This is a genomic window from Pseudooceanicola sp. NS-SX8 (genome assembly GCF_057380755.1).
Map to the genome: position 1 here is coordinate 3890807 of NZ_CM170819.1, position 54050 is coordinate 3944856.

Below are 54050 nucleotides of genomic sequence, written 5' to 3' on the forward strand. Positions count from 1 at the left end.
GATATCCGTGTTGGACCCGTTGGTGAGGGAGTAGATGACGGTATTGCCGTCCGGGCTGAAGCGCGGGCTGAAGGCCATGTCGCCCTGCCCGGTCTGCAGGATCCGGCGGCCGACGCTGGCCACGTCCAGCACGTAGATCTCCGGTCGCCCGGTCTCGTAGCTGGTGTAAAGCACCCGGTCGCCCGTGGGGGAGAACCGCGGCGCCAGCACGATGGAGGAGCTGTCGGTCAGGTACTGCGTATTGGCGCCATCGTAATCCATGATCGCCAGGCGTTTCTGGCGCGCGTCCTTCGGCCCGCTTTCCGCGACGAAGACCACCCGGCTGTCGAAATAGGCGCCCTCCCCGGTGATCCGGCTGTAGACGGCATCGGCCACCTTGTGCGCCATCCGCCGCCAGCCCGCCTCGGTGCCGGTGAACTGCAGGCCCGATCCCATCTCCTGTCCGGCAAAGACGTCATGCAGGCGGAACTTCACGTTCACCTGCCCGCCCTGCACGCTGACCGCGCCGGTGATCAGCGCCTGGGCGTTGATCGCCTTCCAGTCGGCATATTGCACCGGGCTGGAGAAGCTGGTGATGCTGCCGATATGGGCCGAGGGCGGGATCTCCCGGAAAAGCCCCGTCCCGGTCAGGTCCTCGGCCACCACGCGGCTGATCTGCGCCGCCAGCTGGCCCGCATTGCCGCCCTCGGGGACGAAGTTCGGAATGGCGATCGGCATCGGTTCGATCACCCCCTCGGTGATCTCGATCCGGAGGGGGCCCGACTGGGCCTGCGCCGCCTGCCCCGCAGGGATCAGCGCCGCAGCCAGCCCCAGGCACAGGGCAAGCGGTGTCAGGAGTGCATTCGGTCTCATCATAGGTTCCGCATTTTCTCCGGGTTGAATGTCATTTCGATGTCGCGCCAGCTGTCGTACTTCTCCGCCGGCAGCTTGAAGCCGCCCTGCATCGCACTGCACCGCAGTACCGCCCGCCGCGCGGCATCGAACGCCGCCCGCTGGGCCGAAGCATCGCCACCCTGCGCGCTCACCTGTCGCAATGTAGATTGCTGGACCTGTCCGTCACGATCCAACGAGAAGGCAATCGTCACCACAACCTGCGCCGCCGCCGACCCGATGTCGACATTCCAGCACTGCTGAACCGCCACGCGCAGCCCCTCGCGCTCCGACGCCGACAGCGGCGGCCCCTGCCGCACCGGCGCGTCAGAACTCTGCCCGCCCCCGCCAAGCGCCTCGGCCAGGGCCTGGTCGATATTGGCATCGTTGTCGGCCGGTTTCGGTTCCGGTTTCGGTTCGGGCTTGGGTTCAGGTTTCGGCTCGGGCGCAGGTTCAGGCTTGGGCTCAGGCGCAGGCTCGGGCTCTGCCGCCGCGGTCTGCTGCGGCGGTTCCGGGCGCATCTGCGGCCGCTTGGACGAAGTCGGCGCCCCCGACGGCCGGTCGGCCTCGGTCACGATCTCGGTGGTGCTGGGCGGCGGAGCGGCGGGCGCCTGCTCGGGCTCCTGCACCTCTGCCGGGGCATCCGACGGGGCGACCTCGGGGCGGGTCTCGATATCCTCGGCCACGTCCTCTGCAGAGCGCTCCACCGGCTCCGGGGCGATGCGCGGGGCGGCCTCGGGGCTGGGGGCGACGTCGGGCCGATCCGGGCCCTGAACCTGCTCGGGTAGCTGCGGGCGAACGGGTTCGGGCGCAGGCTCTGGCGCGGGTTCAGGTGCCGGCGCGGGTTCGGGCGCAGGCTCAGGTTCCGGTTCCGGCGCGGCCTCGGGTTCCGGCTCAGGCGCGGGCGCGGGCGCCGCTTCCGGCGCAACCTCGGGCGCGGCTTCGGGGGCCACCTCCGGCGCGGCGGGCTGCGGCACCTCGGTCGCGGCCTCGGGCGGCTGCGACGCCGCCTGAAGGGCCGCAAATTCCTCCTCCGTCACCATGGTGACGGGGCTCACCTCCGCCGGCTGCGGCGCAGGCGTGAAAAGACCGCCCAGGAAGAGCCAGGCAATCAGCCCCACATGCGCGGCCCCTGAGATGATCTGGCCCGTATTCATGCCCCTGCTCATGGCGTCTGGCCTAGCCGGCGTCCCGGACAGGATCCTGGCTGTCCGTCACCAGGCCGATATCGGTGAACCCGCCCGCATTCAGCGCGCCCATGACCTGCATCACCTGGTCATAGCTGACGGCACCGTCCGCGCGCAGGTAGATCCGGGTGGAGGCCCGCTCCGCCGCGACCGCGCGCAGCTTGTCCACCAGCTCCCCCGCCGCGACCTCGGTGGTCTGCAACAGGATCGTGCCGTCCCTGGTCAGCGTCACCGTCAGCGGCTCTTCCGCCTCCGTCGGCAGCGCCGTCGCCTGGGTCTTGGGCAGTTCCACCGGAACGCCCACCACCATCAGCGGCGCGGCCACCATGAAAATGATCAGCAGCACCAGCATGACATCCACGAAGGGGGTCACGTTGATCTCTGCCATGGGGCGCGCCCGGCCACCGTGCCGGCGCCCCCTGCGGCGGCCGCCGCCGCCTCCCTTGCCGATGGTGCCCGCGCCCATGGCTCAGGACTCCAGCTGGCGGCCCAGGATCGTCGCGAACTCATCCGCGAAGGCCTCGTAGCCCCCGACCAGACGATCCGCATCCGTGCTGAGCTTGTTGTAGAAGATCACCGCCGGGATGGCGGCCAGCAGGCCAAGCGCGGTGGCCAGCAGCGCCTCGGCGATGCCCGGCGCCACGACGGCCAGGTTGGTGTTCTGGGTGGCGGCAATGCCCACGAAGGCATGCATGATGCCCCAGACCGTGCCGAACAGCCCCACGAAGGGAGAGGTCGAGCCCACGGTCGCCAGCACCGGCAGGCCCGATTGCAGGGCCTCCGCCTCCTTGGCGATGGCCACGTCCATGCTGCGGTCGATCCGCGCCTGGGCGCCGGCGATCATCTGGCCGTCGCTGCGGTAGCTGCGGCGCCATTCCGTCATGCCGGCGGCAAAGATGCGTTCGCTCCGGCCCGACGGCTCCGGCCCGATTTCGTCGTACAGTTCGTCCAGCGGCTCCCCGGACCAGAAGGCCCGGTCAAACCGGTTCGCCTCGCGCCGGGCGGCGCGGTAGGCGATGATCTTCTGGATGATGATCGACCAGCTCCAGAACGAAGCCAGGATCAGCAGAAGCATCACGATCTTCACGGTGAAGGTCGCCTGGGCGAAAAGGCCAAGCAGGGAGAAATCAATCTCCTGCGCCATTGCGAGGGGTGCGGTTTCCATTCTGTCTGCTCTTTGTCGCGCGGCCGTCTGGTGCGGCAATTGGGGACGAATCTAGCGCAGATCCCCGACAAAGGCCAATGACAAAGGCATTTCAGAGCCGTGAGGCGGTGGTGCGGCGCTGCCTATTCCACCGCCAACTGGCGGAGAACCGCCGGAAGCCGCACCGGCGCCCCCTGCCCGTCCAGCGCGACCAGGGTGACAAGGGAAGTGAATAGCCTTTCCTCGCCCTCCTCCCCGCTTTTACGCAGCACCTCCTGACGCAGGATGATGCGCGCCGGGCGGACCTGCTCCACCGTGGTCACGACGCTCAGCTGGTCGTCGAACTTCGCAGGCTTCAGGTAATCCGCCTCGACCCGGCGCACCGCAAAGACCTGCCCGGTCTCCGCCTTCATCGCCGCCTGGTCCAGGCCCAGGTCGCGCACCCACTCGCTGCGGGCGCGCTCGATGAACTTCATGTAATTGGCGTAGTAGACGATACCCGCCAGGTCGGTGTCCTCGTAATAGACCCGCAGATCGAACCTGTGCATGTCGCGCCCTTTCCCTTTGCCCCTTGCTCGCCCCTCCGGCCCGGCTTGTCCAGCCCGCCCGGCGCCTCGGGTTGCCCGAACCCGGGCCCCGCTTCTGGCCCTGCTTGGGGCCGGAATTTCACACCGTCGCGATACAGTCGCGATACCGACGTAATACCGACGTTTTAATCGCGCCTTTTCAGCGACTTCGCGAATCTATTGGGGGTTGTGAATACCGACGTTCCGGCGCGGCGCCCCTGGGCTCAGTTGAACAGCTGCCCGGCCCGTGCCGAAAGCCTCAGCGCAAGGCTGGGATCTTCGGAATATGCAGGCAGAACAGGGTCATAGGCGGCCCGCAGGACCGATGCCAGGTCGGGCCGCAGCACGGCTTCGCCCTGCCCGTCCGCCCGCGCCAGCGCCGAACGCCCGTCAAAGGTCGCCGGCCCCCAAAGCAGCATGGATTTCAGCATCTGCTCCATCCCCAGATCCGCCGCCGGCATCTCCGCCAGCGCCCCCCGCATCCGCAAGAAAACAAAGGCCGCCTTGATCGAACCATCCGCTTCGAACCTGAAAAAGCGATACTGATCAGCATCTTGCGCCTGCAGCCTCGGCAGCAGCCCCTCCAGGTCGGGCACCAGTCGCTCCAGGTTCTCGACCTCCCCCAGCTCCGCCCAGTCGGTCAGGAAGAACAGCATGAGGTTCGCGCCCAGCTCCGGATCCGTCTCGGCCATCTTGTGACCCGCAGCCAGCACCACGACCTCCATCGCGCCCTTCAACGGCGGCAGGCTCTGCTCCGCCGCGCCGAAGATCACCGGCACGATGGGCCGCGACCAGCGGGCGAAACGGAACTGGTCGTCGGCATCGGCGAAGAAGCTTTCGACGACCTCGGGGGCTGGGGCAAGTCCTTGCATGGATTGTCCTTTCTGACGTTCTGATCCGGTCACTGACCGAAGAGATCCGGCCCCTGTTCGCCCGCCCGCTTCGGCGCGGCAAGGCCCAGGTGGCCCCAGGCCCGCTGTGCCAGCATCCGCCCGCGTGGCGTCCGCTGCACCAGCGCCTGCTGCAGAAGATAGGGCTCGATCACCTCTTCCAGCGCATCCCGGCTTTCCGACAACGCCGCCGCCAGGGTTTCGATCCCCACCGGCCCGCCGCCGTAACCCTCTCCGATCATGCGCAAATATCGCCTGTCGGCGCCATCCAGGCCCAGCTCGTCCACGCCCAGCCGCGTCAGCGCCCGGTCGGCCAGCGCCCGGGTGATCCGCCCGTCGCCCTCGACCACAGCAAAATCCACGACCCGCCGCAGCAACCGCCCGGCGATCCGCGGTGTCCCCCGCGCCCGCCGCGCGATTTCCAGCGACCCCTCGGGATCCGCCGGCGCACCCAGTTTGCGTGCGTTGCGGGTGACGATTTCGTCAAGCTCCTCAATGGTATAGAACTGCAACCGCGTCGGGATGCCGAAGCGGTCGCGCAGCGGTGTCGTCAGCAATCCCAGCCGCGTCGTGGCGCCTACCAGCGTAAACGGCTGCAGTTCGATCCGCACCGTCCGCGCCGCCGGCCCCTCCCCGATCACGAGGTCGAGCTCGAAATCCTCCATCGCCGGATAGAGCACCTCCTCCACCGCCGGGTTAAGCCTGTGGATTTCGTCGATAAAAAGGACGTCCCGCGCCTCCAGGTTGGTCAGGATCGCCGCCAGATCCCCCGCCTTGGCCAGCACCGGGCCGGAGGTCATGCGGAAGTTCACGCCCAGCTCCCGCGACATGATCTGCGCCAGCGTCGTCTTGCCGAGGCCGGGCGGGCCATGAAACAGCGTGTGGTCCATCGCCTCGCCACGCTGGCGGGCCGACTGGATGAAGACCTTCAGGTTCGCCCGCGCCTCTGCCTGGCCGATGAAATCGTCAAGCTGCTGGGGCCGCAACGCCCGGGTATCGGCGGCGGCATCCTCGGGCAGCGGATCGGGACGCAGGGTGGGATCGGGTTCGTTCATAGGCCCCTCCTAGCCGTGGCGGGGGCACCGGGGCAAGACCGGCTCATTCCTTCGGGGCCAGAAGGCGCAGCGCCGCGCGGATCAGCCCGGCCATGTCCAGCTCCGGCTGTTCGTTCAGCGCCTGCGCCACGGCCCCCGCGGCCTCCGACGGCTGGTAGCCAAGGTTGGACAGGGCGGAAAGGGCGTCGCCCTGCACATTGGCCGCAGGCTTTGGCGCGGGCGCCTTGCGCGCGGGTTTCGTTGCTGTTTCAGCAGGTTGCGCGGGCTCGACCGGTTCGATCACTTCGGCCGCGCCGCCCCCCATGGCCATGATGGAGGGGGCCTTGTCCTTCAGCTCCGCCACGACGCGCTGCGCGATCTTGGGGCCGACCCCCTTGGCCGCCTTCACCGCGTTCCAGTCGCCAAGCGCAATCGCCCGGCCGACCCCATCGGGCCCGAGTGCCCCGAGGATCGCCAGGGAGGCCTTCGCGCCCACCCCCTGCACAGAGGTCAGCAGCCGGTGCCATTCCTTCTCCGCCAGGGTCGGAAACCCGAAGAGCTGCAGGATGTCTTCGCGCACCAGCAGGTCGGTATAAAGCGCCACCGCCTCCCCCGGGCCGGGCAGGGTCGCCAGCGTGCGGTCGGAGCAGTAGACGATATAGCCCACGCCGCGCACGTCGATCAGCACATGGTCGAGGGCCTTGTAGTCGATCCGTCCGGAAAGCTTGCCGATCATGCCTGCGCCCTCAGCACCTTGGCCAGCGTGGACCCGGCGTGCCGGGCGTGGCAGATCGCGATCGCCAGGGCATCCGCCGCATCGGGCCCGGCGAACTGCACGCCGGGCAGCTGCATCTTGACCATGTGCTGCACCTGTTTCTTGTCCGCATGGCCGACACCGACCACGGTCTTCTTGATCTGGTTCGGGGCATATTCCCCGACCTCCAGCCCGAAGCGCGCCGGAACCAGCATGGCGATGCCGCGCGCCTGTCCCAGTTTGAGCGTCCCTGCGCCATCCCGGTTGACGAAGACATGTTCAACCGCCGCCGCATCGGGCTGAAAACGTTCAAATACCTCGGTCAGCGCGTCGTGCAGGGCCAGCAGCCTCTGCGCCAGGGCACTGCCCGTGCCGTGGCACACGCCGTTGCCCAGGTGCGAAATCCGGCTGCCGTCGACACGAATCACGCCCCAGCCGAGGTTCTGCAAGCCCGGGTCGATCCCCAGAATCCGCATCGTGTCGCCCCTTTCACTGCTCTCTTCCCCGGTTCATCGGGGCTTTTTAGAGAACTAGCACGAAAGGAGAACATCCGCCAAGGGCCGTTCCACCCCCGGTCACGACGCGAAATGGACGTCGGAAACGACCGAATCCGACATTTCGGCGGCTCGACACGACACCAAGGCCACAGAAATTTATGGATTTCCGAACAGAAACTTAACAATCCGACAGGCATGCAGAAATTGCATGCAGCCCATGCAAAAATGCCGATTGTTTGGGCGGAAAAAGAATTCTACCTGCGGCTCAGAACATACGAACGCGGAGACGTCAGCCGTCTCCATCCCCCGAAAGTCAAAGGATAAGACAATGACCTCTCACTACGCACGTACCGCTGCCTCCAGCTCCCTCGCACTGCCGATCGCTTCCGCAGTGAACCACCTCGTCGCCGCCGTCTCCAACTGGAACGACGCCCGCGTCACCCGCAAGGCCCTGTCCCGCCTGACCGACCGCGAACTGAACGACATCGGTCTGGTCCGCGGCGACATCGACGACGTTTCCCGCATCTAATACACCCAGCAGCCGCGGCCATCCGGCCGCAGCTTTCGGGGAAGCGAGCCGCACCGGGCAACCGGGGCGGCTTTCTTTTTGCCCGCATGAATTTGCCCGCCTGAATGCGCAAACGCGCCCTGATGGGCGCGCTGGATCACCGGCGTGCCGGGGCGGAACTGGCGTGTTTCGGCGGAAGGGGTCAGATGGACTGCAGGAAGGGGCCGATGTGGCCCGCGACGAACTCGGTCACGACATCCGGCTCCATCAGCCGGGCGACGAACTGCTCCCAGGAGGAGCCGGAGGCGAGGGTATCGCTGCGCAGGTCGTATTCGGCGGCGCCCAGACCCGCGAAGGCCAGGACCTTCATCCCGTAAAGCGCCAGGACGAGATAGCAGGCCGCGCGCAGGACAGGCCCCAGGCCACGACGCTTGCGCGCCAGCCCACGGACGCGTCCGTTGCGATCCACGTCGAACTTCATGCCACCAAGGCGGCCGGTCCCCTGCCGCTTCCGTTCAATACGGCGCAGACGGTCATCGAATTCCCGCATCGACTGCGTCATTGGTCCCTCACTTTGATCGCATCCCCTGCTTTCAAAGCTTGGTAAAAGACAATTCGGGCCGGAATGGGGCCGAAAAGGGATTAGACCTTGCGCAGGGTCAGGGTCGTCCATTCCCGGATCTGTTCCGCGTGATGCAGGGCGAAGCCGGCGGCCTCGTAGGCTTCCTGTACGGCGGGGGCCTGTTCGTTCAGCAGACCGGACAGGATCGCGTAGCCGTCACTTTCGACATTCGCCGCGATCTCGGGAGCGAGGGCGACGAGCGGCCCCATCAGGATGTTGGCGAAGACCAGGCCGTAGGGGGCCTTTTCGGCCAACAGCGGGTTGCCGAACCCGGCCGCTTCGCAGCAGACGACTTCGCCGTCCATATCGTTGGCCTTCAGGTTGGCGATGGCCACATCCACGGCGACGGGATCGATGTCGCTGGCGATCGGCGTGCCCGGCCAGATCTTGGCGGCAGCCATGGCCAGAACCGCGGTGCCACAGCCGATATCGGCCGTGCGGTCGGTCGAGAAGCCTTCGTTGTCCAGCCGGTCCAGCGCCCGCAGGCAACCGAGGGTGGTGCCGTGGTGCCCCGTACCGAAGGCCATTGCAGCCTCGATCAGCAGCGGCACTGTCGCGGCATCCTGCGGCACCTTGTCCGCATCATGGGAACCGTAGACGAAGAAGCGCCCAGCCTCGACCGGAGCGAGTTCGCGCTTCACATGGGCCACCCAGTCGGTTTCCGGCAGTTCGGAGACCGCGAAGGGGCGCGCATTGTGGATCTTCGCCAGGAGTTCGAGGCCGGCGACATCGGGCCGCTCCTCGAAATAGCCACCGACTTCCCACAGGCCGGAGCCATCTTCCATCTCGAAGATGCCGATCCCGGTGGCTTCGGGCACCAGCCCTTCCATGGCCGCGCCGAGCGCCTCGGCATCGGCCTTGGTTTCAAGGGTGGTCAGGGCGGTCCAGGTGGCCATGGGATCCTCGCGATTTGGGTTGCCAGCGGCCTAGAGCCTGCCCGCGCGGGCGTCAAGCGGGCTCATTCAGCGGCGGCAGGCAGTTTCCCGCGCGCGAAGATGGTCTCATGACCCGGTTCGGGGTGGCGCGGGATCATCAGGGCGAAGAGGAACGATACCCCCGCGAGCGCCGCCGCCAGCACGAAGACCGCCGCCGGGGAGAAAAGCCACAGGTAGCCGAGGGAGGCCGGCAGGAAGACCGCCGCGATGTGATTGATGGTAAAGGCCACCGCCGCCGTGGGCGCCATGTCCCGCGGATCCGCGATCTTCTGGAAATAGGTCTTCAGCGCCAGTGCGAGCGCGAAGAAGATGTTGTCCACCACGTAGAGGATCGAGGCCAGCACGAGCCCCCAGCCAAAGTAGTAGATCCCCCCGTAGAGGCCGAAGATGAAGACCAGCCCCGCGTATTCCGCCAGCAGCACCGGGCGTTCACCGAACCGCGAAACCGCGCGGCCCAGCAGGGGCGCCAGGAACATGTTGGACAGCAGGGTCACGAGGAAGAGCGAGGTCACCTCGTGCACGTTGAAGCCGAAGCGTTCGACCATCATGAAGCCGGCAAAGACCACGAAGATCTGCCGCCGCGCACCGGCAAAGAACTGCATCGTGTAGTAGAGCCAGTAGCGACGGCGAAGGACGAAGGTCTTTCGCTGCGGATGGGGCGCCTCGTACTGCGGGTAGGCAAAGCGCGCGAAAAGCGCGATGGCAAGGGTCGTGGCCCCGGCGATCATGTAGACCAGGTTGTAGGTCAGCCCCAGCGGATCCCAAAGCAAAACGATCAGGCCGTAGCTGACCAGGGTCGCGAAAGATCCCACGGCAAGCAGCTTGCCCAGCACCTTGGGCGCCTCTTCCCGTGTCAGCCACTGCAGTTGCAACGACTGGTTGACGGCCTCGTAGTAGTGGAAGCCCACGGAGCTGAGGAAGGTGATCACGAGGATCCCCCCAAGGGTCGGGAAGTAGGCGGTGAGCGCGGTGGATATCCCCAGCAGCATCAGCGATGTCAGCGCAAGGGTCTGCTCCCGCACGATCAGCAGCACCAGGATGACCCCGATGGACAGGAAACCCGGGATTTCCCGGATCGTGTGAAGCCAGCCGATGTCGGAGCCGTCGAAGCGCGCCACCTCGATGACGAAGTTGTTCAGCAGGGCCGACCAGGTCGCAAAGGCGATCGGCATGGCCGCGGCCATGAGAAACAGAAGGGCCTTGGGGCGCCGCCAGAACGGCAAGGACCCGGCATCGGAGAGGGGCATGGTTTTGCTCATGCAGCCCAATTAATGCTGAAAGCATGCTTTGGATAGAAAAATGACTCTGCAGGAATGCACAATTCCGCCCGGGCGACACCGGGGGTCGACTGCCCCGCGCGGAGACGTGAGGTTTCAGAAGAAGCTCTGCGGATCTATGTCGATGGAAAGGCGCAGGTTTTTCGGCAGGCGCACCCCCGCGACCCAGTCTGAAACCGCGCTTTGCAGCGCCACGCCCTTGGGCGCCTTCACCAGCATGCGCACCCGGTGCCAACCGCGAATGCGCGCGATCGGCGCCGGCGCCGGGCCATAGACGACCGCCCCCGCGCGGCGGATCGGGCCGTCATGCCGAGCCAGTTCGGTGCCGGCCGCGAAGGCCTCGTCGGGGCTTTCCGACGACAGGATGATGCCCGCCATCCGCCCGAAAGGCGGCATGTGGGCCAGGGAGCGGCTTTCGGCCTCGGCATCCCAGAACTCCTCCTCGTCCCCCGACAGGATGGCGCGGATCACCGGGTGGTCGGGCTGATAGGTCTGCATCAGCGCCTCGCCTGGGCGGTCGGCGCGCCCGGCCCGGCCTGCAACCTGGCGCATCAGCTGGAAGGTCTTCTCTGCCGCGCGCATGTCGGACCCGTGCAGGCCAAGATCGGCGTCGATCACCCCCACCAGCGTCAGCAGAGGAAAGTTGTGCCCCTTCGCCACCAACTGCGTGCCGACGATGATGTCCGCCCCGCCCGAAGCGATGGTTTCCACCGCCTGTTTCAGTGCCCGGGCAGACCCGAAAAGATCCGACGACAGCGTGGCGATGCGTGCCTCGGGGAAAAGCGCCTCGGCCTCTTCGGTCAGACGCTCGACACCGGGGCCAACGGCGGAAAGCGTGCCCTCTGCCTCGCACTTGGGGCATTTCTCCGGCGTGGGGATCGACTCGCCGCACTGGTGGCACATCAATCGTTTCAGGAACCGGTGTTCTACCATCCGGGCATCGCATTGCGGGCATTCGATCTGGTGCCCGCAGGCCCGACAAATCGTCACCGGGGCATAGCCGCGCCGGTTGAGGAACAGCAGCGCCTGTTCCCCCGCCTCGACCCGCTGCCGCACCGCCGTCTGCAGACGGGGAGAGATCCAGTGGCCCGAGGGTACCTCCTGTGCGCGCATGTCGATGGCGCGCATTTCCGGCAGAACGGCGCTGCCGAAGCGGGATTTCAGGTCGATCCGGCGGTACTTGCCCGCCTGGGCATTCACCCAGGTTTCCAGCGAGGGCGTGGCAGAGGCCAGCACGACCTGGGCCCCGGCCAGAGAGGCCCGCAGCACCGCCATGTCGCGGGCGTTGTAAAGAACCCCGTCCTCCTGCTTGTAGGAACTGTCGTGTTCTTCATCCACGACGATCAGGCCGAGGTCGCGATAGGGCAGGAAAAGCGCCGAACGCGCGCCCACGACCAGCTGCGCGCCCCCTTCGGCGACCATTTTCCAGGTGCGCCGCCGTTCGGTCATCGTCACGCCGGAGTGCCATTCGGCCGGACGCGCGCCGAAGCGTTTCTCCACCCGCGTCAGGAACTCTGCCGAGAGGGCGATTTCCGGCAACAGCACCATGGCCTGACGCCCCTTTGCCAGGGCGGCGGCCACGGCCTCCAGGTAGACCTCGGTCTTGCCGGAACCGGTGATGCCGCGCAGCAGGGTCGTGCCGTAGCTGCCCGACCGGATGCCCGCGCGCAGCTGCTCCGCCGCGCTCTCCTGTGCTTCGGTCAACTCCTTGCCAGGCAGATCCGGGTCCAGTGTCGGGAAGGGCAGATCCCGGGGGGTGTTTTCCTCCAGCACGGCGCCCTGCTTCACCAGCCCCTTGATGACGGAGGAGGTCACGCCGGCGGCATCCGACAGTTCCTTCAGGGTGAAGGACAGGCCGCCGAATTCCTCCAGCACAGCCAGGACACGGGTCCGGGCGTCCGTCATGCGATCGGGCTCCGCCTGGCCCATCCGGTACACCTTCCGCATAGAGGGCGGGTCGGTCAGCCCCGGCGCCCGCGTGGCCAGCCGCAGCATGGCAGGCATCGAGGTGAGCGTGTAATCGCCCGCGCGCTGCAGGAAGCTGCGCATCTCCTCCCGCATCGGCGGCACCGGCAGGATCGCGTTGATGCCACGCGCCTTCTTAAGGTCGAAACCGCCGCGTCCCCTGCCCCAGACCACGCCCAGCACCAAGCGCGGCCCGAGCGGCACCAGCACGTAGGCGCCATCAGCCACCCCGCCCGCAGGCGCGAGGTAATCGAGCGGTCGGTCAAGTGGCTGAGTCGTCAGCACCGACACGAGCTCCCCCTCGGCATAGTCCGCCGGGGCGTAGCTGTAGGCTGGTGTCTCGTCGAAGAGGGAGCCGGAGAAGAGTGGATCGGGATCGGCCAAGCGGCCCTCGCAGGCGGTATGGGGTTTCGGCACACCACTCTATCGGCTAAACGCGGGGCGAGACAATGCAACCCCGGGGGAACGCACTCATGAAGTTTTTCGTCGACACCGCCGACGTCCCCGCCATCGCCGAGCTGAACGAGCTGGGCATGGTGGACGGCGTCACCACCAACCCGTCGCTTATCAAGAAGTCCGGCCGTGACATCCTGGAAGTGACCAAGGAGATCTGTGACCTGGTTTCCGGTCCCGTCTCCGCCGAGGTGGTTGCCACCGAAGCAGACCAGATGATCGCCGAAGGCCGCAAGCTGCGCGAGATCGCCGAGAACATCGCCGTCAAGGTGCCGCTGACCTGGGACGGCCTGAAGGCCTGCAAGGTGCTGTCGGACGAAGGCGCGATGGTCAACGTGACGCTGTGCTTCTCGGCCAACCAGGCGCTGCTGGCCGCCAAGGCCGGCGCGACCTTCATCAGCCCCTTCATCGGCCGGCTGGATGACATCAACCTGGACGGTATGCAGCTGATCGAGGACATCCGCACCGTCTACGACAACTACAACTTCGAGACCGAGATCCTGGCGGCCTCGATCCGCACGGCGAACCACGTGGCCGAAAGCGCCCGCATCGGCGCCGACGTGATCACCGCGCCGCCCGCCGTGATCAAGGCGCTGGCCATGCACCCGCTGACCGACAAGGGCCTGGCGGCCTTCCTGTCCGACATCGCGGATGCGGGCATCAAGATCCTGTAAGCCTTCGAGAGAGGCTTTGGCGCACCCGCCCGCAAGCGGGTGCGCTTTCCTTTTGCGACGGGTACACGCAAAGCGGTGCCGAAACGTCGCAACTTCGCTCAGCCTTCCCAGAAAAGGCGCGAAAACCCCCGGCCGGTCTGCTACCATCCGGGAAAACGACAAGACCCCGAGGCAGGCATGAACACGACTTCCGGCAAACCGGAGCTGGACCGCAAGCTGCGCGAACACGTGCTGGAGCGGCCCGATTTCATTCTCGACGATACCGACATGATGAAGGCCCTCGTCGCGGCCAATGAAAAGAGCATGGGCGGCAATATCGTCGATCTGCGCGGCATCGCCATGGAACGGCTGGAAGCGCGCCTTGACCGGCTGGAGGATACCCACCGGTCCGTCATCGCCGCCGCCTACGAGAACCTGGCCGGCACCAACCAGATCCACCGTGCGATCATCGCGATGATGGACGGAGACGATTTTGAAACCTTCCTGAAAGATCTCGGCGGGGAAGTCGCGGACATTCTGGGGGTCGATTCCATGCACCTGGTGCTGGAAACCGCGCAGGAAAACCGCGATCCCGCGATCAACCGCCTGGGGGATGTGCTGCGGGTCGTCGATCCCGGCTATATCGCCGCCTACATGGATGGCCACCGCAGCGCCCCCGCGCGTCAGGTCATCCTGCGTCAGATCGAGGCGGGCCCGGCCGAACTCTACGGCGAAAAGGCGGAATTCACCTATTCCGAAGCCTGCCTTCGGCTGGACTTCGGGCCGGGGCGTCTGCCGGGCATGCTGCTGATGGGGTCGGAGGATCCGCATCAGTTTACCCCGCAGCAGGGCACCGATTTGCTGGCCTTCTTCGCGGGTGTCTTCGAACGGACCATGCGCCGCTGGTTGTCATGAGCCGCGACGCCGGGGGCCTGCTGATCTCTGCCGCCGCGCGGGATGCGCTGGCGGACTGGCTGGAAGGGCAATCGGCCCTGCTGGACCGCGCGGACAACACGATCGAAGCCTATCGCGGCGATGTTGCCGAATTCCTTGCCTTCCAGACCGCCCACCAGGGCGGGCCACAGGGCCTGGCACCGCTGACCCGGATCACCCTGTCGGACATGCGCGCCTGGATGGCCCATGTCAGGCAGGGCGGCTGCGGCCCCCGGTCCCTGGCCCGCAAGCTTTCGGCGGTGAAATCCTTCTACCGCTGGCTGGCCGAGAGAGAGGGCTTCGACCCGACCCCGGTTCTTGCCGCCCGTTCCCCCCGGTATCAGCGCAAGCTGCCCCGCCCGCTGTCGGTGCCGGATGCGGCGCAGATGATCGAACAGGTGGGTGAGCAGGACGCCCGGCAATGGGTTTCGGCCCGGGACATGGCGGTGCTGACACTGCTTTACGGCTGCGGCTTGCGGATTTCCGAAGCGCTCGGCCTGACCGGGGCCGACCTGCCACTGGGACAGAGCCTGCGCATCAAGGGCAAGGGCGGGAAAGAACGCATGGTGCCCCTGATCGTCCCCGCGCGGCAGGCGGTCGAGCGCTACATCGACCTCTGCCCCTGGCCGATGGAGCCTGACCGGCCGGTCTTTCGTGGCATTCGCGGCGGCCCTCTTTCGGGGACGGTGATCCGAAAGGTCATGGCCCAGGTCCGCGCGCAGATGGGGTTGCCGGCCTCGGCCACGCCGCATGCCATGCGCCACTCCTTCGCGACCCACCTGCTGAACGCCGGTGGCGATCTTCGGGCGATCCAGGAACTTCTGGGCCATGCCAGCCTGTCCACCACCCAGGCCTATACCGCCGTGGACACCGTGCGGCTGATGGAAGTGTACCAAAAGGCGCATCCCCGCAGCTGAGGCGCCTGCCTGCCCGCCTGATCCAGGCTGCGCCATCCCTTGCCTGCGCAACAGTTTTGTGACTAGGGTCACCCCATGACATCCATCAGAATGCGCGCCGTTTCCGTCCACTTGCTGACCGCCACCGGCGCGGTCTTCTCGATGCTTGCCATCATTGCCGCGGCCAACAGCCGGTGGGAGGTCATGTACCTCTGGCTGGTCGTTGCCTTTGCCGTGGACGGGCTGGATGGCCCGCTGGCGCGACGCTACGACGTCAAGACCCACGCGGCAGAGATCGACGGCGTGCTGCTGGACCTGATCATTGATTTCCTGACCTATGTCTTCATCCCGGCCTTCGCGCTTTACCAGTCCGGGCTGCTGCCGGGCTGGACCGGCTGGTTCGGCGTCCTGCTGATCGCCTTTGCAAGCTCGGTCTACTTCGCCGACACCCGGATGAAGACCGCCGACAACAGCTTCTCGGGCTTCCCGGGATGCTGGAACATGGTGGTGCTGGTCTTCTTCGCGACCGAACCGCCCTGGCCGATCATGGTGGGCGTGATCGCGGCCCTGACCGTCGCCATGTTCCTGCCGCTGAAGTTCATCCACCCGGTGCGCACCGCCCGCTGGCGCAAGCTGTCGCTGCCCATGGCCGGAATCTGGGTCCTGCTGGCCCTCTATGCGACGCTGGCGAACTTCGTCATGCCGCTCTGGTCGGAGGTGGCCCTGGTGATCGTCAGCCTCTACCTGCTCTTCGCCGGTATCGCCCAACAGGTGATCCCCCGCCGCGCCTGACCCAGCTGGTTAGGCCCCTACCCGGCTAGGCCCGTCCCTGTTGCGGGCGGAAAAGCGGCTGGCGGTCGTGGCCGAACAGCCAGTGTTCCATCGCCGCCGTCACCGCATCGGGCTGCTCCATCGGGGCAAGATGACCCGCCTCCGACAGGACGGTGATGCGGGCCCCCGGCAAGAGCTCTGCCAGAAGGGCATTGCGCCCGGCGGGCACCAGGGTGTCCTCTTCACCGAAGAGAAACAGGGACGGCAAACGGGCCCGGCGCAGGGTCGCCTGATTGTCGGGACGGCGCTGCATCGCGCGTTGCTGGCTCACGAAGTTTTCCAGCCCCAGGTGATCCCCCATCGAAAGAAACCTGCGGTGCACGTTCAGCCGGCCCGGGATCTGTGCCAGGGCGCGCACCGGCAGCGCCTCCGACAGGGCGTCTTCCAGGCGCCCGCCCCGGGCCTTGGCCACCAGAAGATCCCGCGCGGCCGCAACCTCCCGCGGTTCGGCCAGGATGGAGGCGGAGATGATCGCCAGTCGTGTCACGCGTTCGGGCGCAAGGCGCAGCATTTCCAGCGCGACCGCACCGCCGAGGCAGTGACCGGCAAGGGCAAACTTGGGTGGCAGGCGGGTGAGCAGGCGGGCGGCCATGTCCTCCACCCGGTCCGTCAGGACCGGCAGGGCCAGCACGACCACGCGGTCCAGGCCAAGGCGACAGGTCTGCGCCTCGAACAGGCGCGCATCGCAGCCAAGGCCCGGAATAAGGACCAGGGGTTCATTCATCACAAAAGTGCCGTATCGAAAATGCGGGGTGACCGGCGGGGCCGGAAAATGAAGTGGGAGACGTTAAGAGAAGCGTCGCACATCCAACCGCGATTGCAAGCCTCGCGGCACCTGCCCCCTGCGCTGCGCGGTCAGCCGCGCGCCAGCGCCTCTTCGATGGCCGTCCCGATCAGGTCGAGGCATTCCGGCGTGGAAAAGCGGTGATCCGCCCCCTTCACGAACTTCAGGTGAATATCGTCGCCCAGGGACTTTTCCAGCAACCGCAGGGCGACCGACATCTCCACGTCCGCATCGGCCGTGCCATGCAGGAAACGCACCGGGAAGGGCAGCGGTACCGGGTCCCGCAGGATCAGGTGATTGCGGCCGTCCTCGATCAGCCGCTTCGTCACGATCAGCGGCTCTCCGTATTCCGACGGCAGCGCGACCTGCTGCACCATGTCCAGCGCCAGGCGCTGCGCCTCGGTGAACCCGGCCCACATGCTGTCTTCGGTGAAATCCGGTGCGGCGGCGATGGTCACCAGTCCCGCAATGCGATCCTGCAGGCGCCGGGTCATCAGCAGCGAAATCCAGCCCCCCATGGAGGAGCCCACCAGGATCTGGGGCCCCAATGTCAGCTCCGAGATCGCGAACTCCGCATCTTCGGCCCAGTCGCCGATGCAGCCGTCGATGAAGGCTTCGGAGCTTTCACCGTGCCCGGAATAGTCGAAGCGCAGGAAGGACAGGCCGCGCGCGCGGCACCAGTCTTCCAGGAAAACGGCCTTGGTCCCCTGCATGTCGGAGGCGAAACCGCCCAGGAAAACGATCCCCGGACGCCCGTCCGCCTTCCCTGCGGTGAAGTGGTAGGCAAGGGTGCGGCCCTGCGGCGTGTCGATGCGCTGCGCGTCGGTCATGGCGATCCTGTTTGTCCCGTTTGGCGCCCCGGGGGCGCATCCCGGCCCGACCTTAGGCGCGCGCCGGGGGCAGGTGCAAGGTCAGGCCCGTTCCACTTCCTTCAGCGTGAGGGCAAGCAGACCGCCCGCCACCGCCATCACGGCGAACCCCGCAAGGGCCCAGAGGGCGGAGACCGCCGAAAGCGCACCGCCGAAAAGCCCGGTCAGCAGCAGGATCGTGCCGATCACCGTGTTCGCAACGGCGGCATAGCTGCCCCGATCGTCATCGGGCGCCATGTCCACCAGGTAGGTCGACCGGGACTGCCGGACGCCATGGTAGGCCACCATGAGCAGGAAAAGCACACCCGGACCGGCCCAGAGCGCCCCCGCGAGGCCCAGGACGGAGAGCAGGATCATCAGCGCCATGGAAAGGCCGCCCGCAACGCCCGCTACCACCATGACCTTGCGCGACGACCGGTCCGAGAAGCGACCCCAGATGTAGGAGGAAACGAACGACGCCGCCGCGGAGGCCAGCAGCATGGCGCCCAGCTGTCCCAGGACCCCCTCACCCGTCTTCTGGCTGAGCAGGACAAGGTAGGGCGGCGCCAGCGAGGTGGAGACGAGCAGGCCACGCACCAGGATGAAGCGGCGCAGTTGTGCATCACGGCTGAGGATCGCCCGGAAGGCCGGGCGCGCGGATTTCTCCACCGGGCTTTCCGACTCGTTCAACGCCGAAAAGAGCAGGGCCGCCGTCAGCCAGAGCACCCCTGCGAGCGCGATGGCAGCGCTCACCGCGCCCGCGCTTTGCAGGACGCCGGTCATCAGCAGCAGGGCGAAGGCCACCACGGCCAGGGACGCCGCCGTGCCCGCCGCGCCGGTGATCGTGCCGCGCCGGGTGCGCGCGATGGTCTTGCCCAGCACCTCCTTGAAGGAGACAGAGCAGGCCGCGCGCGACAGCGCCAGCACCGCAAGCGCCAGGCAGGTGACCAGCCCCGCGATCCAGCCCTGCAGCATCAGGCCCGCGACGGCGATGATCAGCGCCGCCGCACCTTGCAGTGCGGAGCCCGCAACCCACATCCACTTGCGATGCTTCAGGGTCTTCAGCTTCCCCGCCAGCAGGATCTGCGGCAGCAGCGCCCCGGCTTCGCGGATCGGTACCAGCGCTGCGATGAAGACCGCCGGCGCACCGAGCGCGTTGAGAAGCCAGCTCAGCACAAGCTTCGGATCGAGGAGGCCATCGCTGATCTTGGTGAAGGACAGCGCCAGAATTTCCCGCATCCCGTTGCGCGCCTCGGTCGGATCCGGTGCGGAGCCACTCCCCGTCAGGGTTCCGAAAAGACTGTGGTGCACCTGATCTGCCATGGCTTGCCTCCTTGCTTGCTTGGCTCGAATTTCCAACGCCCGAACAGGGACTTCGGTTCACCCCGAAGGGCGTGTCCTGCCCGCGACACGGGGCCCCGGCCGCGCATCCGGGCTTGACCCCCGTGCCGACGCGCGCGACAAGACGCGCGCACATAACCCGCAATCGGGCGTTCCGTGGGCGCCAAACCGACGAGGAGGACAAGACATGTCCCAGATCTCCCTCACCTTCCCTGATGGCAATTCGCGCGAGTACGACGCGGGAATCACTGCGGCCGACGTGGCTGCGGGAATTTCCAACTCTCTCGCCAAGAAGGCCATTTCCGCAACGATTAATGGCCAGCACTGGGATCTGCAGTGGCCGATCACCGAAGACGCCAGCATCGCCATTCACACGATGAAGGACGAAGAGCAGGCCAATGAACTGGTCCGCCACGACCTCGCCCACGTGATGGCCCGCGCCGTGCAGGAGCTGTGGCCCGACGTGAAGGTCACGATCGGCCCGGTGATCAAGGACGGCTGGTACTACGACTTCGACCGCAAGGAGCCCTTCACCCCGGAAGACCTGGGCGAGATCGAGAAGAAGATGAAGGAAATCATCAATCTTCGCGACCCGGTGAAGACGGAGCTGTGGTCGCGCGAAGATGCGGTGAAGTTCTACGAGGACAACGAGGAACCCTACAAGGTGGAGCTGGTCGGCATGATCCCCGAGGGTCAGCCGATCCGCATGTACTGGCACGGCGACTGGCAGGACCTGTGCCGCGGGCCGCACCTGCAGCACACCGGGCAACTGCCCGCGGATGCGTTCAAGCTGATGTCCGTGGCCGGTGCCTACTGGCGCGGCGACAGCGATCGCCCGATGCTGCAGCGGATCTACGGCGTGGCCTTCACCTCCAAGGAGAAGCTGAAGAAGCACCTGACCATGCTGGAGGAGGCCGCCAAGCGCGACCACCGCAAGCTGGGCCGGGAAATGGCGCTGTTCCACATGCAGGAAGAGGCCCCCGGCCAGGTCTTCTGGCATCCCAACGGCTGGACGATCTACACCGAGCTGCAGGACTACATGCGCCGCAACCAGCGCCGCGACGGCTATGTCGAGGTGAACACGCCGCAGGTGGTGAACCGCAAGCTGTGGGAGGCCTCGGGCCACTGGGCGAACTACCAGGAAAACATGTTCATCGTCGAAGTGGACGAGGATCACGCACGCGAGAAAACGATCAACGCGCTGAAGCCGATGAACTGCCCCTGCCACGTGCAGATCTTCAACAACGGGCTGAAATCCTACCGCGACCTGCCGCTGCGCATCGCCGAATTCGGCAGCTGCGCGCGCTACGAACCTTCCGGGGCGCTGCACGGGATCATGCGGGTGCGGGGCTTCACCCAGGATGACGGTCACATCTTCTGCACCGATGACCAGATCGAGGCGGAAACGAAGAAGTTCATCTCCTTCCTCGCCAGGATCTACGACGACCTGGGCTTCCACGAGTGGACGGTGAAACTGTCCACCCGCCCCGAAAAGCGCGTGGGCAGCGAGGAAAGCTGGGACCGTGTCGAAGCGGCTCTTGGCAATGCCTGCAAGGCAGCGGGCTATGACTTCGAGATCCAGGAGGGCGAAGGTGCCTTCTACGGTCCGAAGCTGGAGTTCACGCTGACCGACGCCATCGGGCGGGAATGGCAGTGCGGCACCCTGCAGGTGGATCCGAACCTGCCGGAACGGCTGGAGGCAAGCTACATCGGCCAGGACGGTGAAAAGCACCGCCCCGTGATGCTGCACCGCGCCGTGCTGGGCAGCTTCGAACGCTTCATCGGCATCCTGATCGAGAACTCGGAAGGCAAGCTGCCGATCTGGCTGGCCCCGCGCCAGGTGGTCGTGGCGGCCATCGTGTCCGACGCCGACGATTACTGCCTCGAAGTGGTCGAGGCGCTGCGTGCGCGCGGCGTCCGGGCCGAGGCCGACCTCAGGAACGAGAAGATCAACTACAAGGTCCGGGAACACTCCGTCGGCAAGGTGCCCTACATCCTGGCTTGCGGCATGAAGGAAGTGGAAGATCGCACCGTCTCCACCCGTCGCCTGGGCGAGAAGCAGACCAAGGTCCAGACCCTGGAGGAGATCGTCGCGCAGCTGGCCGAGGAAGCCACGCCGCCGGATCTGAAGGCACAGGCGGCCAAGCTGGCCGCGGAATGAGGAAAGGGCGCCTTCGGGCGCCCTTTTCGTTTTCAGCTCACTCTGTTTTCAGCGCAGGGGCGCTACCAGCGGAGCAACAGGCGCCCGGCGACAGCGCCGATGCCGGCCGCAATCCCGATCCCCATGGAATACCACAAGGCATAAAAGAGCGGCGTATCCTCGATGCAGAAGGTGGAATAGACGACGGTGGCAAGCCCTGCCGCCGCGAAGCCCGCCAGCGCCCCGGCGCGCGCCGGATGGACGGCGGCCCCCCGTCGCAGCGCCATCAGGAACCCCGCCAGCATCGGCAGGGACAGCAGAGGGATGGAGGGCAGGCACACCCAGATCGAATGCCCGCGAATGGCCATGCCGCGCAGCTCCGCAGGTGTGTCACGGAATGTCACGGCAAAGAGGATCACGGCGGCCGCTGGCAGCAGCCAGATCAACCGGCGGGCGGCACCGGGGCGCTGCCCGGGGCGGGCGGCCCGCAGCGCCAGAACGGATGCCATCCCCGCCAAGAGCAGCGGCAGCACCGTCTTGGCCGCCACCAGCGGTTGCGAAAGGGCCTGCATCAGGTCGGGGCGCGGCCCGTAGACCAGCCCGTAGATCAGCAGGGTCACCAGCAGGCCACTCAGCACATAGGGTAGCGCCCGCGCCTCTGGCGCAGGTTGTGGCACCTGGGCAGGTTCGGTGGCCAGGGCGGCGATCAGGTCTTCGGTCTTCATCTTTCGCGTCCATCCGTTGTCTGTACCTGTTTCCCCCCGTTCTGCCCGCCCGGCCCGCCTGGCGGCTTTGCCCCCCGGACCTGCGGCCCCGATACGTCTGCGGCCCCCGGCGCACCGGCCAGCTGCCGCAACCGCTGCATGGCTCGGTGATAGGCCACGCGAACCGCGCCCTCGCTCATGCCCAGGCGCGCGCCCACTTCGCCGGCCGTTTCCCCTTCGACCCCGACAGAGCGGACAATGCCGGCCGCCCTGGGATCAATCCGCCCCAGCATCAGATCCAGGTCCCGCGCCGCCGAGGGCTCAGCCGCGCGTTCATCCGGCAGCACCTCTGCCAGATCGTCGATCTGCACCTGACCCGCCCCGCGACGGCGCCGGGCGGCATCCGCACATTTGTACCGCGCAATGGCATAAAGCCAGGGGGTCAGCGGGTCTTCCTCCCGCCAGGTGTGCCGCTTGGCATGCAGCGCCAGCAGCACCTCCTGCACGACGTCCTCCACCTCCTCCGCCGTGGCACGAGAAAGCCGCCCGCGCGCAATCGTCCTGACAGCGGGGACCACCGCCGTCAGGAACTGCGCATAGGCTGCGGTGTCTCCCCGGTTGGCCCGGCGCAGGAGGTCGCCCCACAGGTGATTGCGTTCCGTCATTGCCTCCTCCCTTCGTGCCTCCCGCCGAAACGTTACAGCCCCCTCGCATTTTTCCGAAGCACGATCACTCGTCCGTGAAGGATGTAACGACCGCGGCAGATCCCCCGAATGGCAGAGCACGGTGGCCGTCACGGCTGCCGCTCTCAGTCAAACGACCTCAGTCACACACCCGAGAAAGGGAAACCCCATGTCCACCATCCTCAAGACCGCAGCCGTCGCAGGCGCCTTCGCCACCGCCCTTGCCGCAACCTCCGCCGTCCAGGCCGATGACATGGCGCAGGAAAAGTGCTTCGGCGTCGCCATGGCCGGCGAAAACGACTGCGCGGCGGGCCCCGGCACCACCTGTGCCGGCACCTCGAAGGTCGACTACCAGGGCAATGCCTGGTCCCTGGTCGATGCCGGCAAATGCGCGATGATCGAACTGCCCGCGATGGCCGACGGCACCCCGCGCATGGGCTCCCTCGAAGCGCTGGAGCGTGACCTTCCGATGGAAGGCTGAAAGCCCGGAACGGCGCGCCATGCCCCGGAGGCGCGCCGTTCCCCTTCCCGACGCGGGACGGGACAACCCCGCCCCAGCCACCCCACCAGGAAACGGAGAGGACCCATGTTCGATCAAGCGCGCAATGCGCTGCCCGCAGGCCCCGGCGTGGGCTTCAAACCGCAGCATTACGCAGACATCCTGAACGATCCCGCGCCAGTCACCTGGCTGGAAATCCACGCAGAAAATTACATGGGGGACGGCGGCAGGCCGCTGGCGATGCTGCGTCACCTGGCGGAACGGTTCCCGATCTCCGTCCATGGCGTAGGCCTGTCCCTCGGCGGCGAAGGTCCCCTGGACCAGGAACACCTTGCCCGGCTGCGCCGCCTTTGCGACTGGCTGCAACCGGCGAGCTTTTCGGAACACCTGGCTTGGTCCAGCCATGACAGCGCCTTCCTGAACGACCTCCTGCCCCTGCCCTATAACGCCGCAACCCTGGCGCGCGTCTGCGACCACATCGACGCCCTGCAGGAGACCCTGGCCCGGCCGATGCTGCTGGAAAACCCCTCGTCCTACCTGGCCTTCTCGGAAAGCACCCTGTCGGAAACCGACTTCCTGGCGGAGGTCGCCCGCCGCACGGGATGCGGCCTTTTGCTGGACGTGAACAATGTCTTCGTCTCCTGCGTGAATCTCGACCTTGATCCGCGCGCCTACGTCCGGGACTTCCCACTGGACCGGGTCGGAGAGATCCACCTGGGCGGCCACGACGAGGACGAGGATGATGCCGGGCGACCCCTGCTGATCGACAGCCACGGCAGGGAGGTCGCCGATCCGGTCTGGGCGCTTCTGGACGATGTCCTGCATGGCGCAGGTCCCCGCCCGGTGCTGATCGAATGGGACAACGACGTTCCCCCCTGGCCCGCCCTGCGCGACGAAGCCCGGAGAGCCGACCGCGCGCTGCAGGGCCTGCCCGCATGAGCGCGCGCGCCGGTCACCTGCGCCACTGCGGCCAGTCCGATTTCCACGCGGCGCTGACAGATCCGGGCCGCCACACGCCCGCCAGCCTGAACGATGGCAGGGGCGGCACGGCAGAACGCCGGTTCGCCGTTTATCGCAACAACCTTGCCGTCGGTCTGCGCGACGCCCTGGTGGATGGCTTCCCCACGCTGCGCGCGCTTGTCGGGGAGGACGCGATGCAGGCAATCGCAAGGCCCTTTCTGCGCACCCATGCCCCCCGTTCGCCCGTGATGTTCCGCTACGGAGAGGACCTGCCCGAGTTTCTAGAAGATTTTCCGCAGGTTGCGCACCTCGGCTACCTGCCGGACGTGGCGCGGCTCGACCTGGCGCTCAGGGCCGCCTACCACGCCGCTGATGCCGAGGCCGTCCCCCCGGCCTTTCTGGCGGCGATACCTTCGGACAGGCTGGCGGCCTCTTGCCTGACACTCGCCCCGGCTGTCCGGATCCTGCGATCCGCCTGGCCCCTGTACCAGATCTGGCGCCTCGCCACCCGGGACGGCCCCGCGCCGGAGGCCCGCGCAGAGGACATCTTGGTCACCCGCCCCGATTTCGACCCGCGCCTGCATCTGCTGCCGCCGGGCGGAGCGGCCTTTGTCCAGGCGCTGCGGACCGGCGCGCCGACGGAGGCCGCGGCCCGGGCTTCCGGCATCCAGCCGGCAGCGCTGGCCGAGGTACTGGGATTGCTGATGAAAACCGGCGCCATAACAGGAACGGAGTTGCCCCGATGACCGACCCGACCGCCCCGCTGTCTCGCCTGTCCCCCCTTCTGCCGCTGCTGGCGCGCTTCGTCTTTGCCGCGGTGCTGATGCGCTACTTCTGGGCCTCTGCCCTGACGAAGATCGGCGATGGCCCCCTGGGGATCGTGCAGCCCTCCGTCGGGGCCTATGCGCAGATCTTTCCCCGCGCGATGGAGGCAGCTGGCTACGATATCTCGAAACTCGGCCTGCTGCACTGGGCGGTGGTCACCGCGGGGACGCTGGCGGAATTCCTGCTGCCCCTGCTGCTTCTGCTGGGCCTGCTCACGCGGCCTGCGGCGCTTGGCATGATCGGCTTCATCCTGGTGCAGAGCCTGACCGATCTCTACGGTCACGGGGGCCTGTCCCATCCGGGCACGCTGGGGGCATGGTTCGACCGCGCGCCCGACGCGCTGATCCTGGATCAACGCGCCTTCTGGGTGCTCACCTTGCTGATACCGGCCTTCCAGGGGGCCGGGGCCCTGTCACTCGACCGGGTGCTGTTCAGAAATGCGCCTTCGGCTCATCCGGTTTCCCGGCCGCCAGCGCCATGATCGCCGCAATGCCGATGAAGGCGATGGGGAACAGCGTGAAGACATTGATGCCAAAGCCGAAATAGAACCCCGCCGCCCCCGCGAGAAGCAGCACACCACCCCAGAGGGCCCGCACCTTTGCCATGCCCGCCCCGGCAATCGCCAGGATCGGGGACAGCACCGCAGCCGTGCGCAGCGCCTCGACGTTGTGGACCTGCCGGAACAGTCCCTCGACCTCTCCGTAGGCATCAATCGCCTCGGTGTAGCCATAGCTGGCCATGCCCACGACCAGCCCCAGAAGCCCGCCGATCAGTCCCAGTATCAGTGCCGCGTTACGCAAGGCGCCTGTCTCCTTCTGCAGTCAGTGGCCAAGCGCCTTTTGCACATCGGCCGTCCATCCCAGATAGAGATCCTCCCCCGCCACGATAAGGGGCCGCTTCATCAAGGCGGGATGATCGCGCAGCAGCTCGCGGGCCGGGCGCGCGCGTTCCGCCTCATCCAGGCCGCGCCAGGTGGTGGAGCGGCGATTCACCAGGTCATCCCCGAAGGTCGCCAGCGCGCGGTCCAGCAGCGCGTCAGGCAGCGGATTGCTACGCACATCGACCAGTTCTGCCCCCTCCAGCGCCTTGAGCGCCTTCCGGCAGGTGTCGCAATTCTTCAGGCCATAGAGCTGCATCGCTGCCCCTTTCGTCGTCTTGTTGCAAATAAGGGGCGGAAACGCGTGCCAACCCTCGTTTTGCTTGCTTTTTACAAAGGGAATGCAATCCTGACCATGTCGCAAGGTGGTTAAGTCCCGATTTTTCCGGGCCTTGAGTGCCGTGATGGAAGTCCCCGCCACGCGGGGTGGTACGGCAAGAGGAGAGACGGAATGCCTGTAGGCACCGTAAAATGGTTCAATACGACCAAGGGTTATGGTTTCATCGAACCCGAGGAGGGCGGCAAGGACGTCTTCGTTCACATTTCAGCCGTCGAGCGATCCGGCCTGACCGGTCTCGCCGACAATCAGAAGGTCGGCTACGAGCTGACCGAAGGACGTGATGGCCGCAAGATGGCCGGCGACCTGAAATTGCTCTGACCCCGCAACCGGTCCCGACCGGCCAGCAAGGTCCGAAATTCATTAAAGATTTGTGAATCCCTTTTTTCTTTTGAAAACATGGGGTTCACTGGCTTCCCGTCCGGTAGTCACATCGGATCCGGCGCAGCCAGCCCAGCCTGCCAATCCTCCCCCATGGCGACGATGCAGGATTTCCCAGTCGCGTAGGAGACGACCAGCGTCCACTCCCCCCGCGGTGTTGTCCAGACTTCCATGAGTTGATCGGGACCGCGCAGCCCCATGGCTTCGCGTGACAGGTTCATCTGCGTCTTCAATCGCTTTTCAAGCGCCGTGGTGCCATCGCAGAGCACCTCCGCTATGGGGCTGGAGGCGGCGGCGGGGCCCGCCAGGACGGCCAGAAGAACGGCAGCGGCGATGCGCATGAACTGCTCCCTTTTCCAAGGAATGTAACAGATTCATGACATTCAAACGATAGGAAATCGTGAACCGCGCAGACCAAGGGCGCCCCGGGCACCGGAACGCCTGCCGGGTTTACCCGGGAAACCCCTTTGAAACTCAGTAGTTGGGAGACTTGGAGCCGTAGTAGCCCGGCGCGCCATAGCGGTAGCCGGTGACGGAGCGGTTCCAGTCTGCCGCGGTTGCGGGCACGTTCGGCTTGCCGCAGGACACCTGCAGGCCCAGCTGCACGGGCATCAGGCCTTCGGGGCAGTAGTTCACCGTGACCGGATAGGCAAAGACCGGCGGCGCATCGGTGCGCGACACGGTGGGGCCGGTATAAATGTCGTTGACGACAAGGCCTTGCGCGGCGGCGGCGAGCGGCAGGGCGCAGGCAAGCAGGGTGGCGGTCAGCAGGGATTTCATCCGGAACATCCTTTCCTGGGCGGCATCGGGCGCAGGATAGCAGCGACCGCGCCCGGCTCAAAACCCTAAAGCGCGGCACCGGCCGACGGGAAGATCAGCCGCACCAGCCACACCCCCAGGGCCGCCGAGACCCCCGTCAGAACCGTGCCCCAGGTCATGTCCACCGCCACCATGACGGGCGACCAGGCCCGCAGGACGGCGTAGTTCGTCACCTCGTAGGTGCCATAGGCCATGGCGCCGATAAGCGCCCCGTTTACAAGGGCTTGCATGGGGCGCCCGGCCTCCAGCGCAGGCAGGGACACGAACCACAGAAGCCCCGCGACATAGGCCATGTAGAAGAGCGCCGCAGCGATCATGCGCGGATCTTCGAGGATCTGATCGCCCAGCCTGGTTTCGAAAAGCGGGCGCATGACGGTCTTCAGCATGACGGCATCGAGGCCGAGGAAGATCACCGCCGTGATGAGGTAGAGGGTGAGGGTCTGCATGGTGGCTCCGGTGTCGTTTCTTGGGATACGCCGGAGCGGGGCGCCTGGATCACACCCGGAGACCGCTATAGCTTTTTTGAATGTCGGTATTTTGTCGGTATCGCGTCGGTATCACGTCGGTGCGTTTTTGGTAAGGGATTGGAAAGCTTCGCGGTAACGGGGCGGGCGTTGGGTGTTGCTGGGTGTTGCCGGGTATTGTGACGGTTTTCGCGGGGGAATGTGCGGAGGTTATGAGGTGGGCACGGGGTGGTGCGTGGTGGGAAGGTGGTGTGGTGGGGATGGTGGGGTGAACCCCACCCTACGGTTGACGGCACGTCGCCCCCAACCGGTCGCAGCAGACCAGTTTCAAGGCGCACCCACTTGCCAGAAGACACCGGCCCGCTACAAGTTCTGCGTCCGAAGCGTCATCAAAAGGAAAGTGTTGTTGAACTCCGCAAGCGTCATCTGTCGGCGGTTCGGACTATCCGGCCAGGGATCTCTTACAATGATCTCCTGCGGCATCGGACCTTGAGGCGTGCGAATATAGGTCATCGCCGTAATCAGGACCGCATGCCCGAGCGAACCTGCAATAAGACACCGACCTTTATTAAGTTCATTCCAAACCGTTTGAAGTGGAGGTACCTGCGGCAGGATATTCTCCGACAAATCCATTACAGGGCGAGCAAGAGCTTCAAAAGGACGCCCCGTCTGCCCATCCCTCCACGCTCCCGAAATTGCCCTAGCAATCTCCGGACCGGTGGCGGTTCGACAACTGGGAACCGGTCCGTGAATTTTCGAAACAAATTCCGTTTGCGGCACATAGAACCCTGCAAGACTGAAAATAGCCTCACAACAAGCGGCCCAACACCAATTTTGGCACTCCTGCCTGGGGAGCCTGCTAATAGGAACACCCACGGTACAAATCGGCGCAAGCCCAAAATTCGGCAAAAAAACTTGCTGACAAGTCTCAGTATCAGCCAAAGAAGCCACGGGGGCAGCAGCGACCGAGGCCGCTGACAGAAGAAATCGACGTCGATGCATCTCTTAACCTCAATAAAGAAACATAGCAAATATTGGAGAGAGCGCACCACCTTGAATCGCGAGTCAAGCCCCACCCCCAAATATAGAACGGGCGCAGCTTTTATTCCGTGGATTGAGACATATCGATGCCGCAAGCTTGAGCGCGTGCATTGCAAAATCCTCAAAACGTCCAGCCCAAAGGGCGTTCCGCATTATAGAATATTGTCATGAGATTCTCATCCATGCCCCCCCCACATCTCAGAGGAGGAAAGACGTACATAACAGAATGAAATGGGCCATGCTGCCCCACCTGCGCAACCGAAGTTCACTTTCACGAACTTGAGATCCGAATGGTTCTTTTTGCACCGGGGTGTCTACGCGAAGCGATCCGGCCATCTCATTGGCGCTGTCACCTCACCACGCGGTCTTTCACGAACGGTGGATTGCATCCACCCTACGACGTCGCAATACCTCGGAGGTTTGGCGCGCAGCCTTCTTCGCCCCGTAGGGTGGATGCCAATCCACCATCCCTGCGCCCACAAAAGACAAAAGGCGCGGCAAAAGCCGCGCCCTGTTCCATTCCAGATCGGCCCGCTTATTCGATGAAGGCCAGGAACTCCCGCCATTCCCGCTTGGACATGCCGCAATTCTCTTCGGTCACCTCCTCGCCCTTCAGCATCCGGCGGAGCGCCTCCATCATCTGCGAGGACATCGTCACCGCGCCCATGCGGTAATCCTCGAAGGCCTTGTAGGCGAAGGGCACCCAGTCGGCGACGAGCTTGCAGATCTCCTCGGCGTAGACGCGGATCTCGTACTGGGCATGGGCATCGGCGCGCAGGCGCAGGAAGTGCAGCAGGTTGTGCAGGTCCACCTTCCAGTACCACTGGGTGTAGATGTTCGCCGGCAGGTTCATGCGGGCCAGTTCACGGGCGAGGCCCTGCTGGCCGTCGTCCGAGATCATCTCTGCGTAGTGATCATAGGCACGGGCGCTGTCTGCCTTGAGGTATTCCAGCACGCGGGCGGCTTCCTCGCCGGTCAGGGCCTCGCCGCGGCCCTGGTTGTTGACCACCGACTGCGCGGCGAGGTGTTCGGGCGCGGGGATGTAGAATTCCCGGTCGAGGATCGAGTAGCGGGCGGAGTATTCGTTCACGTTGGCGGTGCGGTGGCGGATCCACTGGCGCGCGACGAAGACCGGCAGCTTCACGTGCAGCTTCAGCTCGCACATCTCGAAGGGGGTGGAGTGCCAGTGCCGCATCAGGTAGCGGATCAGCCCCTCGTCGTTCTGCACGGATTTGGTGCCCTTGCCATAGCTCACGCGGGCGGCCTGGGTGATGGCGCTGTCGTCGCCCATGTAGTCGATCACCCGGACGAAACCGTGGTCGAGCACGGGATAGGCCTTGTAGAGATGCGCCTCCATCCCGGGCACGGTGGCGCGCAGGGTGGGGCGGCTCTCGGCTCGCAGCGCGTCGATTTCGGCCTGCTGTTCGGGAGAAAGCGGCATGGGGCGAATCCTTTCCACTAGATCGGTGTCTGCCGAAGGTATCTTGTGCGGAGGGGGAGCGGAACCTCTATATACAGTAGGGCATTTCCGCCGCAGGTGCGTGAAGATCGTCCACCAAGTGCCTTGCATCGTTGACTTTGCGACCCGCTGTCGGAAGTCTGCGCGCAACGGGGCCCGCCAGAGGCCCTGAAAACGTGAGTGAGGCAGTGACATGGCAGGGACCCGGTTCGTCCTGCTGCTGGCGGCTTTGGCTGTCGGCGCATGCGGGAGTTCGTCCAATCCGTTCGACGACGACGACAGCAGCGAGGACACCTCCGACGAGGTGAGCGCGGATACCGCGATCTCGCGCAGCGAGGAGACCAACAGCGACGGCGGCGGCTACGTGACCGGGGTCAGCTACGACAGCGACACCGATACTTTCACCGTGGAGGGCCTGGCCTTCGACGGGGACGGCGAATACAGCCGGATGACCACGCCTTTCGCCTCCCTCGGCGGGTACGCCGTCTACGAGGGCGCGCTGACCTACTACGATGACCAGACCGGCGCGGCGATCAGCCAGCTGGAACACCGGGCGATCTACGGCGTGTCCGACAGCGGCCAGACGGAGTTCGCCATCGCGCGGTCGGGCGGCTACATGGGCTACGGTTTCGGCGGGTTCATCTACCAGCGCAACGGGGCGGTCACCCTGCCCAGCACGGGCCAGGCGATCTACACCGGGCAATACGCCGGCCTGCGCGTCTTCAACGGCACCGACGGGATCGAGTACAGCCAGGCCGACATGACCGTCAGCATCGACTTCGAGGATTTCGAGGACGGATCGGCGGTGCGCGGCAGCCTGAGCAACCGGCAGGTCTTTGACTCGGATGGCGACGAGGTGACGGCGGATATCGCCGATGCGCTGGTCAGCGGGGCCACCACCCTGCCGGTGCTGAGCTTCGTCATCGAACCCGGCGTGCTGGACGAGAACGGGGAGCTGGGCGGCAGCGTCCAGAGCACCTACTACGACAGCGACAGCGGGTCCCTGGTCACCTACGAAAGCGGCACCTACTACGCCATCCTGTCGGATGGGGCCGACGGGTCCGAAGACCCCGCGGCAGAGATCGTCGGCATCATCGTGATGACCAGCGACGACCCCAGAGACGACACGCTGACGGTACAGGAGACCGGCGGCTTCATCCTGTACCGCTGAGACGGGACACGGGATGCCCCCCCTCCTCCGGCCCCAGACAGACCGGACCGGGAGGATCATGAGATGTTCCTCCGCCGCGCGCCTTTTCCGCCTGCGCGCGACGGAGGACGTCGGGCCGCGATGCCTGCGCGGCCCGGGAACCGGGATCTTGATGGGCCTCCTGCTCGCGGCCGCGATCCCGGGACTGAACGGACCCGCCTTCGCCCAAACCGGGGCGGAGGCGGGCGCCGGACCGGCGGCACTGGCTTTCGCAAGCGAGCCCACGGGTGCGGCAGGTGGGACCACACCAACCACCCTGGCCGCCCCGACCACACCAACACCAGCGCCTCTGACCGATCTCACCGGGCTGAGCCCGGACCAGATGCGCCTTCTGGCCCGCGACAGGCTGGCCCGGGGCGACATGGCCATGGCCCGTACCCTGGCCCGTGCCCTGCTGGCACGCGACCCGGACGACCTGCAGGCGCTGCTGGTGCTGGCGCAGGCGGAGCGCGCGATGGGACGGACCGCCGCCGCGCAGGATGCCGCCCGCCGGGCCTGGACCCGCGCCGAAAGCGACGAGGAACGCTATGCCGCCGCCCTTGTCCGCGCCCAGGTCCTGTCCAGCGCCGGCCAGCGGACCCTGGGCCAGTACTGGCTGCGCCGCGCCGCAGACCTGGCCCCCGGCGAGGCGACGCGCGCCCGGGCGATCCGCGATTTCCGCTACCTGCGCCTGCGCAATCCCTGGTCCACCGTGCTGAGCTTCGGCATCACGCCGACCGACAACGTGAACAACGGATCGACCCGCGACACCTTCACCATCGACGGCCTGCCCTGGGAATTCGTGCTGAGCGGCGATGCCCGTGCCCTGTCCGGCGTGGAGCTGAGCTTTGGCGCGGACATGCGGTACCGGCTGGCGGAGACGGGCAGCCGCGCCACCGACCTGATGCTGCGCGCCAGCCACCACGGCTATACCCTGTCCGAAACCGCGAGGGCCGCCGCCCCCGACGCCCGGGGCGCGGATTTCGCGAGCTCCACCCTGTCGGCGGGGATCGGGCAGCGGGTGCTGCTGGGTGATCTGTCCGGCGGCAGGCGGACGGCGGACGAGCTGATCCTGGCGGGCTGGACCGGGCAGAACTGGTACGCGGGCGATCCCTATGGTGCCTTCCTGCGGGCCGAGGCGCGGCTGGCGCACCGGCTGGATGCGCGCAACCGGCTGACCACCGGGATCACGCTGGAGATGCGCCGGGGCGAGGGCGCGCCTGAGGCCGATGTGCAGGGGCTGTCGCTGGCCTGGGATCACGCCTGGCAGGGCGGACAGCTGAGCCTTTACGGGGTGGTCACGCGCTCTGCCTCCGACAATGACGCGGCGGATTACCGGGACCTGCGCCTGGGCGCGCGGATCGCGCCCAGGGCGGTCTGGCTGGAGGCGGCCCTGGGCGCGGATCCGAGCCTGACCCTGGAAGCGCGCGAACGCCGCTTCGACCGGTCGCCCTACAGTTACGACGGACGCAGCGATGCGGAGATCAGCGCCAGCCTCGACATCACCTTCCGCGAGATCGACTATTTCGGGTTCAACCCGGTGATGACGCTGGAGACGAGCCGGACCTCTTCCAACATCGGCCTCTACGAGACGCGGCGCACCGGGCTGGGGCTGAGCATCCGGTCGGCCTTCTGAGGCGATGCGGGAGCGGGCACGGGTGGGCTGACCGCGCGGTCATCCCCCTTGCCCCCCGGTCTTAGAGATCGACAAACGCCTGTCGACTGCTACCTTTCGGCCAAGCGGCGCCCAGGGGGTGCGGCAAGGACGCAAAGGAATACGCGATGAAACTGCGCTATCTGCACACCATGGTCCGGGTCGAGGACCTGGGGAAATCCATGGCCTTCTACGAGCTTCTGGGCCTGAAGGAGACCAAGCGGATCGACAACGAGGCCGGGCGGTTCACCCTGGTCTTCATGGCCCCCGAGGGCCAGGAGGAATGCCCGGTGGAGCTGACCCACAACTGGGACGGTGACGAGGGGCTGCCCTCCGACAGCCGCCATTTCGGCCACCTGGCCTACCGGGTCGAGAACATCTACGAGCTGTGCCAGAAGCTGATGGACGCGGGCGTGACCATCAACCGCCCGCCGCGCGACGGCCACATGGCCTTCGTGCGCAGCCCCGACAACATCTCCATCGAACTGCTGCAGGAGGGGGGCGCGCTTGAGCCTGCCGAGCCCTGGGCCTCGATGGAGAACACCGGCCACTGGTAAGCCCGGCATGAGGAAGCTTGCCGGCAGGATCACCGCCATCTGCCTCCTGGCCCTTTGGGCCGGGGGGGCGGTGGCGGCGCCCTGCCGGCTGGCGCTGCTGCTGGCGGTGGATGTCTCCGCCTCGGTCGACGAGGAGGAGTACCGGTTGCAGCGGGACGGTCTGGCGGCGGCGCTGGACGATGGCGCGGTGCGCGATGCGATCCTGCAGGGGCGCGGCCCGGTGGCCCTGGCCGCCTACGAATGGAGCGGGCGTTATCAGCATGCGATGATCCTGCCCTGGGTCCTGCTGGACAGTGGCGCGGGCATCGACGCGGCGGTGGCGAAGATCCGGAGCGCCCATCGGGTCTACGAGGGCTTTCCCACCGCGACGGGCTATGCGCTTGGCCACGGGGCGGGCCTGCTGCGGCAGGCGCCGCAGTGCGACCGGCAGGTGATCGACGTGTCGGGCGACGGGATCAACAACGAGGGCTTCGGCCCGGCCCTGGCCTATGCGAACTTCCCCTTTGCTGGGGTCACCGTGAACGGGCTGGCGATCGCCGGGCCCGATGCGGGGGTCGTGCAGTTCTACCGTGACGAGCTGCGCCATGGCCCCGGCGCCTTTGTCGAAGTGGCCGAGGGATTTGGCGATTTCCGCCGGGCGATGACCCGCAAACTCTACCGAGAGCTGCAGGACATGCTGCTGGGCCAGATCACGCCGGAGCCCGGGACCAGGGCCATGGGATGCTGCGGATAGCGGGGCGACAAGGCCCTGAAACTGCGGGGTTTTCCATTGCACCCCCGGCCTGTGCCCCGGCAGTTGCCGCAGCGCGGCACGCGCGCTGGCGGAGGGCGACTGCAGGGTTCCGTTAACCACGCACGGTCTATCCATTTGGAATTAACCGGATTTTCGGGAATTTCACCCAGTTTCCGCCCCGAGCAGTTTGCGACGGAGACTTGGATGAGCATTCAGAACGCGATCGGACCGCGCGTGGCGCCGAAGGAGTTCATGGAGGGCTACCTGGATGCGCTGGCCCTGGTGGAGCGGCTGCACAGGCTGCTGCTGGACGTGATCAAGGACGAATTCGAACGGGTCGGCGTTTTGGAGATCAACGCGGTCCAGGCGCTCTTGCTGTTCAACATCGGCGACAACGAGGTGACGGCGGGAGAGCTGAAGACGCGGGGCTACTACCAGGGCTCCAACGTCAGCTACAACCTGAAGAAACTGGTCGAGATGGGCTACATGCACCATGAACGCTGCGAGATCGACCGGCGGTCGGTGCGCGTGCGCCTGACCCAGAAGGGCCGCGACATCCGCACCGTGGTGACGGAGCTTTTCGCCCGCCATGCGGAGGGCCTGGAGGGGCGCGGCGTGCTGGACTTCTCGGCCCTGGACGACATCATCGGATCCCTGCGGCGCATCGAACGCTACTGGAGCGACCAGATCCGCTATATCTACTGATCCGGACGCCCGGAACGGTGCCACCGGGGCCGGCCCCGGTGGGCGAGACTTGATGCCGTGCGCATGGTGATCGGGCGGGGTGAGGTTCAACCAGCCCAGCCGGAGCGGAGCGATCCAGCCGGAACGAACTGGCAGGACGGGTTTTGCCGGACGGGTCTGGTGGGGCAGAGGAAGGCGAACTGTCAGTAGTTGGGCCAGTTCAAGGCCCCGGCGCAGAGGGTAGATGCACCAGCCGGAAGCCGGACGGAGCAGAGGCAGAAATCCGCGCCCGTTTTGTGAGCAAGTCACCGTTCGGGGGCGAAAGCGCCCCGGGCGGGAGCGCCGTCCCCACCGCAGGACCAGCCGGGATCACGGCCAATGACCTGCCCGCGCGCCGCCGTGCGGCAGTTTCATGACACACGTATGGAGCGCAGCGCCCGGGACCAGGACGGAGGCCCGCACCATGGCAGACCGCAGACATGTCAAAAAACAAGGGCTTCGACGGCTGACCCGGGGTCAACGCCCATCCCGATGCCCCCGGCGGGACGTCCCGGCCGGCGCGCAGGATCGGCCTGCCCCCGCCGGCGCCCGGCCCGCGCCCGCGACGCGCCTTAGAGAGCAGGGGTTTTGCCCTGTCCGGCACCGAACGGGACCCGTCACCGGCCCCCGAAGAACCACACGGCACCGCAGCTCGCGAGCAGACCGGCCCGGGCTGGCTGCCCCCGCCCGCGCACCGCGACCCGGTGGGCAAAGGTGAGTCGCAACCGCCCTGTTAAGCTCGAAAAGGACACAACCTGAAGATGCAACATGCACCGCCAACTGCCGAATTTGGCATCCCAGATGCGAGTTTGGGTAAACCCAGCCATGACGCCACTTCAACACTTCGTTATTTTGCGCGGGTTTCGGCCAGCATGCGACAATCGGTCTCGGTGCTGTCTGCCCGTATAATGCCTAGCCCGGGCGGGCAAACTCTCCGCCCCGCGCGCCCGGCCCTCTCCCCACGATTGACGGACCGCGGGCAGTACAAGAGGCAAGACCTTGTTCCGACCAATCAAACTCCTGCTGGCCGCAGCGGGCGCTCTGGCGCTTTCCGGTTGCCAGTATCACGTCCTGGCCCCTTCCGGCTGGGTGGCAGACCAGGAGCGTAACCTCCTGATCATCTCCACCGTCCTGATGCTGATCGTGATCATTCCGGTCCTGTTCATGTCGGTGTACTTCCCCCTGAAGTACCGCGCCGACCGCAAGGACAAATCGGACTACGATCCCCATTTCGAACATTCCACCAAGCTGGAAATCGTCGTCTGGGGCGTGCCGATCCTGATCATCATCGCGCTTGGCTACTTCACGGCGGTCTATACCTACCGCCTGGACCCCTATCGCTCGCTCGATCACCTGGAAGCCGGTGAGCCGATCAACGTCGAAGCGGTCTCGCTCGACTGGAAATGGCTGTTCATCTACCCCGACTACGGCATCGCCACAGTCAACGAACTGGCGATCCCCACCGGGCACCCGGTGAACTTCAAGCTGACCTCGGCCACGGTGATGAACACCCTGTCGATCCCGGCGCTTGGCGGCATGGTCTACTCCATGGCCGGCATGGAAACGAAGCTGCACCTGATTTCGGACCATGACGACACCTACGAAGGTCGTTCGGCCCACTACTCCGGTCCCGGCTTCGCCAAGATGACCTTCGACACGATCTCCATGGGCAAAGACGACTTTGACGCATGGGTCGAGAAGGTGAAATCCGAAGGCACCGCGCTGGATACCGACAGCTACCTGGACCTGGAAACCCCCACGATCGGCGCCCCGGTGAGCTACTACGGCTCCGTCGAGGCAGGCCTGTTCGACCGTATCGTCGGCCTCTGCGTCGATGAGGGGTCCGTCTGCGTCTCCGACATGATGATGGATGATCACATGGGCGGCGGCGGCCTTGCCGGCATCGCCGATGGCAATGCCTACGACTACGACAACAAACGCTCTGTCGACGGCTTCGGCAATTCGACGCCCATCGAGGCGAAGGATTACTCCGGCTACACCCACGCGGGTGAAGAACATTCCAACGAGGGCGATCACTGATGGCTACCGAACACGTACAACCGGCGGAGAGCTGGAACTGGCTTACGGGCCGGTTCAACCTCCAATGGGTCCCCTACCACGAACCGATCCTGATCGGCACCTTCCTGGGCGTCGCCCTGGGCGGTCTGATCGTCCTGGCGCTGATGACCAAGTTCAAGCTCTGGGTTCCGCTGTGGAAGAACTGGGTCGTCTCGATCGACCACAAGAAAATCGGCATCATGTACATGGTGCTCGGCTTCATCATGATGGTGCGCGGCTTTGCCGATGCGCTGATGATGCGGGCCCAGCAGGCCATGGCCGCGGGCGGCGCGGAGGGCTACCTGCCACCGCACCACTACGACCAGGTCTTCACCGCGCACGGCGTGATCATGATCTTCTTCGTCGCGATGCCCTTCGTGACCGGTATCATGAACTACGTCATGCCGGCACAGATCGGTGCCCGCGACGTGGCCTTCCCCTTCCTGAACAACTTCTCGTTCTGGATGACGGTGGCCGGTGCGCTGCTGGTCAACATGTCGCTGTTCATCGGTGAATTCGCACGCGTCGGCTGGCTGGCCTTCCCGCCGCTGTCGGGTGCCGCCTACAGCACCGGACCGGGCATGGATTACTACCTGTGGTCGCTGCAGATCGCCGGTGTCGGGACCACGCTGTCGGGTATCAACCTGATCGCGACCATCCTGAAGATGCGCGCCCCGGGCATGAAGCTGTTCGACATGCCGGTCTTCACCTGGACCGCGCTGTGCACCAACGTGCTGATCGTCGCGGCCTTCCCCGTCCTCACCGCCACCCTGGCGCTGCTGACGCTGGACCGCTACTTCGGCTTCCACTTCTTCACCAACGACTTCGGCGGCAACGCCATGATGTACATCAACCTGATCTGGATCTGGGGTCACCCGGAAGTGTACATCCTGATCCTGCCGATCTTCGGCGTGTTCTCCGAAGTGGTCGCAACCTTCTCCCGCAAGCCGCTGTTCGGCTACAAGACCATGGTCTACGCGACCGCCTGCATCATGGTCCTGTCCTTCATCGTGTGGCTGCACCACTTCTTCACCATGGGGTCCGGCGCGGACGTGAACACGTTCTTCGGCATCACCACGATGATCATCGCGGTGCCGACCGGCGTGAAGATCTTCAACTGGCTGTTCACCATGTACAAGGGCGAGGTCCATCTGGAGCTGCCGATGTACTGGGTCGTCGGCGCGCTGATCACCTTCACCATCGGTGGCATGACGGGCGTCATGCTGGCCATCCCGCCGGTCGACTTCCAGCTGCACAACACGCTGTTCCTGATCGCGCACTTCCACAACGTCATCATCGGTGGCGTGGTCTTCGGGGTCTATGCCGCCGTGACCTACTGGTGGCCCAAGGCCTTCGGCTTCAAGCTGGATGACCGCTGGGGCAAGCGCGCCTTCTGGGGTTGGTTCGTCGGCTTCTACGTCGCCTTCATGCCGCTCTATGCGCTTGGCCTGATGGGTGTCACCCGCCGGATGAACAACTACGACAACACCGCATGGCAGCCCTACTTCATCGTTGCCGCCATCGGCGCCGTCATCATCCTGTTCGGCATCCTGAGCACCTTCATGTGCTTCTACGTGTCGATCCGGAACCGGAAGGCCCTGGCCTGCGGTGGTGACCCCTGGAATGCACGGACGCTGGAGTGGGCCAACCAGTCCCCCCCGCAGAAGTACAACTTCCCGCAGGAGATCCACGTTACCGGTCGCGACATGTTCTGGAAGATGAAGCAGGAAGGCTTCAAGTGGTCGACGGACTATGCGCCGATCCACATGCCCAAGGATACTGCCTCCGGCATCGTCCTGTCCTTCTTCGCCATGATCTTCGGCTTTGCCATGATCTGGTACATCTGGTGGCTTGCCATCGTCAGCTTCATCCTGCTGATCGGCGGCGCGATCGCGCACACCTTCAACTACAACCGCGACTACTACATCCCCGTGGATGAAATCGCGGCCACCGAAGCGAAAGGAACCGCGGCATGAGCGCGACCGACGCACACGGCCACGATCACGGCCACCACGAGACCCCGACCAACATCGGGTTCTGGATCTACCTGATGAGCGACTGCATCATCTTCGGATCCCTCTTCGCAACCTACGCGGTCCTCGGCTATTCCTATGCCGGGGGCCCCTCCCCCGCCGACCTGTTCGAGCCCGGCTTCGTCGCGATCGAAACCGCGGCGCTGCTGATCTCCTCCATCACCTTCGGGATGGCGATGCTCGCCGCCGAGAAGGGCAAGCTGGACGAGACGACGCGCTGGCTGATCATCACCGGGCTGTTCGGCCTGGTGTTCATCGGGATGGAAATCTACGAATTCCGTCACCTGATCCACATCGGCGCAGGGCCTGACCGGTCCGCCTTCCTGTCGGCGTTCTTCGCCCTGGTCGGCACCCACGGCCTGCACGTGACCGGCGGCCTGATCTGGCTGACCACGCTGGTCGTGCAGCTGCGCATGCACGGTCTGAACGGGGCCAACATGCGCCGGATGTCGACCCTGTCGATGTTCTGGCACTTCCTCGACCTGATCTGGATCGGGGTCTTCTCCTTCGTCTATCTGGTGAGGCTGGTCTGATGAGCGACAACAACAACCACGCCGGCAGCCACGGCACCTTCGGCAGCCTGATGATGGGCTTCGCCATGGCCGCCATCCTGACCATCCTGCCCTTCGGGCTGGTCATGGGCGACACGGGCCTGAGCCGCACCACCCTGATCGCACTGATCATGGGCATGGGCGCGGTGCAGATCATCGTGCACCTGGTCTACTTCCTGCACGTCTCCAAGAAGGTCGAGCAGGGCTGGACCCTGGTCGCGACGATCTTCTCGGTCATCATCCTGGTGATCGTGCTGGCAGGCTCGCTCTGGGTCATGCACAACATGAACCAGAACATGATGCCCATGCCCGACATGGACGAGCTGATGAACCTGCAATCCCAGCAGGGCTGACCGGCCGACATAGAGTACACTGGAGGGGCCGGGGAGAATTCCCCGGCCCCTTCGCTTTGCAGAGGTCCCGAACGGCGCCACGACGCCCCAACGACGGAGCCCGACATGACGTCCCCCACTCCCACCGAAACCCCCTCCCCCACCCGCGCGGGCCTGCGCTGGCCGCGGCTGGTGATCGCGACGCTGCTTGCGGTGATCGGCATCGCGGGCTTTGCCTGGCTGGGCACCTGGCAGGTGCACCGGCTGCACTGGAAGCTGGACCTGATCGAACGGGTCGATGCCCGGGTGCATGCCGATCCGGTGCCCGCCCCCGGCCCCGACGCCTGGCCCGGGATCACCGCCGAAAGCGACGAGTACCGCCGGGTCAGCCTGACCGGGCACTACCTGAACGACGAGACGGTGGAGATCTACACGCCGTCGGACTACGGCCCCGGCTACTGGATCCTGACGCCGCTGGCCCGCGATGACGGCACCATCGTGATGGTGAACCGCGGCGTCGTCCCCGAGGAACGCGCCAAGAGCGACGACTACGACCAGCCGGCGGGTGAGGTCACGGTGGTGGGCCTGCTGCGGATCTCCGAAGATCACCGCTGGCTGTTCGCGCAGGAAAACGACCCGGATAACGGCACCTGGTATCGCCGCGACATCGGGTCGATCAGCGAGGCCAAAGGGTTCGACAATGCCGCCCCCTACTTCGTCGATGCCGAGGCCCAGGACCCCAATGCCTGGCCGCGCGGCGGCAAGACGGTGGTGGCCTTCCGCAATTCGCACCTGAGCTATGCGATCACCTGGTACGCGCTGATGCTGCTGGTGGCGGGCGGCTATGCCCTGGTCCTGCGGACCGAGCTGAAGCGGCGCTGACCGCCCCCCCACGGGGCACTGTTGGCGGGGGGCTGTTACGCCCCCCCGGCACATATTCAGGGCCAGAAAATGATGGGGCACGGCGCCCCACATTTTCTGGCCCTTTTTTCTTGTCCTGCCTGGCGGACCCGGGACTGCCCGCAACAGGCGGCGCCCCGGCCGATCAGTTAGCGGTCAGCCAGCGGTCAGCGACCGGCGATGCGGTCGATCATCGGGGCGAGGTTCGCGGGGGCCGGTTTCTGACCCGAGACCCACTGGTAGAGATCCTGGTCGTTCTGCACCAGGACCGCATCGTAGAGATCAAGTTCCGCATCGCTCATCCCGTCCAGTTCGTCCGAGAAGCGGATCAGGATGATGTCCATTTCCTTGATGCCGCGGCGCATGGAGCGCATCTTCATGCGCTTGAGCCGGGTCTCGCGGTTTTCGCCCTGGGGGGAGGTTTCGGTGGGGGCGGTGATGTCGCTCATTGTGCCAGATCCTTCAGGGACGTTTTCAGCCGCTTCTCCAATACCGCCAGCCGCTCGACCATGCCAGTCATCTGGGTGCGGATCTCCCGCATCTCCTGCAGGGCGGTCAGGACGGAGGGATCAAGCTCTGCCGTGTCCTCCGGCGCGGCGACGCCGTCGCCCTCTCCGGAGATCAGCCAGGTGAGGGAGACGCCCAGCACCCCCGCCAGCATCTGCAGCTTGTTCGCGCGCGGTTCGGAGAGGTCCTCTTCCCAGGACTTGAGGGTGCCCAGCTTGATGCCCAGCCGGCGCGCCAGCTGGCCCTGGGTCATGTTCGCCACCGTTCGGGCCGCTTCGATCCGATCCCCGAAGGTCGCGGTCTCTGCTGAATACCAATCGTCGGTCATGGCTCTCTCCTTCCGGCCCTGCGGCCAATGAAACTTGCGGCGCGCGCGGGCCAAGCCTAAGACGGTGGGCGCGACATTACAAACCGGAGTCCCGACGAGATGGCCTTCCTTTCCGACACGCTGGCCCGCGTGAAACCCTCTCCGACCATCATGATGACCAACAAGACCCTGGAGCTGAAGGCCCAGGGCCGCGATGTCATCGGCCTGTCGGCGGGTGAGCCGGATTTCGACACGCCCCAGAACATCAAGGACGCCGCCGTGGCCGCGATCGCGGCGGGCAAGACCAAGTACACCGCCGTGGATGGCCTGCCGGAGCTGAAGGCCGCGATCTGCGCCAAGCTGAAGCGTGACAACAACCTTGATTACGAACCGGCCCAGGTGACCGTGGGAACGGGCGGCAAGCAGGTTCTCTACAATGCGCTGATGGCGACGCTGAACCCCGGGGACGAGGTGATCATCCCCGCGCCCTACTGGGTCAGCTACCCCGACATGGTGCTGCTGGCCGGCGGCACGCCCGTCACGGTCGAGGGCCCGCTGGAAACCGGGTTCAAGATCACGGCGGAAGCGCTGGAGGCCGCGATCACCCCGAAGACCAAGTGGCTGATTTTCAACTCGCCCTCCAACCCCACCGGCGCGGGCTATACCTGGGACGAGCTGAAGGCGCTGACGGAGGTTCTGCTGCGTCATCCGCAGGTGCATATCCTGTCCGACGACATGTACGAGCACCTGGTCTACGACGGGTTCGAATTCTGCACCGTGGCCGAGGTGGAGCCCGCGCTCTACGACCGGACGCTGACGGTCAACGGCGTCAGCAAGGCCTATGCGATGACCGGCTGGCGGATCGGCTACGCGGCAGGCCCGAAGGAGCTGATCGGCGCGATGCGCAAGATCCAGAGCCAGAGCACCTCGAACCCCTGTTCGATCAGCCAGTGGGCGGCGGTCGAGGCGCTGAACGGCACCCAGGATTTCATCGCCTCCAATAACGAATTGTTCAGGAAACGCCGCGATATCGTGGTGGAGATGCTGAACGCGATCGAGGGCGTGACCTGCCCGGTGCCGGACGGGGCCTTCTACGTCTATCCCTCCATCGCGGGGCTGATCGGCAAGACCAGCAAGGGTGGCACGCTGATCGACAGCGACGAGGCCTTCGCCACCGCCCTGCTGGAGGAAGACGGCGTTGCCGCCGTCTTTGGCGCGGCCTTCGGGCTGAGCCCGAACTTTCGCATCTCCTACGCCACGTCGGAGGCCAACCTGGTGGAGGCCTGCACCCGCATCCAGACCTTCTGCAAGGGCCTGAGCTGACCCCGGAGACCCCATGAGCGCCGAACTTCCCCCCTACTACTTCCGCGTCCGCGACAACGGCGCCTTCGTCTTCCGTGTCAGCACCGAGGACCGGCAGCGCCGCATCGCCATGGATCAGATCGCGGTGGTGAACATCCGCAACGGCGAGGTGAAGCCCCACGGCGACCGCCCGCTGGAGCCGGAGGACCTGGCCGCGATCAAGGCCTGGATGGAAGAACGCCGGGAGGTGCTTTCGGCGCGGGAAATGGACGACATCTTCCGCACCGTCGACCACCTGAACATGACGGCGCAATGGGCGCAGTCGAAGGCCAGCGACGAGGAGCTGGAGATGATCACGGACACCCTGCTGCTGGCCATGCATGACCTGCGCAGCGTGCTGGTGCGCAAGCGGGCCGACCGGCTGATGAAGTCCCGCACCGAGGGCTGACCCCGGCTGCGGGTGCCGCAGCATAGGAGGGGGCGTCGCGGCAGCGGCGCCCCTTTTCATTGCCGGACCTGCGGGACCGGTGTCTGGGCGCGTCTTCCCGACACGGGCGCCGGAAATGGGGGCCGATCTCCACCTGCGGCGCCGGTGGCGACGGGTGGTTCGGGATGCTCTTCAGGCGGCTCTTCAGGCGGTTCTTCAGGCGAGGCCCGCGTTGATCCGCTGTTCGGCCGCGGGGATCGCCCTGCGCCAGAGGCGGTTCATCATGAGGATGGCGGCGAGGGTCAGGCCGACGGCCAGCCCCAGCCAGATCCCCACGCCCCCCAGTCCCAGCGGGAAGGCCAGCAGCGCGGCGCAGGGCACGCCCACCCCCCAGTAGCTGACGGCGGCATAGAGCATGGGCCCGCGGGTATCCTGCAGCCCGCGCAGCAGGCCAAGCGCCATGACCTGCATCGCATCCGCCAGCTGGAACACCGCCGCCGCGTAGAGCAGCAGGCGCCCGACGGCCAGGATATCGTCGCGCGCCGGGGCCTGCGGATCCAGGAAGAGGCCGATCAGCAGGTCCGGGATCACCAGGAAGGCGATGGAGGACAGCACGACCGTCAGCAGCGACAGCGCCATGGCCACCAGCGCCCCCCGGCTGAGGTCGGTGACAGCCCCCCGCCCGATGGCATTGCCCGACCGGATCGTCGCCGCCTGGCTGAGCCCGAGGTGCACCATGAAGATCATCGAGGTGATCTGCAGCGCAATGCCGTGGGCGACCAGGGGAATCTCCCCGATCAGCCCCATCAGGATGGAGGAGGCGGCGAAGAGCCCGACCTCTGCCACCAGGGTCAGGCCGATGGGCCAGCCAAGACGGAAGACCCGTGCCAGGCTTTCGGGATCGGCGCGCCAGATCCGCCGGAACAGCTGCTGTTCGGGCAGCACCCGCTGCACGTAGGCCACCAGGAAGGCCACGGTGGCCAGGTGCATGACGATGGAGGAGATGGCGGCGCCGCGAATGCCCAGCTCCGGCAGGCCCCAGGCGCCGAAGATCAGCGCGTAGTTGGCCAGGGCGTTGACCGCCACCGCCACCAGCATGACCACCAGGACGATGCGGGTTCGTTCCAGCGCCGCCAGGTAGCCCTTGAGCACCATGGTCGCCAGCGCCGGGAAGATGCCCCAGGCGTAGATATCGAGGTAGTCGCCCGCGAGGCTGGCCACTTCGGGCTGCTGGCCCAGTGCCAGCAGGATCCGTTCGGTCGAAAGCAGCACCGGCATGACCAGCGCCCCCACGGCCATGGAGATCCACAGCGCCATGCGGGTCAGCCGCCGGGCCTGGGTGGTATCGCCCTGCGCCTCTGCCGCGGCCACGAGGGAGGACAACCCCGCCGCAAAGCCGCTGCCGGCCAGGAAGAGCACGTTGAAGAGCGAGGCGGCAACGGTTTCCGCCGCGAGCGTCGTGGGGTCGTACCAGCCCAGCATGGCCGCATCGACCAGCGACAGCGACATCTGCGCCAGCTGGCTGGCCGCCAGCGGCAGGCCGAGGACCAGGACCGCGCGCAGGTGGCGGCCCCAGGACATGCTATCGGATCGGGCGTTGTTCATCGTCCTCCCATATGGCGGGGGACGGGTTCAGGCAAGCCTGCCGCGGGGGCGGGCCCGGGCCGGGCCCCCTGTACGGGCCCAGCATGGTTGCCCGGCTGCGCGCCTGGCCCCTGGGCCAGGTACTGCAAAAGACGACGCCCGCCGGTACCGAGGGAAGGACCGGCGGGCGAACCGCGCCCCGAAGCGCCGGGGCGCCGCGGGGTATCGGGAGGGTCAGATCAGGCCGAATGTAGCGGCTTCAGCGCGGCACCCCATTTGACCAGTTCGTCGAACAGCCCCGTCAGGCCATCCTTCATCGGCTCGTTTGCCTTCACCGTGCCGTTTTCCAGCAGCGGGAAGACCATGGGAATCGGCACCACGTTGGGCAGCGGCATGGCACCCTGGTTGGAAATCAGCGTCCGCAGCTCCTGGGCGGAGCGCAGACCGCCCGAGATGCCGCCGTAGGACACGACCCCGGCGACCTTGTACTTCCATTCCTGGCTGAGGACCTGCAGGGCGTTCACCAGGGTGGCGGGCACGAAGAAGTCGTATTCCGGGGTGACGAAGATCACCGCGTCGGCCTCTTCCATCTTGGCCGACCAGGTCTTGGTATGGTCGTGTTCGTATTTCTTCATCGCCGGATGGTTCGGTTCATCCAGCAGCGGCAGGTTGATGTCGGCCAGGTCGACCAGTTCGACATCGAAGCCGCCATGGTCGCGGGCGCCGCCCTCGACCCAGCGGGCCACGTCGGGGCCGATGCGGCCGGGGCGGGTGGAGCCGATGACGATCTTCAGTTTCAGCGGGGTGTCGGCAGTCATGATGATACCTTTCGAATTGGTGCAAACGGCCCCGGGCGGTGCTTGCAACGGCGCTGGACCGGCAAGGATGGCCCGACGAGAGTGGCCGTGAAATTTTCTTGGTGGATCAACCACCTTTCCAGACAATCTATGCCCTTTGGCAGACCAGACAATCGACAGCGGCGCAGGGGGAATGCCGCGTCGCTGCACAATGGCCGCGCCCTCTTTCCCCCCGCGCTGCGCGCTGCCATAATGTCGCGAACCAAAAACCACCAAGAGCAGTCGGGAACATCCATGTCGGACGATCTACTGAAGGGCGCAGAGCCGCAGACCTATGACGCCTCCTCCATCGAGGTGCTGGAAGGGCTGGAGCCGGTTCGCAAACGCCCCGGCATGTACATCGGCGGCACGGACGAACGCGCGCTGCACCACATGGTGGCGGAAATCCTCGACAACTCCATGGACGAGGCGGTGGCGGGCCATGCCAACCGCATCGAGGTGGAGCTGCAGGCGGATTACTCCGTCACCATCCGCGACAACGGGCGCGGCATGCCCTTCGACCCGCACCCCAAGTTCCCCGGCAAATCCGCGCTGGAGGTCATCCTGTGCACCCTGCACGCGGGCGGCAAGTTTTCCGGCAAGGCCTACGAGACCTCCGGCGGTCTGCACGGCGTGGGCGCCTCTGTCGTCAACGCCCTGTCCGACTCGATGGTCGTGCAGGTGGCCCGCGACCGGAAGCTGGTGGAACAGCGGTTTTCCCGCGGCATCCCCCTGGGCCCGGTGGAGGAGATCGGCGCCGCCCCCAACCGGCGCGGCACCACGACGACCTTCCACGCGGATGAGCAGATCTTCGGCTCCCACCGGTTCAAGCCCGCGCGGCTGTTCAAGTCGATCCGGTCCAAGGCCTACCTCTTCTCCGGCGTGGAGATCCGGTGGAAATCGGCCATCGACGACGGGGTGACGCCCACCGAGGCGACCTTCCACTTCCCCGGGGGCCTGTCGGATTACCTGAAGGAGACGCTGGAAGGGTCTTCGACCTATGCCGAGGTCCCCTTCGGTGGCCGTGTCGATTTCCAGGAACGGTTCGGAGAGCCGGGCCGCGTGGAATGGGCGATCAACTGGACGCCGTCGCGCGATGGCTTCATCCAGAGCTACTGTAACACCGTCCCCACGCCCGAGGGCGGCACGCACGAGGCCGGGTTCTGGGCCGCGATCCTGAAGGGGATCCGCGCCTATGGCGAACTGGTCAACAACAAGAAGGCCGCGCAGATCACCCGGGATGACCTTGTCACCGGCGGCTGCGCGCTGGTCAGCTGCTTCATCCGCGAGCCGGAGTTCGTGGGCCAGACCAAGGACCGGCTGGCCACCACCGCCGCGCAGAAGCTGGTGGAAAACGCCGTGCGCGACCACTTCGACAACTGGCTGGCCAATGACAGCAAGTCGGCGGGCGCGATCCTGGATTTCCTCGTGCTGCGCGCCGAAGAGCGTCTGCGCCGCAAGCAGGAGAAGGAAACCCAGCGGAAGTCGGCCACCAAGCGGCTGCGCCTGCCCGGCAAGCTGGCCGACTGTTCCAACACCAACCGCGAGGGCACGGAGCTGTTCCTGGTGGAGGGTGACTCGGCCGGTGGTTCGGCCAAGATGGCGCGCAACCGGAAGACCCAGGCCCTGCTGCCCCTGCGCGGCAAGATCCTGAACGTGCTGGGCGCGGCGTCGAACAAGATCGGCGCCAACCAGGAGATCGCGGACATGTGCCAGGCGCTTGGCGTCGGGCTGGGCACCAAGTTCAACGTCGACGACCTGCGCTATGACAAGATCATCATCATGACCGATGCGGATGTCGACGGCGCCCATATCGCCTCGTTGCTGATGACCTTCTTCTTCACCCAGATGCGCCCGATGATCGACCACGGGCACCTCTACCTGGCCTGCCCGCCGCTGTTCCGGCTGACGCAGGGCGCGATCCACGTCTATGCCCAGGACGAGGCGGAGCGTGACATGTGGCTGGAAAAGGGCCTGGGCGGACGCGGCAAGATCGACGTCAGCCGCTTCAAGGGTCTGGGCGAGATGGACGCGAAGGACCTGAAGGAAACCACGATGGACCCGAAGTCGCGCAAGCTGATCCGGGTGACCATCGACGAGGACGAACCCGGCGAGACCGGCGACCTGGTGGAACGCCTGATGGGCAAGAAGCCCGAGCTGCGCTTCCAGTACATCCAGGAAAACGCGAGGTTCGTGGAAGAGCTGGATGTGTGAGGGGGAGCGCCCTCCTCATCGGCTGGCGCGGACCGGGGTGCGCTGGACCAAGATCTATTTGATCTGTCTGGTTGGCGGCATTCCGGTGCTGGCCTATTTCGGGATGATCAGGCTCCACCCGCTGGAGCTGAACGAGCTGGGAGACTTTCTGGCTGGTGCCTTTGGGCCTCTGGCGCTGTTCTGGGTCGTGCTCGGATTTTTCCAGCAGGGGGAAGAGCTGCAGAACAGCGTAGATGCTTTGAACCTGCAGGCGAAGGAGATGCGTGCCTCGGTGGAGCAGCAGAAGGCGATGCTTGACGTCACGCGGGACGCGCTCGAGCATGAGAAGAGAAAGCTACAAGACGAACGATTTCGCCTCGATGAGGCATCCAAGCCCTTGTTCAGCTTCAGCTTAGACACGCCTAAAGCGACTGGTTTGCCAAAACTGAGTTCGATAGCCCACATTAGCCTTGGCCGCCTTCAGATACACAATGCTGGTGGCCCGGTCACTTTGGCAAACCTCTCACTTGAAACAGAACACGAGAGTGTAGCTCATTTCTCTATGAACGCGATTGGTTCCGGTAGCATAGAGATCAAGGACTTCGGGGGCCAGATCGTGCAAGGTAGCCATTTGCGACTTGAAATCGAATACACGCGCGCAAACGGACAGCGGGAACGGCAAGTCTTTGAAAGTATTTCGGTGCTTGGAATTCGCGACGGCTACTCTTTCTCTAAGACAGGCGAAACGCAACATATCTGATCCCCCCTATCCCGCAGAAACCAGCCCCTCACTCACCTCGCGCATTGTCTCCCAATCCCCGCGTAGGGTCCGCGCCCATGCTGCGTAATCAGGGTATGCATCCCCTGAAGGACCTGCGTGATGAAACTCCCCCTCCTCGCGGCCAGTGCCGCGCTTTGCCTGCTGGCGGTGGCACCCGCCCTGCAGGCGCAATCAGCCCCGCCGCCGCCTCCGGGCGGCTCCCATGCCGCACCGCCGCCCCCCGCGCCGCCGCCCGCGCCCGGGGGCTGGCGACCGCTGTGGTGGCTCTACCCTCCGGCGCCTGCCCCGGCTCCGGCGCCTGCCCCGGCGCCGCAGGGATCGCCGCCGCCGGATCAGAACGGGGCACCCCCGCCGGGATCGCCGCCGCCCTCCTGACCTGCCGGGTTCAGGCCGCCCCCAACTGCATCGGGGGCGCCGATGGGCCGGAACCCGCCGGTCCCGGGCGGTTTGCTGACCGGCGGGAAACCTTTTGCCGGGCGGTGCGTTTTCCTTTCAAACGAAAGGAGTTTCGCCATGAAACGTATCGTCTTTGCATCCCTCGCCGCCCTGACCGCGCTTTCGGGCGCGGCCTATGCGGGCAACGGCAATGGCAACGGCTGGGGTGGTGGCAACATCCCCCCGGGTCAGGCCAAGAAGATGACCCAACCGGTGCCGGGCCAGAAGATCCCGTCCGGCTACGTGGTGGTGAAGGATTATGACCGCTATCACCTGCCGGCCCCGGGCAATGGCTATGAATACGTGCGCTACGACGACCAGATCGTGAAGATCGCCGTCGATACCGCCGTTGTCGCGGCCACCGTTGGCCTGGTCTCCGCCCTGCTGAACTGAGCTGGCGCGGGCGGCACCTTTTGCCGCCCCCCATCACGGCCCCCATGACGGCCCCAATCACGAAGGCCCGCCCCTGTCCGGGGGCGGGCCTTTTGCATGCGCCGGGCCTGCGGGGATCAGACCAGCGCGCCCTCTTCCAGGTGCAGCACGCGGTCCATGCGCCCGGCGAGGTCCAGGTTGTGGGTGGCAATCAGCGCGCCCATGCCGGTTTCCTTCACCAGCGCCATCAGCGCGCCGAAGACCCGGTCCGATGTCGCGGGGTCGAGGTTGCCGGTGGGTTCATCCGCCAGCAGGAGCGAAGGCGCATTGGCGAGCGCCCGGCAGAAGGCCACCCGCTGCTGCTCCCCACCCGAAAGCGCGGCGGGGCGGTGATCGGCCCGGTCGGTCAGCCCGACGCGGTCCAGCAGGTCGGCGGCGCGGGCCGCGGCTGCCTTGCGGGAGCGCCCGGCGGCCAGTTGCGGCAGTTCGATGTTCTCGGCCGCGGTGAACTCGGGCAGCAGGTGGTGGAACTGGTAGACGAAGCCCACCTCCTCGCGCCGGATGGCGGTGCGGCGGCGATCCGAGAGGCCCGTCGCCTGTTCGCCCCTGATTGCCACGGTACCGCTGTCGGGCACGTCGAGCAGCCCGGCGATATGCAGCAGCGTCGACTTGCCGGAACCGGAGGGGGCGACGAGGGCCACGACCTCGCCGGGGTTCACGACCAGCGAGGCTTCCCGCAGGACGGTGATCTCGTTCGGCTGGCCGGCGTTGTAGGTCTTCACCAGGCCCTGGAGGGAGAGGATGGGATCACTCATAGCGCAGCGCCTCCACCGGGTTGAGCCGCGCCGCACGGCGGGCGGGGAAGATGGTGACGCCGAAGGACAGGATCAGCGACAGGGCCACGGAAGAAAGCACGTCGTGCAGCTGCAGCTTGGCGGGCAGGTTGTAGATGCCACGGATCGACGGATCCCAGACACCGCCGCCGGAGACGTAGTTCACGAGGGAGAAGATCGGGTCGATGTAGACCGAGAAGAGCACGCCCAGAACAAGGCCCGCCGCAGTTCCGATGATGCCCGTGAAGGCGCCGCAGATGACGAAGACGCGCAGCACGGCCCCTTCGGTCAGACCCATGGTGCGCAGGATGCCGATGTCGCGGCCCTTGTTCTTCACCAGCATGACCAGGCCCGAGGTGATGTTGAGCGAGGCGATGAGCACGAGGATGGCCATGATGACGAACATCACGTTGTCCTCCACCGTCAGCGCGCGCAGGAAGGCGCCCGAGGCATCGCGCCAGGTCCAGATCAGCGCCCGGTCGCCCGCCGCCATCAGGATCGGCAGGGTGTAATCCTCCACGTGGTCGGGGTCTTCGACCATCACCTCGATCTCATCCGCCGTGCCTTCGCGGTTGAAGAAGCTCTGCGCCTCGGTGAAGGGCATGTAGAGGCGGGTCTTGTCGATGTCGTAGCGCCCGGCGGTGAAGATGTAGGTGACCTCGTAGGTCTTCACGCGGGGGCTGGTGCCGAAGGCGGTTTTCACCCCGTCGGGCGAGATCAGCTTGATCTTGTCGCCCGCCACGACGTTCAGCGTCCGCGCCACGCCGGAGCCGATGGCGACGCCTTCGTCGAAACGGGCGATGTCGCCCTGCGAATCCTGCGGGTTAGCGATACGGGGGATCGCGGCGAGGTCGGCGGCGGTGATGCCGAAGACCTCGACCCCCGCGTTCTGGCCATTGGCATTGGCCATCAGCTGCGACTTGATCAGGGGGGCTGCGCGGGTCACGCCGGGCACGGCGGAGATCGCGGCCGCCTCGGTCTCGTAATCGGTCATGGCCCGGGACAGGGTGCCGTTGGCCTGGGTTTCGGCGCTGTTGAAGACGGTGACATGGGCATTGGCGCCCAGGATGGTGTCGACGAATTCGGCGCGGAACCCTGCGCGGACCGACAGCGTGGCGATCAGGGCGAAGACCGCCAGGGTGATCCCCACCAGCGAGATCCAGGTCATGACGGAAACCCCGCCCTCGGCCCGGCGTGCGCGCATGTAGCGCCAGGCGATCATCCATTCGTAGCGGGAAAACGGCGGGGCGGCTCTGCTCAATCTTCTGTCCTTTGAAAGGGCCCTTCGCGGGTCTGGCGGAAGGTGGAGCGGCGGGCCCGGTTCGTCAAGGGCACCGCCCCGGGAGGGGCCGGGTTGCGGCGCCCGAACGCCGCCTGCCAAAACCGGGCAACGCGGCCTGGGGTGTCACGCATCGGGGCCACGAAGGGCGCGCGGCCTTGCCCATTTTCTGGCGTCAAATATCCGCGGGGGTGAATTGGGCCGAAGGCCCGAGAGGGGGCAAGGCCCCCTTCCCCCCTCATTCGGGCAATCAGCGCAGGATCGGCGGGCTGTCCGGGTCGGAACCAGGGGCTGCGCGGGTCAGCTCTTGCGCTTCGGGGGCCTTGGGCAGGTCGAAGCGCAGCCCGACGCGGGCCAGGGCGGCAGAATGCAGGTCGGAGGCCCGGAAGAAGGCCACGTCCATCTCTCCCGCTTCGATGCCGGAGAAGGTCAGCGCCTCGGACGCCGCTTTCGCCAGCGATCCTTCGGCCCCCGGCAGGGCGTCGATGAAGGCCAGGACGTGGGATTTGCGGCCATTGTCGTCTTCGGTCCCCGCCAGGAAGGCGCAATCGGCCAGCCCCCGGGCGGTGGCGAGCTTGGTATCCAGCGCGGTGATGAGCATTTCCGGCAGGCCCACCGGGGGGTGGAAGGCGGCGATCTGCGCCTCCACCTCGGTCGGGGCATGGGCCACGGTTTCGGCGAGCCAGTCCACGGCCTCCGGCGGGACCAGGATGGCGGAGGGGGTTTCGAGGTTGACCGCCAGGCCGACCCCCTGGCCTTTCAGCTGATCCGCGATCACCCGGCCCGAGAGGGCGGCATAGGCCGAGGCGCGGCCGGTGAAGGCGGTCAGCCGTTCCTCGCGGTCGAAGACCAGCACGAAGGAGACGTCTTCCACCGGGAAGAGCTCCGGCGCGGCGGTTTCCCCCTGCGCTTCGCCCGCGAGCAGAAGGAAGAGTTCGGAATCTGCCAGCCGTTCGTAAAAGCGCAGGCGGGCGGCATCGTCGCCCGGGGCCGCTTCCATCGCAGCATGGGCCATGTCGAGGGGGGTCTGTTCGGTCATGAGAGGGCCTTTCGGACTTCGGCGCGCAGGACCGGCAGGAGGTCGGTCTCGAACCAGGGATTGCGCTTCAGCCATGCCGTATTGCGCCAGGAGGGATGAGGCAAGGGGATCGTCCCCGGCAGATGGTCGCGCCAGCCCGCCACGGTGGCGGTCAGGGAGGCGCGGGTGCCCAGGTGAAACCGCTGGGAATAGGCGCCGATGAGGAGCCGCAGGCGCAGATCCGGCAGCGCCGCCATGACCTGGCCGTGCCATGTCGCGGCACAGAGCGGCGGCGGCGGCAGGTCGGATCCCCGGGCGTCATAGCCCGGAAAGCAGAAGGCGGCGGGCAGGAAGGCCAGCTGCGACAGGTCGTAGAATTCATCCCGCGTCACCCCCATCCAGTCGCGCAGCCGGTCGCCGGAACGGTCATCGAAGGGGCGCTGCTTCTCATGCGCCTGCAGGCCCGGCGCCTGCCCCGCCACCAGGATCCGGGCAGAGGGCGCCAGCCAGACCACCGGCGCGGGCCGGTGTGCCGTGCGGGTCGCGGCAAAGCGCGATGCACACAGGCGGCAGGCGCGGATCTGGTCGAGAAGCGGGTCCATGGGCGCAATCTGGCGCCGGGGCGGGCAAGTTTCAAACCCCATCCTCCTTCGAACCCCATCATTAGGCCCCGTCATTAGGCTCCGTCATTTCGACGATTGTCGAATTATCTTTGAGATCGGCCGCCGGTCTGTTATTTCGAGAATCATGAAAATATCAGATCCCACCGATCTCGGGCTTGCCCGGGCTGCCTCCACCTTCGCCGCCCTTGGCAGCGAGCAACGCCTGATCGTGCTGCGCACGCTGGTCCGGGCCGGTCGCGACGGGCTGCGCATGGGGGAGCTGGGGGAGCGGTCGGGCATCACCGGGTCGACCCTGACCCACCACCTGAAGATCCTGGCCCAGGCGGGCCTGGTCACGCAGCAGAAGCAGGGCCGTTCGATCCTGTGCGCGGCGGTGGCCTACGAAGACCTGGAGGCGCTGGCCGCCTTCCTTCTGGAAAACTGCTGTGCCGATGCACGCCAATGTGAGGGACCCTGCGATGACTGAGATGATCCTGACCCGCTACCGCAGCCTGCGGCCACACCTGGATGGCGCCTGGATCGCCCTTGCGCTGATCCTGCTGGCGGTGGCCCTGCTGGACACGGCCTACCTGCCGGAGGCGGTGCAGCTGATGCTGTCCGCCTTCCTGCGCACCCTGCCCTTCCTCCTTTTCGCCGTTCTGGCCGT

60 protein-coding genes (2 of these 60 running past the window's edge) are annotated in these 54050 nt (G+C 66.1%); 28 read left to right on the plus strand and 32 right to left on the minus strand.

Annotated features, from left to right (window positions below; genetic code table 11):
* The 9 genes from tolB to ruvC all read right to left on the minus strand — a co-directional run.
* Positions 1-852: the 5' portion of a Tol-Pal system beta propeller repeat protein TolB gene (gene tolB / locus AC2IR1_RS17755; RefSeq protein WP_486473299.1), read on the minus strand. The gene continues 489 nt to the left of window position 1, outside the view; 852 of the gene's 1341 nt are visible here — the first part of the coding sequence; it begins with the start codon at positions 850-852; the stop codon falls past the left edge of the window.
* The gene (locus AC2IR1_RS17760) at positions 852-2027 is read right to left on the minus strand and encodes a cell envelope biogenesis protein TolA (protein WP_486473300.1); all 1176 of its coding nucleotides are present in this window, start codon (positions 2025-2027) and stop codon (positions 852-854) included. The genes tolB and AC2IR1_RS17760 overlap by 1 nt, the downstream gene beginning before the upstream one ends.
* A gap of 22 nt (positions 2028-2049) precedes the next feature.
* Positions 2050-2523, minus strand: coding sequence for a protein TolR (gene tolR / locus AC2IR1_RS17765; protein WP_486473301.1), 474 nt, complete (start codon positions 2521-2523; stop codon positions 2050-2052).
* A gap of 3 nt (positions 2524-2526) precedes the next feature.
* Positions 2527-3222 carry a protein TolQ gene (gene tolQ, locus AC2IR1_RS17770; RefSeq protein ID WP_486473302.1) on the minus strand — a complete coding sequence of 232 codons (696 nt, stop codon included), beginning with the start codon at positions 3220-3222 and terminating at the stop codon, positions 2527-2529.
* 122 nt (positions 3223-3344) lie between these two features.
* On the minus strand, positions 3345-3749 hold the full coding sequence (gene ybgC, locus AC2IR1_RS17775) for a tol-pal system-associated acyl-CoA thioesterase (RefSeq protein ID WP_486473303.1): 405 nt from the start codon (positions 3747-3749) through the stop codon (positions 3345-3347).
* A 242-nt stretch (positions 3750-3991) separates the two neighbouring features.
* Entirely contained in the window at positions 3992-4639 is a 648-nt protein-coding gene (locus AC2IR1_RS17780) for a hypothetical protein (RefSeq protein WP_486473304.1), read from the minus strand.
* A gap of 29 nt (positions 4640-4668) precedes the next feature.
* Positions 4669-5712 carry a Holliday junction branch migration DNA helicase RuvB gene (gene ruvB, locus AC2IR1_RS17785; protein WP_486473305.1) on the minus strand — a complete coding sequence of 348 codons (1044 nt, stop codon included), beginning with the start codon at positions 5710-5712 and terminating at the stop codon, positions 4669-4671.
* Between the two features lie 43 nt (positions 5713-5755).
* Complete coding sequence (ruvA, locus tag AC2IR1_RS17790) at positions 5756-6427, minus strand: Holliday junction branch migration protein RuvA (RefSeq protein ID WP_486473306.1); 672 nt, start codon at positions 6425-6427, stop codon at positions 5756-5758.
* Entirely contained in the window at positions 6424-6921 is a 498-nt protein-coding gene (gene ruvC, locus AC2IR1_RS17795) for a crossover junction endodeoxyribonuclease RuvC (protein WP_486473307.1), read from the minus strand. Before ruvC ends, ruvA begins: the two co-directional genes overlap by 4 nt.
* Positions 6922-7270: 349 nt before the next feature.
* Between ruvC and AC2IR1_RS17800 the strand changes: the two genes are divergently transcribed.
* Entirely contained in the window at positions 7271-7471 is a 201-nt protein-coding gene (locus tag AC2IR1_RS17800) for a DUF1127 domain-containing protein (RefSeq protein WP_486473308.1), read from the plus strand.
* Between the two features lie 181 nt (positions 7472-7652).
* On the opposite strand, the gene AC2IR1_RS17805 is transcribed toward AC2IR1_RS17800, so the two are convergent.
* From AC2IR1_RS17805 to AC2IR1_RS17820, 4 genes are all read right to left on the minus strand, one after another.
* On the minus strand, positions 7653-8012 hold the full coding sequence (locus AC2IR1_RS17805; protein WP_486473309.1) for a hypothetical protein: 360 nt from the start codon (positions 8010-8012) through the stop codon (positions 7653-7655).
* Positions 8013-8092: 80 nt separating this feature from the next.
* Entirely contained in the window at positions 8093-8968 is an 876-nt protein-coding gene (locus AC2IR1_RS17810; protein WP_486473310.1) for a 50S ribosomal protein L11 methyltransferase, read from the minus strand.
* A gap of 62 nt (positions 8969-9030) precedes the next feature.
* Positions 9031-10266 (minus strand): MFS transporter, encoded by a 1236-nt coding sequence (locus AC2IR1_RS17815; protein WP_486473311.1) that lies wholly within the window; start codon positions 10264-10266, stop codon positions 9031-9033.
* 114 nt (positions 10267-10380) lie between these two features.
* On the minus strand, positions 10381-12633 hold the full coding sequence (locus tag AC2IR1_RS17820) for a primosomal protein N' (RefSeq protein WP_486473312.1): 2253 nt from the start codon (positions 12631-12633) through the stop codon (positions 10381-10383).
* Positions 12634-12722: 89 nt separating this feature from the next.
* On the opposite strand from AC2IR1_RS17820, the gene fsa reads away from it, so the two are divergent.
* The 4 genes from fsa to AC2IR1_RS17840 all read left to right on the plus strand — a co-directional run bounded on the left by fsa (position 12723) and on the right by AC2IR1_RS17840 (position 15976).
* Positions 12723-13376 carry a fructose-6-phosphate aldolase gene (gene fsa / locus AC2IR1_RS17825; RefSeq protein ID WP_486473313.1) on the plus strand — a complete coding sequence of 218 codons (654 nt, stop codon included), beginning with the start codon at positions 12723-12725 and terminating at the stop codon, positions 13374-13376.
* A 177-nt stretch (positions 13377-13553) separates the two neighbouring features.
* Positions 13554-14270, plus strand: coding sequence for a DUF484 family protein (locus AC2IR1_RS17830; protein WP_486473314.1), 717 nt, complete (start codon positions 13554-13556; stop codon positions 14268-14270).
* On the plus strand, positions 14267-15205 hold the full coding sequence (locus AC2IR1_RS17835; protein ID WP_486473315.1) for a tyrosine recombinase XerC: 939 nt from the start codon (positions 14267-14269) through the stop codon (positions 15203-15205). The genes AC2IR1_RS17830 and AC2IR1_RS17835 overlap by 4 nt, the downstream gene beginning before the upstream one ends.
* A gap of 75 nt (positions 15206-15280) precedes the next feature.
* Complete coding sequence (locus AC2IR1_RS17840) at positions 15281-15976, plus strand: CDP-alcohol phosphatidyltransferase family protein (protein WP_486473316.1); 696 nt, start codon at positions 15281-15283, stop codon at positions 15974-15976.
* Positions 15977-16001: 25 nt separating this feature from the next.
* Here AC2IR1_RS17840 and AC2IR1_RS17845 read toward each other — a convergent pair whose 3' ends face one another.
* From AC2IR1_RS17845 to AC2IR1_RS17855, 3 genes are all read right to left on the minus strand, one after another.
* Positions 16002-16739, minus strand: a complete 738-nt coding sequence (locus tag AC2IR1_RS17845; protein WP_486473317.1) for an alpha/beta fold hydrolase — start codon at positions 16737-16739, stop codon at positions 16002-16004.
* Between the two features lie 131 nt (positions 16740-16870).
* Positions 16871-17629, minus strand: coding sequence for an alpha/beta hydrolase (locus tag AC2IR1_RS17850; protein ID WP_486473318.1), 759 nt, complete (start codon positions 17627-17629; stop codon positions 16871-16873).
* An 81-nt stretch (positions 17630-17710) separates the two neighbouring features.
* Positions 17711-18970: an MFS transporter gene (locus AC2IR1_RS17855; protein WP_486473319.1), complete on the minus strand. Its 1260-nt coding sequence runs from the start codon at positions 18968-18970 to the stop codon at positions 17711-17713.
* A 205-nt stretch (positions 18971-19175) separates the two neighbouring features.
* Between AC2IR1_RS17855 and thrS the strand changes: the two genes are divergently transcribed.
* Positions 19176-21149: a threonine--tRNA ligase gene (gene thrS / locus AC2IR1_RS17860; protein WP_486473320.1), complete on the plus strand. Its 1974-nt coding sequence runs from the start codon at positions 19176-19178 to the stop codon at positions 21147-21149.
* 62 nt (positions 21150-21211) lie between these two features.
* Here thrS and AC2IR1_RS17865 read toward each other — a convergent pair whose 3' ends face one another.
* Together AC2IR1_RS17865 and AC2IR1_RS17870 are read right to left on the minus strand one after the other, a co-directional pair.
* Positions 21212-21853 carry an NrsF family protein gene (locus AC2IR1_RS17865; RefSeq protein WP_486473321.1) on the minus strand — a complete coding sequence of 214 codons (642 nt, stop codon included), beginning with the start codon at positions 21851-21853 and terminating at the stop codon, positions 21212-21214.
* Complete coding sequence (locus AC2IR1_RS17870; protein ID WP_486473322.1) at positions 21850-22497, minus strand: sigma-70 family RNA polymerase sigma factor; 648 nt, start codon at positions 22495-22497, stop codon at positions 21850-21852. Before AC2IR1_RS17870 ends, AC2IR1_RS17865 begins: the two co-directional genes overlap by 4 nt.
* Before the next feature lie 187 nt (positions 22498-22684).
* Between AC2IR1_RS17870 and AC2IR1_RS17875 the strand changes: the two genes are divergently transcribed.
* The 4 genes from AC2IR1_RS17875 to AC2IR1_RS17890 all read left to right on the plus strand — a co-directional run bounded on the left by AC2IR1_RS17875 (position 22685) and on the right by AC2IR1_RS17890 (position 25280).
* Positions 22685-22996 (plus strand): BufA1 family periplasmic bufferin-type metallophore, encoded by a 312-nt coding sequence (locus tag AC2IR1_RS17875; RefSeq protein ID WP_486473323.1) that lies wholly within the window; start codon positions 22685-22687, stop codon positions 22994-22996.
* A gap of 105 nt (positions 22997-23101) precedes the next feature.
* The gene (gene bufB / locus AC2IR1_RS17880; protein WP_486473324.1) at positions 23102-23953 is read left to right on the plus strand and encodes an MNIO family bufferin maturase; all 852 of its coding nucleotides are present in this window, start codon (positions 23102-23104) and stop codon (positions 23951-23953) included.
* Positions 23950-24720 (plus strand): HvfC/BufC family peptide modification chaperone, encoded by a 771-nt coding sequence (locus tag AC2IR1_RS17885; RefSeq protein WP_486473325.1) that lies wholly within the window; start codon positions 23950-23952, stop codon positions 24718-24720. Before bufB ends, AC2IR1_RS17885 begins: the two co-directional genes overlap by 4 nt.
* Entirely contained in the window at positions 24717-25280 is a 564-nt protein-coding gene (locus AC2IR1_RS17890; protein ID WP_486473326.1) for a DoxX family membrane protein, read from the plus strand. Before AC2IR1_RS17885 ends, AC2IR1_RS17890 begins: the two co-directional genes overlap by 4 nt.
* Here the strand turns inward: AC2IR1_RS17890 and AC2IR1_RS17895 are convergent.
* Positions 25231-25599 (minus strand): hypothetical protein, encoded by a 369-nt coding sequence (locus AC2IR1_RS17895; protein WP_486473327.1) that lies wholly within the window; start codon positions 25597-25599, stop codon positions 25231-25233. The genes AC2IR1_RS17890 and AC2IR1_RS17895 overlap by 50 nt on opposite strands.
* Positions 25600-25620: 21 nt before the next feature.
* Positions 25621-25935, minus strand: coding sequence for an arsenate reductase family protein (locus AC2IR1_RS17900; RefSeq protein WP_486473328.1), 315 nt, complete (start codon positions 25933-25935; stop codon positions 25621-25623).
* 192 nt (positions 25936-26127) lie between these two features.
* Here AC2IR1_RS17900 and AC2IR1_RS17905 point away from each other — a divergent pair, with 192 nt between their 5' ends.
* Complete coding sequence (locus AC2IR1_RS17905; RefSeq protein ID WP_097145690.1) at positions 26128-26334, plus strand: cold-shock protein; 207 nt, start codon at positions 26128-26130, stop codon at positions 26332-26334.
* A gap of 107 nt (positions 26335-26441) precedes the next feature.
* On the opposite strand, the gene AC2IR1_RS17910 is transcribed toward AC2IR1_RS17905, so the two are convergent.
* From AC2IR1_RS17910 to thyX, 4 genes are all read right to left on the minus strand, one after another.
* Positions 26442-26735 (minus strand): hypothetical protein, encoded by a 294-nt coding sequence (locus AC2IR1_RS17910; protein WP_486473329.1) that lies wholly within the window; start codon positions 26733-26735, stop codon positions 26442-26444.
* Between the two features lie 133 nt (positions 26736-26868).
* The gene (locus AC2IR1_RS17915; protein ID WP_486473330.1) at positions 26869-27174 is read right to left on the minus strand and encodes a hypothetical protein; all 306 of its coding nucleotides are present in this window, start codon (positions 27172-27174) and stop codon (positions 26869-26871) included.
* A gap of 65 nt (positions 27175-27239) precedes the next feature.
* Positions 27240-27659, minus strand: coding sequence for a DUF2177 family protein (locus tag AC2IR1_RS17920; protein WP_486473331.1), 420 nt, complete (start codon positions 27657-27659; stop codon positions 27240-27242).
* A 1594-nt stretch (positions 27660-29253) separates the two neighbouring features.
* Positions 29254-30159, minus strand: coding sequence for an FAD-dependent thymidylate synthase (thyX, locus tag AC2IR1_RS17925; RefSeq protein WP_486473332.1), 906 nt, complete (start codon positions 30157-30159; stop codon positions 29254-29256).
* A gap of 211 nt (positions 30160-30370) precedes the next feature.
* On the opposite strand from thyX, the gene AC2IR1_RS17930 reads away from it, so the two are divergent.
* From AC2IR1_RS17930 to AC2IR1_RS17975, 10 genes are all read left to right on the plus strand, one after another.
* The gene (locus tag AC2IR1_RS17930) at positions 30371-31348 is read left to right on the plus strand and encodes a hypothetical protein (RefSeq protein ID WP_486473333.1); all 978 of its coding nucleotides are present in this window, start codon (positions 30371-30373) and stop codon (positions 31346-31348) included.
* Positions 31349-31499: 151 nt separating this feature from the next.
* Entirely contained in the window at positions 31500-33002 is a 1503-nt protein-coding gene (locus tag AC2IR1_RS17935; RefSeq protein WP_486473334.1) for a surface lipoprotein assembly modifier, read from the plus strand.
* Positions 33003-33148: 146 nt separating this feature from the next.
* Positions 33149-33577, plus strand: coding sequence for a VOC family protein (locus AC2IR1_RS17940; protein ID WP_486473335.1), 429 nt, complete (start codon positions 33149-33151; stop codon positions 33575-33577).
* A 7-nt stretch (positions 33578-33584) separates the two neighbouring features.
* Positions 33585-34310 carry a DUF1194 domain-containing protein gene (locus AC2IR1_RS17945; RefSeq protein WP_486473336.1) on the plus strand — a complete coding sequence of 242 codons (726 nt, stop codon included), beginning with the start codon at positions 33585-33587 and terminating at the stop codon, positions 34308-34310.
* A gap of 204 nt (positions 34311-34514) precedes the next feature.
* Positions 34515-35015, plus strand: a complete 501-nt coding sequence (locus tag AC2IR1_RS17950) for a MarR family winged helix-turn-helix transcriptional regulator (RefSeq protein ID WP_486473337.1) — start codon at positions 34515-34517, stop codon at positions 35013-35015.
* A gap of 1017 nt (positions 35016-36032) precedes the next feature.
* The gene (gene cyoA, locus AC2IR1_RS17955; protein WP_486473338.1) at positions 36033-37073 is read left to right on the plus strand and encodes a ubiquinol oxidase subunit II; all 1041 of its coding nucleotides are present in this window, start codon (positions 36033-36035) and stop codon (positions 37071-37073) included.
* Positions 37073-39067 (plus strand): cytochrome o ubiquinol oxidase subunit I, encoded by a 1995-nt coding sequence (cyoB, locus tag AC2IR1_RS17960; RefSeq protein ID WP_486473339.1) that lies wholly within the window; start codon positions 37073-37075, stop codon positions 39065-39067. The genes cyoA and cyoB overlap by 1 nt, the downstream gene beginning before the upstream one ends.
* On the plus strand, positions 39064-39657 hold the full coding sequence (gene cyoC / locus AC2IR1_RS17965) for a cytochrome o ubiquinol oxidase subunit III (RefSeq protein WP_486473340.1): 594 nt from the start codon (positions 39064-39066) through the stop codon (positions 39655-39657). The genes cyoB and cyoC overlap by 4 nt, the downstream gene beginning before the upstream one ends.
* Positions 39657-40028 (plus strand): cytochrome o ubiquinol oxidase subunit IV, encoded by a 372-nt coding sequence (gene cyoD, locus AC2IR1_RS17970; protein ID WP_486473341.1) that lies wholly within the window; start codon positions 39657-39659, stop codon positions 40026-40028. Before cyoC ends, cyoD begins: the two co-directional genes overlap by 1 nt.
* Positions 40029-40133: 105 nt before the next feature.
* A complete protein-coding gene (locus AC2IR1_RS17975) occupies positions 40134-40889 on the plus strand; it encodes an SURF1 family protein (protein ID WP_486473342.1) in 756 nt (251 codons plus the stop codon).
* 185 nt (positions 40890-41074) lie between these two features.
* On the opposite strand, the gene AC2IR1_RS17980 is transcribed toward AC2IR1_RS17975, so the two are convergent.
* Both AC2IR1_RS17980 and AC2IR1_RS17985 read right to left on the minus strand, forming a co-directional pair.
* Positions 41075-41356: a succinate dehydrogenase assembly factor 2 gene (locus AC2IR1_RS17980; RefSeq protein ID WP_486473343.1), complete on the minus strand. Its 282-nt coding sequence runs from the start codon at positions 41354-41356 to the stop codon at positions 41075-41077.
* Positions 41353-41742, minus strand: a complete 390-nt coding sequence (locus tag AC2IR1_RS17985) for a helix-turn-helix domain-containing protein (protein ID WP_486473344.1) — start codon at positions 41740-41742, stop codon at positions 41353-41355. The genes AC2IR1_RS17980 and AC2IR1_RS17985 overlap by 4 nt, the downstream gene beginning before the upstream one ends.
* A 99-nt stretch (positions 41743-41841) precedes the next feature.
* Here AC2IR1_RS17985 and AC2IR1_RS17990 point away from each other — a divergent pair, with 99 nt between their 5' ends.
* Entirely contained in the window at positions 41842-43044 is a 1203-nt protein-coding gene (locus tag AC2IR1_RS17990; protein ID WP_486473345.1) for a pyridoxal phosphate-dependent aminotransferase, read from the plus strand.
* A 13-nt stretch (positions 43045-43057) separates the two neighbouring features.
* Complete coding sequence (locus AC2IR1_RS17995) at positions 43058-43471, plus strand: hypothetical protein (RefSeq protein WP_486473346.1); 414 nt, start codon at positions 43058-43060, stop codon at positions 43469-43471.
* Between the two features lie 195 nt (positions 43472-43666).
* Here AC2IR1_RS17995 and AC2IR1_RS18000 read toward each other — a convergent pair whose 3' ends face one another.
* Positions 43667-45055, minus strand: coding sequence for an MATE family efflux transporter (locus AC2IR1_RS18000; protein WP_486473347.1), 1389 nt, complete (start codon positions 45053-45055; stop codon positions 43667-43669).
* A 218-nt stretch (positions 45056-45273) separates the two neighbouring features.
* Positions 45274-45852 (minus strand): NADPH-dependent FMN reductase, encoded by a 579-nt coding sequence (locus AC2IR1_RS18005; protein WP_486473348.1) that lies wholly within the window; start codon positions 45850-45852, stop codon positions 45274-45276.
* Positions 45853-46125: 273 nt separating this feature from the next.
* On the opposite strand from AC2IR1_RS18005, the gene parE reads away from it, so the two are divergent.
* From parE to AC2IR1_RS18020, 3 genes are all read left to right on the plus strand, one after another.
* Positions 46126-48084, plus strand: a complete 1959-nt coding sequence (gene parE, locus AC2IR1_RS18010; protein WP_486473349.1) for a DNA topoisomerase IV subunit B — start codon at positions 46126-46128, stop codon at positions 48082-48084.
* A 37-nt stretch (positions 48085-48121) separates the two neighbouring features.
* Positions 48122-48823 carry a hypothetical protein gene (locus AC2IR1_RS18015; protein WP_486473350.1) on the plus strand — a complete coding sequence of 234 codons (702 nt, stop codon included), beginning with the start codon at positions 48122-48124 and terminating at the stop codon, positions 48821-48823.
* Between the two features lie 534 nt (positions 48824-49357).
* Positions 49358-49672, plus strand: coding sequence for an RcnB family protein (locus AC2IR1_RS18020; RefSeq protein WP_486473351.1), 315 nt, complete (start codon positions 49358-49360; stop codon positions 49670-49672).
* A 116-nt stretch (positions 49673-49788) separates the two neighbouring features.
* Here the strand turns inward: AC2IR1_RS18020 and AC2IR1_RS18025 are convergent, their stop codons facing one another.
* The 4 genes from AC2IR1_RS18025 to AC2IR1_RS18040 form a co-directional block, all read right to left on the minus strand.
* Positions 49789-50466: an ABC transporter ATP-binding protein gene (locus AC2IR1_RS18025; RefSeq protein WP_486473352.1), complete on the minus strand. Its 678-nt coding sequence runs from the start codon at positions 50464-50466 to the stop codon at positions 49789-49791.
* Complete coding sequence (locus AC2IR1_RS18030) at positions 50459-51745, minus strand: lipoprotein-releasing ABC transporter permease subunit (RefSeq protein ID WP_486473353.1); 1287 nt, start codon at positions 51743-51745, stop codon at positions 50459-50461. The genes AC2IR1_RS18025 and AC2IR1_RS18030 overlap by 8 nt, the downstream gene beginning before the upstream one ends.
* Positions 51746-52013: 268 nt before the next feature.
* Positions 52014-52802: an SseB family protein gene (locus tag AC2IR1_RS18035; RefSeq protein ID WP_486473354.1), complete on the minus strand. Its 789-nt coding sequence runs from the start codon at positions 52800-52802 to the stop codon at positions 52014-52016.
* Positions 52799-53383: a uracil-DNA glycosylase family protein gene (locus tag AC2IR1_RS18040; RefSeq protein WP_486473355.1), complete on the minus strand. Its 585-nt coding sequence runs from the start codon at positions 53381-53383 to the stop codon at positions 52799-52801. Before AC2IR1_RS18040 ends, AC2IR1_RS18035 begins: the two co-directional genes overlap by 4 nt.
* Before the next feature lie 145 nt (positions 53384-53528).
* On the opposite strand from AC2IR1_RS18040, the gene AC2IR1_RS18045 reads away from it, so the two are divergent.
* Both AC2IR1_RS18045 and AC2IR1_RS18050 read left to right on the plus strand, forming a co-directional pair.
* On the plus strand, positions 53529-53870 hold the full coding sequence (locus tag AC2IR1_RS18045) for an ArsR/SmtB family transcription factor (RefSeq protein WP_486473356.1): 342 nt from the start codon (positions 53529-53531) through the stop codon (positions 53868-53870).
* Positions 53863-54050, plus strand: the 5' portion of a protein-coding gene (locus AC2IR1_RS18050) for a permease (protein ID WP_486473357.1). 841 nt of this gene lie beyond the right edge of the window; only the first 188 of its 1029 coding nucleotides appear in the window; its start codon is at positions 53863-53865; the stop codon falls past the right edge of the window. The genes AC2IR1_RS18045 and AC2IR1_RS18050 overlap by 8 nt, the downstream gene beginning before the upstream one ends.

What these genes read in the sequence shown, in the direction of transcription:
- AC2IR1_RS17850 (WP_486473318.1), bottom strand. Translation starts at nt 17,629, where the DNA reads ATGACCGACGCGCAGCGCATCGACACGCCGCAGGGCCGCACCCTTGCC.
- AC2IR1_RS17840 (WP_486473316.1), top strand. Translation starts at nt 15,281, where the DNA reads ATGACATCCATCAGAATGCGCGCCGTTTCCGTCCACTTGCTGACCGCC.
- thrS (WP_486473320.1), top strand. Translation starts at nt 19,176, where the DNA reads ATGTCCCAGATCTCCCTCACCTTCCCTGATGGCAATTCGCGCGAGTAC.
- AC2IR1_RS17870 (WP_486473322.1), bottom strand. Translation starts at nt 22,497, where the DNA reads ATGACGGAACGCAATCACCTGTGGGGCGACCTCCTGCGCCGGGCCAAC.
- AC2IR1_RS17855 (WP_486473319.1), bottom strand. Translation starts at nt 18,970, where the DNA reads ATGGCAGATCAGGTGCACCACAGTCTTTTCGGAACCCTGACGGGGAGT.
- AC2IR1_RS18040 (WP_486473355.1), bottom strand. Translation starts at nt 53,383, where the DNA reads ATGGACCCGCTTCTCGACCAGATCCGCGCCTGCCGCCTGTGTGCATCG.
- AC2IR1_RS17930 (WP_486473333.1), top strand. Translation starts at nt 30,371, where the DNA reads ATGGCAGGGACCCGGTTCGTCCTGCTGCTGGCGGCTTTGGCTGTCGGC.
- cyoD (WP_486473341.1), top strand. Translation starts at nt 39,657, where the DNA reads ATGAGCGACAACAACAACCACGCCGGCAGCCACGGCACCTTCGGCAGC.
- AC2IR1_RS18035 (WP_486473354.1), bottom strand. Translation starts at nt 52,802, where the DNA reads ATGACCGAACAGACCCCCCTCGACATGGCCCATGCTGCGATGGAAGCG.
- AC2IR1_RS17915 (WP_486473330.1), bottom strand. Translation starts at nt 27,174, where the DNA reads ATGAAATCCCTGCTGACCGCCACCCTGCTTGCCTGCGCCCTGCCGCTC.
- AC2IR1_RS17995 (WP_486473346.1), top strand. Translation starts at nt 43,058, where the DNA reads ATGAGCGCCGAACTTCCCCCCTACTACTTCCGCGTCCGCGACAACGGC.
- AC2IR1_RS17950 (WP_486473337.1), top strand. Translation starts at nt 34,515, where the DNA reads ATGAGCATTCAGAACGCGATCGGACCGCGCGTGGCGCCGAAGGAGTTC.
- ruvC (WP_486473307.1), bottom strand. Translation starts at nt 6,921, where the DNA reads ATGCGGATTCTGGGGATCGACCCGGGCTTGCAGAACCTCGGCTGGGGC.
- tolQ (WP_486473302.1), bottom strand. Translation starts at nt 3,222, where the DNA reads ATGGAAACCGCACCCCTCGCAATGGCGCAGGAGATTGATTTCTCCCTG.
- AC2IR1_RS18005 (WP_486473348.1), bottom strand. Translation starts at nt 45,852, where the DNA reads ATGACTGCCGACACCCCGCTGAAACTGAAGATCGTCATCGGCTCCACC.
- thyX (WP_486473332.1), bottom strand. Translation starts at nt 30,159, where the DNA reads ATGCCGCTTTCTCCCGAACAGCAGGCCGAAATCGACGCGCTGCGAGCC.
- AC2IR1_RS18020 (WP_486473351.1), top strand. Translation starts at nt 49,358, where the DNA reads ATGAAACGTATCGTCTTTGCATCCCTCGCCGCCCTGACCGCGCTTTCG.
- AC2IR1_RS17885 (WP_486473325.1), top strand. Translation starts at nt 23,950, where the DNA reads ATGAGCGCGCGCGCCGGTCACCTGCGCCACTGCGGCCAGTCCGATTTC.
- AC2IR1_RS17945 (WP_486473336.1), top strand. Translation starts at nt 33,585, where the DNA reads ATGAGGAAGCTTGCCGGCAGGATCACCGCCATCTGCCTCCTGGCCCTT.
- AC2IR1_RS17975 (WP_486473342.1), top strand. Translation starts at nt 40,134, where the DNA reads ATGACGTCCCCCACTCCCACCGAAACCCCCTCCCCCACCCGCGCGGGC.
- cyoC (WP_486473340.1), top strand. Translation starts at nt 39,064, where the DNA reads ATGAGCGCGACCGACGCACACGGCCACGATCACGGCCACCACGAGACC.
- tolR (WP_486473301.1), bottom strand. Translation starts at nt 2,523, where the DNA reads ATGGGCGCGGGCACCATCGGCAAGGGAGGCGGCGGCGGCCGCCGCAGG.
- bufB (WP_486473324.1), top strand. Translation starts at nt 23,102, where the DNA reads ATGTTCGATCAAGCGCGCAATGCGCTGCCCGCAGGCCCCGGCGTGGGC.
- AC2IR1_RS18025 (WP_486473352.1), bottom strand. Translation starts at nt 50,466, where the DNA reads ATGAGTGATCCCATCCTCTCCCTCCAGGGCCTGGTGAAGACCTACAAC.
- AC2IR1_RS17835 (WP_486473315.1), top strand. Translation starts at nt 14,267, where the DNA reads ATGAGCCGCGACGCCGGGGGCCTGCTGATCTCTGCCGCCGCGCGGGAT.
- AC2IR1_RS17990 (WP_486473345.1), top strand. Translation starts at nt 41,842, where the DNA reads ATGGCCTTCCTTTCCGACACGCTGGCCCGCGTGAAACCCTCTCCGACC.
- AC2IR1_RS18045 (WP_486473356.1), top strand. Translation starts at nt 53,529, where the DNA reads ATGAAAATATCAGATCCCACCGATCTCGGGCTTGCCCGGGCTGCCTCC.
- AC2IR1_RS17760 (WP_486473300.1), bottom strand. Translation starts at nt 2,027, where the DNA reads ATGAATACGGGCCAGATCATCTCAGGGGCCGCGCATGTGGGGCTGATT.
- AC2IR1_RS17810 (WP_486473310.1), bottom strand. Translation starts at nt 8,968, where the DNA reads ATGGCCACCTGGACCGCCCTGACCACCCTTGAAACCAAGGCCGATGCC.
- AC2IR1_RS17900 (WP_486473328.1), bottom strand. Translation starts at nt 25,935, where the DNA reads ATGCAGCTCTATGGCCTGAAGAATTGCGACACCTGCCGGAAGGCGCTC.
- ruvB (WP_486473305.1), bottom strand. Translation starts at nt 5,712, where the DNA reads ATGAACGAACCCGATCCCACCCTGCGTCCCGATCCGCTGCCCGAGGAT.
- AC2IR1_RS17980 (WP_486473343.1), bottom strand. Translation starts at nt 41,356, where the DNA reads ATGAGCGACATCACCGCCCCCACCGAAACCTCCCCCCAGGGCGAAAAC.
- AC2IR1_RS17985 (WP_486473344.1), bottom strand. Translation starts at nt 41,742, where the DNA reads ATGACCGACGATTGGTATTCAGCAGAGACCGCGACCTTCGGGGATCGG.
- AC2IR1_RS17845 (WP_486473317.1), bottom strand. Translation starts at nt 16,739, where the DNA reads ATGAATGAACCCCTGGTCCTTATTCCGGGCCTTGGCTGCGATGCGCGC.
- AC2IR1_RS17940 (WP_486473335.1), top strand. Translation starts at nt 33,149, where the DNA reads ATGAAACTGCGCTATCTGCACACCATGGTCCGGGTCGAGGACCTGGGG.
- ybgC (WP_486473303.1), bottom strand. Translation starts at nt 3,749, where the DNA reads ATGCACAGGTTCGATCTGCGGGTCTATTACGAGGACACCGACCTGGCG.
- AC2IR1_RS17935 (WP_486473334.1), top strand. Translation starts at nt 31,500, where the DNA reads ATGGGCCTCCTGCTCGCGGCCGCGATCCCGGGACTGAACGGACCCGCC.
- AC2IR1_RS17815 (WP_486473311.1), bottom strand. Translation starts at nt 10,266, where the DNA reads ATGAGCAAAACCATGCCCCTCTCCGATGCCGGGTCCTTGCCGTTCTGG.
- AC2IR1_RS17800 (WP_486473308.1), top strand. Translation starts at nt 7,271, where the DNA reads ATGACCTCTCACTACGCACGTACCGCTGCCTCCAGCTCCCTCGCACTG.
- AC2IR1_RS17865 (WP_486473321.1), bottom strand. Translation starts at nt 21,853, where the DNA reads ATGAAGACCGAAGACCTGATCGCCGCCCTGGCCACCGAACCTGCCCAG.
- AC2IR1_RS17780 (WP_486473304.1), bottom strand. Translation starts at nt 4,639, where the DNA reads ATGCAAGGACTTGCCCCAGCCCCCGAGGTCGTCGAAAGCTTCTTCGCC.
- AC2IR1_RS17920 (WP_486473331.1), bottom strand. Translation starts at nt 27,659, where the DNA reads ATGCAGACCCTCACCCTCTACCTCATCACGGCGGTGATCTTCCTCGGC.
- ruvA (WP_486473306.1), bottom strand. Translation starts at nt 6,427, where the DNA reads ATGATCGGCAAGCTTTCCGGACGGATCGACTACAAGGCCCTCGACCAT.
- AC2IR1_RS18000 (WP_486473347.1), bottom strand. Translation starts at nt 45,055, where the DNA reads ATGAACAACGCCCGATCCGATAGCATGTCCTGGGGCCGCCACCTGCGC.
- AC2IR1_RS17905 (WP_097145690.1), top strand. Translation starts at nt 26,128, where the DNA reads ATGCCTGTAGGCACCGTAAAATGGTTCAATACGACCAAGGGTTATGGT.
- AC2IR1_RS17890 (WP_486473326.1), top strand. Translation starts at nt 24,717, where the DNA reads ATGACCGACCCGACCGCCCCGCTGTCTCGCCTGTCCCCCCTTCTGCCG.
- AC2IR1_RS17910 (WP_486473329.1), bottom strand. Translation starts at nt 26,735, where the DNA reads ATGCGCATCGCCGCTGCCGTTCTTCTGGCCGTCCTGGCGGGCCCCGCC.
- fsa (WP_486473313.1), top strand. Translation starts at nt 12,723, where the DNA reads ATGAAGTTTTTCGTCGACACCGCCGACGTCCCCGCCATCGCCGAGCTG.
- AC2IR1_RS17875 (WP_486473323.1), top strand. Translation starts at nt 22,685, where the DNA reads ATGTCCACCATCCTCAAGACCGCAGCCGTCGCAGGCGCCTTCGCCACC.
- parE (WP_486473349.1), top strand. Translation starts at nt 46,126, where the DNA reads ATGTCGGACGATCTACTGAAGGGCGCAGAGCCGCAGACCTATGACGCC.
- AC2IR1_RS17830 (WP_486473314.1), top strand. Translation starts at nt 13,554, where the DNA reads ATGAACACGACTTCCGGCAAACCGGAGCTGGACCGCAAGCTGCGCGAA.
- cyoB (WP_486473339.1), top strand. Translation starts at nt 37,073, where the DNA reads ATGGCTACCGAACACGTACAACCGGCGGAGAGCTGGAACTGGCTTACG.
- AC2IR1_RS17805 (WP_486473309.1), bottom strand. Translation starts at nt 8,012, where the DNA reads ATGACGCAGTCGATGCGGGAATTCGATGACCGTCTGCGCCGTATTGAA.